Here is a 57,025-nt window from a genome sequence, read left to right as displayed (position 1 = left end):
CGCCAACCCCTGCTTCACGCAAATCCACCCGACCTGCATCCCCGTACACGGCGATCAGCAGTCGAAGCTGACGCTCATGTCGGAGTCGCTGCGCAACGACGGCCGTATCTGGGTTCCCAAGAAACTCGAAGACGTGAAGGCCATCCGCTCGGGTGCCAAGAAACCGTCGGACATCGCCGAGGAAGACCGCGACTACTACCTGGAGCGCCGTTACCCGGCCTTCGGTAACCTCGTGCCGCGCGACGTGGCTTCGCGTGCCGCCAAGGAGCGCTGCGACGCAGGCTTCGGCGTGAACGAAACGGGGCTGGCCGTATTCCTCGACTTCAAGACCGCCATCGAGCGTCTGGGCAAGGATATCATCAAGCAGCGCTACGGCAACCTGTTCGACATGTACGAGGAGATCACCGACGTGAGCCCCTACGAGCAGCCGATGCAGATCTTCCCCGCCGTGCACTATACCATGGGCGGCATCTGGGTCGACTACAACCTGATGACCACCATCCCCGGCCTGTATGCCATCGGCGAGGCCAACTTCTCCGACCACGGTGCCAACCGCCTCGGCGCCTCGGCGCTGATGCAGGGTCTGGCCGACGGTTATTTCGTACTGCCCTACACCATCGGCGACTACCTCTCGCACAAGATCCAGGCTCCGAAGGTGAAGACCGACACCAAGGCCTTCGACCAGGCTGAGAAGGAAGTCAAGGAGAAGATCGCCAAACTGCTCTCGATAGGCGGCAAGCAATCGGTGGACGATATTCACAAGAAACTCGGCCACATCATGTGGGAGAACGTCGGCATGGCCCGCACCAAGGAGTCGCTCGAAAAGGCGATCACCGAGATCCAGGCACTGCGCAAGGAGTTCTGGAAGGACGTGAAGGTCGTAGGCAAGGAAAACGACTTCAACGTCGAGTTGGAAAAGGCGCTCCGCCTGGCCGATTTCCTGGAACTGGGCGAGCTGATGGCCCGCGACGCACTCAACCGCGAGGAGTCATGCGGCGGCCACTTCCGCACGGAGCACCAGACCGAGGAAGGCGAGGCCAAGCGCGACGACGAGCACTTCGTATATGCCGCCGTATGGGAGTACAAGGGCGAGGACGCAGCCCCCGAACTGACGAAAGAACCGCTGAACTTCGAATTCGTACACCCCGCACAGCGCAACTACAAAGACTAACCGTTTGACGTTGTAACACTTTAATAACAAATTGAAATTATGAATTTTACATTAAAGATATGGCGTCAAAAGGACGCTAAAGCAAAGGGTGGTTTCGAAACTTACAAAGTCGAAAACATCTCGGCCGACACCTCGTTCCTCGAGATGCTCGACATCCTCAACAATAACCTCATCCACGAGGGCAAGGAGCCCGTGGCATTCGACCACGACTGCCGCGAAGGTATCTGCGGCATGTGCTCGCTGCACATCGACGGCCATGCCCACGGTCCCAGCCAGGCGGTCACGACCTGCCAGATCTACATGCGCAAGTTCAAGGACGGTGCGACCATCACCATCGAGCCCTGGCGCTCGGCAGCGTTCCCCGTCATCAAAGACCTCGTGGTGAACCGTTCGTCGTACGACCAAATCCTGCAGGCGGGAGGTTTCATCTCGGTACGCACCAACTCGGTGCCCGACGGCAACGCCATTCCGATTCCGAAGGCCGACGCCGACGAGTCGATGGACGCCGCCGCATGCGTAGGCTGCGGAGCCTGCGCCGCGACCTGCAAGAACGGTTCGGCCATGCTTTTCGTCGCTGCCCGCGTATCGTCGCTCGCCAAGCTGCCGCAGGGCCGCGTGGAGGGTGCACGCCGCGCCAAGGCGATGGTCGCCAAGATGGACGAACTGGGCTTCGGCAACTGCACCAACACGGGTGCCTGCCAAGCCGAGTGCCCCAAGTCGATCTCCATCGCGCACATCGCACGCCTGAACCGCGAATTCCTCTCGGCAAAATTCGAAGACTAAACGGACATATGCGACCGGCTTTCCCCGCTTTGCGGAAATGCCGGGCAGACAAAGGGGAGGGACTGCATTGTCCCTCCCCTTTTTTATTGTATCGTTATGCAAACTCCGCTTCCGGTTCTCAATATGCGCCCCGGCCATACCCGGCCGTCGTCTCGCGCCAATGCCGGACGCGGGAAGGCAGACGGTACCATTTTTGCGGCGACGGATGAAATACAAAACCGCAATGCCATGGAAAGAATTGTAGAATTTCCGACCGACCGCACCGTCATCTCCACCGAAAACAACGGGTTCGCAGGCGACGAACGCGACGAAACCCTGATCGACGAAAATCTCGTGGAAACCGAGATCCCGCTGGCGGACAGGATCCCGGGTGCCGTCCGGGAGACCGAAGAGGGCGACAGGCCGATCTATGACGAAGAAGGGCACCGGAACGATCCGGGCGGGGAGTAAAACGGAGCCGGCGAAGCCCCAGCCTTTATTGCGGGCGGATCGACGAAAGCCGCGCCACCTGCTTGAGGTCGAACTCGCCGTAGATGTTCACCACAACGGTTTCCTTCGCACCGTAGGTAATCATCACCAGCTCTGACTTGACCGACAGGGCCGTTTCCCGGATATAGAACTTCGTGGTCTGCCCGTCCTCCGTACCGGAGGTGACGGGCTGGAATTTCCGGTCGGCGGCGACGGCGGCCTCGGCATCGCGCACCAGCATCCCGCTGTCCCCGCCTTTGAGAGCAATGATACGGATATACTCAATGTCCTTCAGTAATACGGCAAGTCCTTTATCCCCCCTTTGCGCGGCCTGACGGCTCATCATCTGCATCATCTTCTGCTCCAGCAGCACGCTGGTAAATCCTTCGGAGGCATCGTACCGCCGGAAGAAATTGTCCACGGAGCTGCTCTGCGCCGATACAGACCGCGGCAGGAAGAGGCAAAGGGCAAATATCAATAACAATCGTTTCATGGATTCCGTGATTATAATTACATGAGCAGCGAAATGCCGAAACTCAGCGTATGGCACTCGGGGCCGCCCCCCTTCTTGAAAAGGGGCGTCACACCGTAACGGACGAAAACACCGACACCGCTATAGGAAACCGAACCGCCCACACCGAACTGATATGTCCGCAATCCCGAAAGCTCGTACTGCACCTTCGGCTTTTTATGCAGTGAAGTCAGCTCGATCCCGAAGTCGGAATACGCGATGGCCGACACCTGAAAATTCCTGAAAGGCTTGTAAATAAGCCTCAGAGGAATACCGAGCGACGAAGTGACGAACTTCGATTTGTCGGCCGGTTCGTCCAGCGCCACGGGCAGGAGGCGTCCATGTTCGTACCCAAGGCGGATTTGCGCATCGGAAAGCCGGTAATTATCCACGGCAAAATTCAAATCTGTGGCAAAATAGAGTGTACGGTTGCGGTTCAGAGCAACCTGCACCTGTAAAACCGAGGCTGCGACATGGATCGAACTCCCCAGCTTCTGGTCGAGAAAACCCTTCTCTTCGGGGGCATAACCGTCGTAATCGACCCCAACCAGTTGCGAGAACCCGAATTCACCACAGTTGAACAGATAGAGTTTCACACGCCCCGACCGGGTCACCACATCGGCGTACTCCGGTTCCGGGGCACGCCCCAGTGTAATCCCGAACCCGGCCACCTCGAGTATGACATTGCCCTCGCGGTCTGCTCCGCGCAGTGCCATCAGGTCGTTGCCCACCGTATCGATCCTCCGCAACGTATCGAGCCCCAGTGAATCGCGGTTCATCGCCATAACGGGCCGTTCGCAGGTTCCTCCCCGCTGCACACGGAGTTCACCTTCGGTCTGCGCCGATACCAGCCAAGGCAAAAGCAGAATAAGTGCCAATAATAATCTTTTCATAGCCATTCCGTTTCAGGTTTTACAGCGAGAGCGAATAGGCAAACCCGAACGAGACCGTATGGCAGTCGGGGCCGGCATCGTGCTTGAACAGCGGCGTGATACCGTAACGGGCATAAAGGCCGAACCCGCGGTATGCGACCGACGCACCCAGGCCGAACTGGTATGCCCGGAATCCGGACAAACTGTGCTTCTCCTTCGGTTTTTTATAGATGGCATCCGCCCCCAGCATGAAATCGGAATAGGCGACGGCCGTGATCCGGAGGCGTTTCACAGGCTCGTAGATCAACCGCACGGGAATACCGAGCGAGGAGGTGACCGCCTTCGACTTGTCGGCCGGTTCGTCCAGAGCTACCGGCACGAGGCGTCCGCCGATGTTGCCAAGGGTGATTCCCGAATCGGCAAGGCGAATGTTGTCGAGCGTGTATTGCAGGCCGAGGCCGAGGCTGAGCGTCCGGCTCCGGTTCAGCGACAGGCATATCTGCATGACCGAAAAACTGAAATGAAACGACGGGCCGAGTCGCTGGTCGAGGAACCCCGCCTCACCGGGGGCATAGCCGGAGTAATCGACCCCGGTCAACTGCGTGAAACCGAACTCCATATCGCTGAGCAGGTTGAGCCAAACCCGGGGCGATTTCACCTCCATCTTCTGCATCGGGGTATGCCCCAGCCGGAGGCCGAAGCCGGCGACTTCGAGCACCATGCTGCCGTCGCGTCCCCCGTCGCGCAGGGTCACCAGGCCGTTGTCGACCGTGTCGATACGCCGCAGCGTGTCGATACCCAGCGAGTCGCGGTCGACGGTTTCGATGGTCACGGGTTTCCCGTCGGCACGGCGGAAACGAACCGAGTCGGCGTTCTGCGCCGCAACGGGTGAAAAGGCCAGGAGCAATACCCCCGCAAAAACAAACAGTTTCTTCATGACATATCATTTTAATCGTTCACAATCAATTCTTCGACCAGATGCTCAGGGTCGGCGAACTCGGAAAAACCCTGCAAATAGACCGTCGTCCGCATGGCGACGTCCTTGTCGTAGACCGCTTGCCCGTCGATGTAACAATAGGGGCGGCGCATGTACTCCACGCACAGAAAAAGGCCGAGCGCCACGACGGCCGCTGCCGCGATCCCGCACAGGCGCAGGAACCTCCGCTTCCTGCCGGGTCTATGCCCGAAGGCCTGCACCCGCTCGGGCAGGCATTCCCCGGCAAGTCCGTCCATGCCGCAGAACATCGCCCGGGCATAGCGCAAACCGGGATCCGTTTCCCCCTCCCGGAAATAAGCCTTCAGTTCCTGCTCTTCGGCATCGGTCGTCCGCGCCTCGAAATAGCGCTCCAACAACTTCTCAATCCGTTCTTTCCGCTCTTTCATCGTCCATCATTTTTTTCAGTATTCCCCTCAGTGCATTGCGGGCGCGGGAGAGGATCACGCGCACCTGGGCTTCGTCGCAAGCCACCATGCCGGCAATCTCACGGGTCGGATAACCCTCGATGTCCTTCAGGTACAACACCTCGCGCTGCCGCCCGGGCAACTCCGCCATCGCACGGCGCACCAGGTCACGCGCTTCCCACCCTTCGGCATCCCCCGTCGTCGCACGCTCCGCCCATCCTGCCACAGCATTGTTGCGGCGCCCGTCCGCCCGCCGCCGGCGCAGGCAATCGTAACAACGGTTGCGCACGGCTGCCATCACGAAGGAAGCGATGTCACGGCAACCGTCGAGCCGCCCCCGCTCCGTCCACAACCGCTCCAGCAGGTCGTGCGTCACGTCCTCGGCCTCGTCGGCGCAAAGCAGCAGGCTTTGTGCATAACGGAACATACGGTCGCGGAGCGGCACAACGTAACGGGTGAATTCGAATTCCTTCATTGTATTTGTAAGACGAAGCAGCCGGGCAAAACGCAACACCGGATCGGTAAATATCGTAATTTTTTCCTCAATAGAAGCCTTTCCGATCCCATGCCGGAGCTCCTATAATATAGGTATGGCAAAAAAATGCAGATTTTTTGAAGAAATTTAGTACTTTGTATTGCATAATACTAAAATATGTATTATATTTGCAATACCAAAGTAGTAGTAAACCGGAAATATTAACCCTAAAATACCTCTACGACTATGAAAGAGACAGTAAACGTAAATATCGGCTCGCAGGCTTTCACCCTCGACGAAGATGCTTACCGTGTACTCAGGAGTTATCTTGACGACATACGCAGCCGCCTGCCCGAATACGACACCGAAACCATGGGCGACATCGAGGTACGCATTGCCGAGATATTCCGCGAGATCGTCTCCTCTCCGATGCGCGTCATCACCCTCGACACGGTGCGCACGGCGATGCATCGAATGGGGGCACCCTCGGACTTCGGCGAGCGCCGCGGCAACACCGCCCGGCAGGAGGACGAGGAAGCCGAGCCGGAAACCCGCAAGCTCTACCGCTCGCGCACCGACCGCTCGATCGCCGGCATCTGCGGAGGGCTGGCCGACTTCTTCCATGTAGATGCTACGGTCATGCGGCTCCTCATGCTGTTCCTGATAATCTTCGGCGGGCTTTCGATCTGGGCTTACATCATCCTCTGGATCATCATCCCCGAACAACCCGCCCCGAAATTCAATATTAACCGTAAAAACCGATAAAACCATGGCAACGGACAAAACAAAAAAACTGTACCGGGTACGCGACGGCATCATCGCTGGCGTCTGCGGCGGACTGGCCGACTTCTTCGGGCTCGACCCGTCGCTCATACGCATCGCAACTCTCATCCTCATACTCTTCGGCGGGCTTTCGCTCTGGGTATACATCATCCTCTGGCTGATCGTACCGAAGGCTCCGAAGCGATTAACCGAATAAAGCATTATGGCTGAAGACAACGTAAAAGCGCAGATGCGCAAGGGAATCCTGGAGTATTGCATCCTCGCCATCCTTTCCCGCGAAGATTCGTATGCTCCGAAGATCATCGCCGAACTCAAAGAGGCCGAGATGATCGTGGTCGAGGGTACGCTGTACCCGATCCTCACACGGCAGAAAAATTCGGGGCTCCTGACTTACCGTTGGGAAGAATCCCCGCAGGGGCCGCCCCGCAAATACTACACGCTGACCGACAAGGGGCGTGAATATCTTAAAACGCTCGACGAAGCCTGGGACGAACTCGTAGGCCAGATACAGGTCATTCGCCACGGAAAATAAAAAATCAACCCTTAAATAATTACAACCATGAAAAGAATACTTTTGATCGCAGTCCTGCTGGGCACCATGATCACCGCCACCACATATTTCGTCTGCATCGCAGCCCCGTCGGTACTCTTCGGCAAGGGCATCAAAGGCAGCGGCAACATCGTCACGCGCACCATCGACGCCCCGGATTTCGACCGTGTGGATGCGGCACGCGCCGTGAAGGTCGTCATCACCGGCAAGGCGACCGGCAAAATCACGATCGAAGCCGACGACAACATTATGGAATACGTAGTGGTGGAGGCCAAGGGCGGACGCCTGACGGCGACCATCGACAAGTCGGTCAACAACGTATCGAACGCCGACGTGACCGTCACCGTCCCGGCCAACGGGCGCATCCGCGCACTCGACGCATCGAGCGCCGCACGGATCACGAGCGAGGTCACGCTGACGGCCGACAAATTCTCGATCGACGCATCGAGTGCCGCCAGGATCGACGCGGCCGTGAAATCGACCTCCTGCACAGTGGCCGCATCGAGCGCCTCGAACATCGACGCCGCCATCGAAACCGGCACCTGCACGGTAGAGGCATCGAGCGCATCGAAGATCACCCTGAAGGGCTCCGCCGACAAATGCAGCATCGACATGAGCTCGGCCGCAAAACTTTCGGCCGCCGAATTCACGGTCGCCGACTGCAGCGTCGACACCTCGAGCGCTGCCAAAGCTACGGTCAACTGCACGGACAAACTCCGCGCCGAGGCTTCGAGCGGCAGTTCGATCCGTTACACGGGCGACTGCCAGACCAGCATCAGCAAATCGAGCGGCGGCAGCGTAAGCAGGAAATAATCCCCCAACGGCACAACTATGAAAGAGGTTAAAAAATGCAGCATATCGGGCGTAGCGTTCACGATGGACGCCGATGCCTACCAGGAGCTGGAGAACTATCTCGACAGTCTGAAAAAGACCTACAAGGATACGCCCGACGGAGCCGAGATCGTCGCCGACATCGAAGCCCGCATAGCCGAGCTGATCCTCACGACGCAGGACAACACCCGCGTGGTCGAGAAACCCCTGATCCTGAATATCATCCACCAGATGGGCTCGGTCGAGGACATCTCCGAGGAGAGTTCGGACAAAAAAGCCACCGAAGAGCCGCGTATCCCGCGCCGCCTTTACCGCGACACGGAGAACGCCAAACTGGGCGGCGTATGCGCCGGCATCGGCAAGTACTTCGACGTCGATCCCGTATGGATCCGGCTGGGCATGTTCCTGCCGATCCTGCTGAGCTTCCTGCACTGGATTCCGTTCATGGACTGGACGGAACCGATGATGGGCAACCTGTTCGGCATCTTCGTCATCTGCTACGTTATCATGTGGTTCGCCGTACCGGCGGCACGCACGGCACGCCAGAAGCTCGAAATGAACGGCGAAAAAATCACCGCACAGTCGATCCGCGAGACCACCGAAGCCACCGCGGGCTGCGATCCCGACGTCAGGGCCAAGCCGATCGTGGCGGAGGCCGTCTCGGTCTTCGGCAAAGTGGTGCTGATCCTGCTCAAGCTTTTCGCGGGGCTGCTCGTATTCGGGCTTATCATGGGGGCCTGCGCCCTGATTATCGGGCTGTTCGCCCTGGTCGTGGGCGGCGGAGGCATACTCTCGCCTTTCTTCCCGCTGGGCATGACGCTGTGGGTACCTATTCTCGGCATATTTATTGTACTGATTCCCGTCATACTGCTCATTTATGTACTGATGTGCCTCATCGCTTCGCGCAAGCCCGGAGGCACGGCCGTGCTGGTCATCTTCCTGCTGTGGCTCGCAAGTTTCATCGCATGCGCCTGCATCGCCATCCGCGAGGATGTAGGCGACCGGTTCCGCGCCAAGCGTAACGTGATCGAACAGGTGCTCAACACCGAAGTGGTGATCGACAACGACACGACGACGGTACAAAAGCTGCTCAAGGAGTACGAAAGCCAGAACGTCATCGAAGACGGCCAGAAGACACTGCACATCAGTATCCCGAACAAATCGATCGACATTACGATCGACAAAGACAAGGCCGGGCTGGAAGTGAAGGCCGACGGCAATCGGGTGAAGGTGGGGAAAAGCCGCAAGGCTTCCTCAGAAAAGGCCGGCCAGAGCACGCAGGCAGCCGCAGAGGCGGACGCAGACACTACTGCGCAGGGGCAGCAGACCGAATAAGGCCACAGGCGTTAGGTAAAATAAAAAGTTTTTTCGGAACGCAGGGCGCACCCACGGGTAGCGCCCTCGTTTTTTTGAAAAATTTAAAATAATTACTACCTTTGAGGGATTTTGTGTTTAAACGAAAAACTATGGCTGGCAGCAAATGCATCGGCATTCTCACATCGGGAGGCGACGCCCCCGGCATGAATGCGGCAATACGTGCGGTAACCCGCAGCGCAATCTATAACGGCTTTACGGTAAAGGGTATCATGCGCGGATACAAAGGTCTCGTATACAACGAGATCGTAGAGTTCAAGTCCCAGAGCGTGAGCAACATCATCCAACTGGGCGGCACGATCCTCAAAACGGCGCGCAGCCAGGAGTTCACCACGGCCGAAGGACGTAAGGCGGCTTACGACAACATGGTCGCAGCCGGCATCAACGCGCTGGTGGTCATCGGCGGCGACGGCTCGCTGACAGGCGCAGGGATTTTCGCGCAGGAGTACAACGTGCCCATCGTCGGGCTTCCCGGGACGATCGACAACGACCTCGGGGGTACGGACTCGACGATCGGCTACGACACGGCGCTGAACACGATCGTGGAGGCGGTCGACAAACTGCGCGATACGGCATCGAGCCACGAGCGACTCTTCTTCGTCGAGGTCATGGGACATACGGCGGGTTACCTGGCGCTGAACAGCGCCATCGCCACGGGTTCCGAAGCGGCTATCATCCCCGAAATGGACACCGAGGTCGACCAGCTGGCCGAACTCATCAACCACGGCTTCCGCAAGAGCAAGAACTCGGCGATCGTCATCGTGGCAGAGAACCCCAAGACGGGCGGCGCCACGGCACTGGCCGAACGTGTCAAGAAGGAGTTCCCGCAGTACGACGCCCGCGTCACGATCCTGGGGCATATCCAGCGCGGCGGGTCACCGACGGCCGTAGACCGCATCCTCGCCTCGCGGATGGGCGAAGCAGCCATCGAGGCGTTCCTCGACGAACAGCGCAACGTGATGATCGGCATCCAGAACGGCAAGATCGCCTACGTCCCCTTCGCCAAGGCGACCATGCACAACAAGGGCATCGACCGCAATTCGCTCGATCTGGTAAAGATACTCTCCATATAATTTCACAACAGACAACCCCGAACTTACCGAATGAAACGTGTTATCGGAATCGGCAATGCCCTGACGGACATGCTGGTCAACCTGGAATCAGACTCCGTGCTGGGTCGCTTCAAACTCGCCAAAGGCTCGATGAGCCTCGTGGATACCAAACTGCAGACCGAAATCTCGAAATCCGTGGCAGGACTGCCCTACTCGCTCTCGCTCGGCGGTTCGGCCGGCAACACCATCCGCGCCATGGCCAAACTGGGCTGCCAGGTCGGGTTCATCGGCAAGGTCGGACAGGATACGACGGGCGACTTCTTCGTCCAGGCACTCGAAAACCTGGGCGTGGAACCCGTAATCTTCCGTGGCTCGAAACGTTCGGGCAAGTGCGTGTCGCTCATCTCGCCCGACGGCGAGCGGACAATGGTCACCTACCTCGGCGCGGCACTCGAACTGACCGCCGCGGAGATCGACCCGGCGATCTTCGACGGGTACGACTGCCTCTATATCGAAGGTTACATCGTCCAAGACCACGACCTGATCCGCAAGGCTGCCCGCACGGCCAAGGAGTGCGGACTGAAGGTCGCCATCGACCTGGCCAGTTTCAACATCGTGGCCGAAAACCTCGAATTCCTGCGTAACCTCGTCAGGGACTATGTCGACATCGTTTTCGCCAACGAGGACGAAGCCAAGACCTTCGCCTGCGAGGCGGAGCCGCTGAACGCCCTGCAATGCATCTCGGAGATGTGCGAACTGGCCGTGGTGAAGATCGGCATCAAGGGCGCCATGATCAAGCACGGCGACGAAGTGGTGCATGTCGGCATCCTGGCTGCGGCAAAACGCGTCGACACGACGGGCGCCGGGGATTTCTACGCCGCGGGGTTCCTCGCAGGGCTTTGCGAGAACCTCTCGCTGCGCCAGTGCGGCACGATCGGCGCCATCACGGCGGGCAAAGTCATCGAAGTCGTCGGGACTACCTTCGGCGAAGAGGCCTGGGAGGACATCTCGCGCCTGGTGAACAAGGTCAGGAACGAGAAATACCTGTTCTGACCCGGAAAATTGGAATAAAGAAAGCGGCCCGTAAGGCCGCTTTCTTTATTCCAAAGGCAGGAACCGACCGGCAACACCGGTAAAATCGGAATTTATTGTTATTTTTACGACACAAAACACCGGCGGCATGGACAAAATATGGACTTCGGCCAAAGTCAAAATCAGGAACCGGCTGGACTTTATCCATTACGGCCAGCGAATCGGCTACATCAATATCGTCGCGATCGTCATAGACCTCGCCATTTTGCTCTATTCGGCCATCGACTACCAAACGCTGATGCAAACCGGCAACCTGTTCCTTTTCCTGTTCCTGGTCTTTACGACCCTTATCTGGCAGACGATCTGTTTCGTAAAGGATTTCTACGCCTACACGCGTAAGACGGAGTATTACAACCTCCACGACATCTATCGGCACAAGACTCCGGAGGCAGCCGACGAGTTGGATGAGATTTATACCGCCGCCCCGATCGCCTTCCCGGGCACCGTATTGCGGCACAGCGACAACATAGACCGCTTATTGCAAGCAGACCGCCCCATCCATGCGATACTATGCACCGACAAGGAAAAGCGGGTATTGAAATACATAAAGAATTACCGGGACATCCTGCTGCCGTTCCTCAACGGCAAGTGGCACGAAATGAAGAACAGGAACGGCAGTTTTTACAACGAGCGCAAACTGTGCATGGCATCCGAATTCGGGGAAAGCGGCGGAGAATGGTACGTCCGGGTATGCAAAGGCTGTTACTACAACTCCTACCTGACGAACGTAATCTATACGAAAAAACTCTCCCACCAAAGCGGTTGGGGCATGACCCCTCCCGCGAACATCGCCAACTACCCGGTACGCCGGCTCGAAAAATCGGTCATGAGCGACCACATCGGCATTTCGACGCTGGCCGTCACAACCGACGGATATGTCATTATCCTCCACCAGAACGACAAGGCCCTCACTTCGACAGACCGCCTGACTCCTTCGGGATCGGGATCGGTCGACTTCAGCGATTTGCGTCCGGACTCCGATTTCAGGGAGACGCTGAAAGCCGCAGCCGAGAGGGAGCTGCGCGAAGAAACCAACCTCCCCGCAGGCCGGATCGGACACACGGAGGTCATCGGCTTTTACCGCGACCTGGGGCGCGGCGGGAAACCCGAGTTCTGCTGCCTGACCCGGCTAAACGCCAGCTCGTTCGAAATAGCCGAACTGGAACCCAGCTGCGAGGAACAGCGGGACGATTTCGAAACCTACCAGATACTGGGGGAAACGGGAGAATTGGACGGAAAAGATTTCGGGCGGTTTTCGGACATGGCGCTCAACCTCTCGCCCGGATGCGAAGAAGAGCACCCCTCATTGGCGCTCTACATGTGCTACATCATGCTTTGCCGCTATTTCGGCAAGGAAATCCCCGTACGCAATTAAAGCACAGCTCAATGGCCGGCACGGGAGAAAAGCCCCCGGCTGATCTCGTAACGCATACGAATCAGCCACAATGATTTACGGGGGGACATCGTCAGCGAAAGCAACAGCGTAGCCGCCCATTTCATACATTCCAGCACAACGGCCTTCGGATAACGGCGGTAGATGCCCGCCCGCAGGCGCTGGCTCACGCCGACGTTGTAGCAAAGGCGGCGGAAATAGTCCTCGGTAAGTTTCCCGGGCGGGATAATATGCCACATGACGGCATTGGGGACATACCAGCATGTCTCGCCGCCGCGTATCATGCGTTCGAAGAAATCGTTTTCCTCGCCACCGATCAGCATCCCTCCCACACGCCCCAGCGAGGGGTCGAACCCGCCGTATCGGGCGGTTGCGGAGCGGCGGAAAGCCATGTTGCCTCCCCCGGGAACACGGCCGACAGGAAAAGGCCGTACGGCATGGCCGAAATCCATCGGGTTGGCGACAGGCAGTTCGGTATATTTCGACATCCACGCCGGACGCCCCGAGACATACTCGGCAATGATGCGCCCCCCGGCCACGACGGCATCGGGATGTGCGTCGAAGAATTCGGCATACGCCCGGATAAACCCCGCATTGATACGTTCGTCGTCGTCGATGAAGGCCATATAGGGTGCCGAAGTTTCCGCTATCCCCCGGTTGCGGGCATAAGAAACCCCCGGGCCCGTTTCGGTCACCATGCGCAGGTTGAGCGCCGGATACCGTGCCGCGAAGGCTGCGAACCGGGCAGGCGTATCGTCCGTCGAATTGTTGTTCACCACCACGCATTCCCACTCCCCGGGGGGCATGTCCTGCCGCACGACGGATTCGAGCGCCGCGAGAAGCTGTCTGGCACGATTATGCGTTGGGATTATGAGCGAGAGGCGGATCATCGTGCGAATGTAGCAATTTATCCGTAAAAAACCGTTATATTTGCACAAATTATAAGCGATACGACTATGCACAATCTGTTTCGTACCCTTTTGCTGCCCATAGCGGCCATGTTTGCCGTGACGGCGGTCTCGGCGCAAAACGTAAGCTGGAAAAGCACCGTGGAGCACCTCGACGGCGACATGTACCGGATCGTACTCGAAGCCTCGATCCCCGCACCCTACCATATGTATGACATGGGGCCCTATGAAGGCGGGCCCAATGCCACAACGATCACCTTCACCGCGGGTGCCGGGGCTACGCTCGTGGGGGGCGTAGAGCAACTCTCCACTCCCGAGCGCCACTACGACAAGACCTTCGAGATGGAGATCGGCACCTTTGCCGGCAAGGCGCTATTCGCCCAGCGGGTGAAGCTCGCGGCCGAAAAGGCCGCCGTCATGGCCCAGCTGGAGTGGATGATCTGCGACGACACGAGCTGCATGCCGCCCGAGGATACGGAAATGACGATCGACCTGACGGCACAGGCCGGCGCAGCGACGGCATCGGCCGCCACGCCGCAGGATACGGCCCCAGCGGGAACTGCGGACAAGGCCGCCCTTGCGAAAGCCCCGGACAATGCCGACGGAGGCTCGGCACAGGCCGCAGCGGAACCTGCGCAGAAAGACGCCGCAGGCGGAGGCTCGCTGTGGGCGTTGATCATCGAGGCGATCCTGTGGGGTTTTGCAGCTTTGCTGACCCCCTGCGTATTCCCCATGGTGCCGATGACCGTATCGTTCTTCATGAAAAGCTCCGGCAGCCCCGCGATGGGACGTTTCCGCGCCGGCATGTACGGGTTCTTCATCGTCGCGCTTTACACGCTGCCGATAGCCGCAATCATCGTCATCACACGCATCGTCGGGGGCGATGCCGTGACGGCCGACATCTTCAACTGGCTGGCGACACACTGGCTGCCCAATATCCTTTTCTTCCTCGTATTCATGGTATTCGCCGCATCGTTCTTCGGAGCGTTCGAGATCACCATGCCTTCGTGGATGGTCAACAAAACCGACAGCAAAGCCGACTCGAAAGGCCTGGCCGGCATCTTCTTCATGGCCCTGACCCTCGTGCTGGTATCCTTCTCCTGCACGGGCCCGATCGTAGGTTCGGTGCTTATCAAATCGACGTCGGGCGAATTCTGGAGCCCGATCGTCACCATGCTGGCGTTTTCCGTCGCCTTCGCGCTTCCCTTCACCGTCTTCGCCTTCTTCCCGTCGATGCTCAAGAAGCTGCCCAAAAGCGGCGGATGGCTCAACTCGGTGAAGGTCGTGCTGGGATTCATCGAGGTTGCGCTCGGCATGAAGTTCCTCTCGGTCGCCGACCAGACCTACCACTGGGGGCTACTCGACCGCGAGATATACCTCGCCGTATGGATCGTGACCTTCTCGCTCCTGGGGCTCTATCTGCTGGGAAAAATCAAATTTGCGCATGACAGCGATACGCCCTATCTGGGCGTAGGCCGCCTGGCACTGGCCATCGTCACCTTCTCGTTCGTCGTATACCTGATCCCCGGCATGTGGGGCGCCCCGCTCAAAGGCCTCTCGGGCTACCTGCCGCCGCTGCATACGCAGGATTTCGTGATCGGGAAGGAAGCGCCGACCGCTTCGGGCACAGAAGCGCGCATGCTGCTGACCGTCGAGGGACAGAAACCCAAGCACAGCGATTTCCTGCACCTGCCCCACGGCCTCGAAGGATTCTTCGACCTGAAAGAAGCCGAGGCCTATGCCGCTAAGGTCGGCAAACCGCTCTTCATCGACTTCACGGGGCACGGGTGCGTCAACTGCCGCGAAATGGAAGCCCGCGTATGGGCAGACCCGCAGGTGCTCGACATCCTGCGCAACGACTACGTGATCGTGGCGCTCTACTCCGACGACAAAAAAGTGCTTCCCGAGAGCGACTGGGTAACGACCGACGCGGGAAAGGTGCTTAAAAGCCTCGGCAAGATAAACTCGTATTACGCCCTGAAAACCTACGGGGTAAATGCCCAGCCTTACTACGTGCTCCAGGGACGGAACGGGAAACAACTCGTGCCGCCGCGCGGGTACGACCTCAACGTCGACAATTTCGTGGGATTCCTCAAGAGCGGCGTCGAAGCCTACAACGCCCGAAAATAGGGGCTGCGACGACAAAAAAACAAGCACTGCGACAGCAAAAAAGCCTGCGACTTTCCGGTCGCAGGCTTTTTCACATCCACCGTCCGCACATCAGTCCGCGAACTCGTCGAACATCGTCGTACTCAGGTATTTCTCGGCACGGTCGGGGAAAACCACCACGATATTGCCCCGTTCGATGCGCTGCGCGGTGCGCACGGCCGCCAGCATCGCGGCGCCGCTGCTCATGCCGGCGAAGATCGCCTCCCTGGCGATGATCTCCCGCGCCATGGCGATCGCCTCTTCGCTCTCGACCATCTCCTGCATGTCGATCTGCGAAGGATCGTAAATGTCCGGAACGATAGCCTCCTCCATATTCTTCAATCCCTGGATATAATGGCCCCGTATGGGTTGCGCGCAGACGACCCTGATGTCGGGCTTCATCACCTTCAGGAACCGCGAAAGCCCCATCAGCGTCCCCGACGTGCCGATCGCACAGACCAGGTAGTCGATCCTGCCGCCTGTCTGCTGCCAGATTTCCAGTGCCGTAGACTGGTAATGCGCCAGGTAATTGCCCGCATTGGCAAACTGGTCGGGCATGAAATATTTGTCGGGGTCGCCGGCCACCTTGCTGCGGGCCAGGCGGATCGCCCCGTCGGTTCCCTCCTCAGCGGGCGTAAGGATCACCTTCGCACCATAGGAACGGATTATTTTACGCCGCTCGACCGACACGGCGCTGCTCATCACGATCTCCACGGGATATCCCTTGACGATGCCGACGATGGCCAGGCCGATGCCCGTATTGCCCGACGTCGGTTCGATGATCGTCTTGCCGGGCGTGAGGCGCCCGTCCTGTTCGGCCTCCTCGATCATCCGGAGCGCAATGCGGTCTTTGATGCTGCCCGTGGGGTTGAAACCTTCGAGTTTCGCATAGATATTGACGTTCGGGTTGGGGCAAAGCCGGTTGATCCGCACCATCGGGGTTCCCCCGATAGTACCCAAAATATTCTTTTTTACCATAAATCGACCTAATTAACCGCGTAAAGATAATCATTTCCCCGAAATAGCGGCAATCCGCCCGTCCGATTCCGCCCGAAAGCCGGCCGCCATCAAACGCAGGGGTGCCCGCACAACGAATGTGCAGGCACCCCAGTCCTCATCCGGAACGGTTATTTTTCCGGCTTCCCGTGTTCGTCGAAAGCGGCCTTGACCTCGGCCTCCTTCTTTGCGCGCTGCTCGGCATCGGGGGCTTCGCCCTCCTTGACCAGCTCATTCACTTTACGTTCGAAATTCTGCTCGCAGGGCGTGCAGGTCGTTTCTTTGTTTTCCATAGGTACGAATTTTGGCATATTACGTACGTTTCCCTGCAAAATGCACACCGGAATTGCCTCGGTTCGGATCTGCCGATTATATTTGTATACCTGAAACAAAATAATCATGAAAACCTGCAAACTACTCCTGCTCGCACTTTGCTGCGGATGCATCTCCGCATCCGCAGCCGGCAAGGCCGGCTCTGAGGCACCCCGCATCGTCAACATCGTCAACTTCATCCGCAATATCGAACCGCGCAGCGAAGAGATCACCGAAACGGTACTCTACGAAACCGTCGCACGGCAGGCGGCACAGCTCGCCGAATACGGTCTCCCGGCCACGTTCCTGCTGCAATACGACGCGCTGATCAATCCCCGCTACCGGAAATTGCTGACACAGGATGTCTATCCCGGCACCGAGGTGGGCGGCTGGTGGGAGATCACGCAGCCCCACGTGGAAGCCGCAGGGCTCAAGTGGCGCGGCCGCTACCCGTGGGACTGGCATGCCGACGTGGGCTTCGCAACGGGGTACACACCCGAAGAACGCCGCAAACTGGTGGACGTCTACATGGAAAAATTCAAAGAGATATTCGGCAAATACCCGACGGCCATCGGGTCATGGTTCATCGACGCCTATACGCTCGGGTACATGTACGACAAATACGGCATCGTCGCTTCGTGCAACTGCAAAGACCAGATAGGTACCGACGGCTACACGCTGTGGGGCGGCTACTGGAACCAGGCTTATTATCCCAGCCGGGTCAACGCCTACATGCCCGCACAGACCCGCGAGGGACAGATCCCCGTCCCCGTATTCCGCATGCTGGGCAGCGACCCGATCTACCAGTACGACAACTGCGTGGGCGGAGCCTTGCAGGGGGTGATCTCGCTGGAACCCGTCTACGGCGACAGCGGCGGCAGCCGCCAGTGGGTCGAGTGGTTCTTCCGGTCGATGTTCGAAGAACCCTGCCTCGCATTCGCCTACACCCAGGCCGGGCAGGAAAACTCCTTCACCTGGGGCAGTATGGAGAAGGGGCTCAACATCCAGATCCCGCTGCTGGCAAACCGTTTCCGCAAGGGCGAAATCCGTGTGGAGACGCTCACCCGGTCGGGCGAATGGTTCCGGGAGAATTTCCCGGTAACGCCCCCGACGGCCGTCACGGCACTGACCGACTACCGTGAAAAGGATCGTAAAACCGTATGGTACAACAGCCGTTACTACCGCACCAACCTGCTATGGGAGGGCGGCGCATTGTGCATCCGCGACATCCACATGTTCGATCAGCGGATGGAGTCGGACTACTACCGCAAAGCCGGCACCACCAACCAGTGCGTCTACACGACGCTGCCCGTCGTGGACGGCTGCATGTGGAGCACCCGGGAACAGCTGGCCGGGCTGCGGGTCATGCGGCGCACTGCCGACGGAAGTCTGGCCCAAGCGCAGGGCGGCACCCCCGCCGTAACGGAAAAGGGCAAGGGCAAATTACTCGTGGAGTGGCCGATGGACGACGGACGGAAGCTCACGATACTGCTTTCGGAAGAAGGGATGGAGATCGCCGTCCCCGGCAAAGGCCCCGACTGGATGCTGGAGCTGACCGCAGCACCCGGTGCAGCGTTGCCGTTCACGGCGTTCGGGGCAAGGCGGATCGCCGCAGTCCAAAAAGGGTTCGCCTACGCATTCGATTGTACGAAGGGCACCATTGCGACCGACGGCACCTCCGCGGGAAGCATATTCGTCCTGTATCCTTCAGACGGAAAGATCTCGCTGAAATTCAAATAACGGCGCAACGGTTTCACAAGCCGGCGGCCTGCCCCGGGATCGGGGCGGGCCGCCGGTGTTTAAAACCGTTCCGGGAATGCGGTATTCCCGCAAATTTTCGTTAGCTTTACGACATGGGAGCCGTCGCTAACCGACGTCGTCCGCACAATCATGAAAGTATGCAAATCACCTCTCCCGGAAAATTCACGGATCATCCGCTACCCCGACACCAATTATCGCGACTGCTTCCGCTGCCGCCTGCAAAATCCGGGAAAAGTATCCCCGAATCAGGTGATGGCGGCATTCTGGACGACCAGCCCGGCATGGCTGAAGTTTCTCTTCCGGCTACGCGACCTGCTGGTCAGGCCCTTCGGGCTGAAAACCGGGGAGGGAGCCCGCCGAGAAAAACTGGAAGAAGCCCTGAACAACGGCGAAAGCTGCGGTTTCATGTCCGTCGCCGAAAGGACGGCCGACGAAACGATCGTCGCCCTGGACGACAAACACCTGGTGGCCTACATGTCCATCTACATCGAAGGCGGCCAAGTCTTCGCGAGCACGGTCGTGAGATACCACAACAAACTGGGAGTGGTCTATTTCAACCTCATCCGTCCGTTCCACGTCCTCGTCGTGAAAAACCTCTTCAAACAGATGATGCGCGAACGCGGATTCTGACACGGGGTTATTCCCGCGTCACCCGTAAACACCGCCGGCCATGAAACCGAATGTCCTATTACTCGGAATACTGCTATTCCTGTCGCCGGCCGCCCTCGGAAATAACGCAGGCGACGATACGGATGCGCTGCTGATCGCCGCCACATATATCGGCGACGGGAACGGGACGATCTACCGCGGATACGGCACCAACCCGCTGGATGCGGCATATACGTTCAAAGACGACAGAATCTACAAAGGCGACGGCAGGTTCACCCTGTCGCTCGACGCCCTGTATACGATCAGAGACGGAAGAATTTTCGAGGGCAACAACACCTGGCCCTACGATGCCGCATACTCCATCGAAGGCGAGCGGATATACCGGGGCAACGCCACATTCGCCTCGTGGTTCGACGTGTTGTTTACGGTAAGGGACGGACAGTTTTACAAAGGGGACAGTTCGTTCATCCTCGACATAGCCTACACCGTCAGGGACGGCCGGGTTTACGAAGGTTGCGGGGAATTCGCAAATACGCTATTCGATGTGCTGTATACGATCGAATACGGGGGTTATTAAGCATCGGAGGAAATCCCGGGGCACGTAATTTACAGACCGGGCGCCGGAAATATACCGTGTATCCCGATCTTTCATGATCCCTGTTATTTATTACGGTTGGCAAAGGGGCGCCGCCCGTCGTGGCATCCTTGAACGAGCGTATTAACATCGTTTCATATTCACCGGGGAGTTCTTCTGCCAATTCTTTCCAGCAAATTATCAGGCGGTCACAGTCTTCCATCTGCCAGATATAGCAACCACCCCGGTGTCCTACGGGCTTTCCTTCACCAAATTGCATATACTGTTTTATCCGTCGGCGCAATGAACTTCCGGTCATTCCTATATAAAGAATATTTGTTCCCGTCACCCAATTGTTTTTCAACACGGTAATATCCACATTGGGATCCTTTCCCTTGAAAAAACCGCCGCGGCCTACCTCGGCAAATTCAGGGAAACTTATTTCTTTTCTGAGAACCAGATATACTCCTTTCGTCTGCGGAATACAGTCCACCTCCTTTTTAAGGGCCGCAACCGTTTTAAAACCCACAAATCCCCATGCCCTTGCATCTTCAAGCGTATTCATAAACAAAAGATTTTAGTACAGGCCCATAGTAAATCCGAACAGCCATTGGTTATCAATCAACTACATCCAATGCCAAACATAAAAACAGGGGTCGGATTTTTCAATCCGACCCTTTGGTAGCGGGAGGAGGACTCGAACTCGGAATGTTTAAGCCTATATTTCAATGAATTATACTAGCTCCTCTGTTAAAAAGTATTCCAACAAGTATTGTTTATTCAATATTTGAACTGATTAAATCCACCATTTCAGCAGATACCCGAAGAATATTTTATATAAAATTCGTACCATAGCCATTACGTTGTTTCATTCCACAAACCAACTGTACTCCTTCTCTCCCGCCAGCGCCTTTGCCAGTCCGTCTGCAAATACCGCAGCATTGCGGCTCCTCGTTAGGAACGAATCGATATAACTCGACTTGTTGGCTCCAGTAAAGAGGTTGAACACCCGCCATAGGTCTATCTCTCCTTGCTTGTCGCAGGCAAATGCCGGGTCGTTGTAATAGGCCCTTGCAATGGTGTTCAGATGGCAGTCCGTGAATTCGAACTCCGGGAGCAGTTTCCGCTGTGGCGGTGGCAGAAACTGGTATAACCTCGCCTTGCCTACCAGCTGTGCGAACTGACTCTCCGACATCGTACAGTCGAGCAATGCCCGCATCCGCTCCAGATGGCGTTTGGCATTGTAGCTTACCACCAGTTCGGTAATCTTCGCCGTCAGCTCCTGCGTATTTGTCACCCGTATCTCTTCGGCCACACCGTCCGTAGCCACACACATATTGCAGCACACCATGTTTTTGAAGCCGATAAAGACCTTGAACTTCTCGAAGCCTTTCTTGCTGTACAGGTTCTCTTGGTTATAGGCTCTGACACCCCCTATCGTAAGGTTCAGCCTGCATCCGTCGATGGTTTCCGTGACAGAGGGGATTTCGATGCAGAACATCATCCGCTCGTAATAAATCGTCTTGTCTGCATCCGTAAGTTCGTGCACCGCCTTGTGGATGGCTTCGGGAGTCCCGCCCTTGACGATATGGCTCACCCGGATTTCGGGATTGTCTACCGTATCTCCTCTGAACATCCGTTGCGCACACTCCCACATGGTTTCGATGAACTGGTTATGGGAGATGGTCACCTCGTTGTCTTTGGAGAATACCGGGGTAATACAGTCGTTCTTGAGGTGGTAAAGGCTGACTTGTTTGGTATTGGCCTCGATGAAAGGCTTGCGTGGCTGTTCTTCGGGAGTTTCCCGAAACGGGGATTCTTCATCCTCACCGAACGAGGGAGAGGAAATAATCGGCTGCACATCGTCCTTCGCATCTTCAACGGGTACAAAGGGCAGCAGGTGGTGCTGGTTATCGGGCTGCATTGCCCGCCGGATAGCTGCTTCCATAACTTACAGGGGTTGGGGTTTGACATTGGTTGCACCAGTCGAGAATCTGTGTCCCGACTTGGCTGGTAATGGGAAATTCCGGTTTCCCGGCGAACAGTTCCGTACGGTCTTTGGATGCCGTGGCATAGTGCTTCATGTTCACGTCGAAGACGATGGTGAACTCATAGTCCACGTTGTCACGTTGCACAGCCTTCAACCCTACTTTCTCCGGAATCATCTTCCCGTTACGCTCGTTAAGCACGTACTCCTGTTTGCTGCGCATGGTACAGATGACATGGCACGAGGAATTGAGGATACGCTGGATAAAGGCGTTCTGACGCGGCGTGACCTTGGCCCAGTTGGCAAAGGAGTTGCCTTGCAGATTGGCGTGGAAATCCAGCAGGTAATCCCAGCAATGCGAGATACTGTCGATGATGATTACTTCCATGCCCGCACTTTCGCAGATACCGATGGCATCGATGTATTTCTCCGGGTTGTAGGGTTCCGAGAGGGAAAGTACGTTGTAGGCTCCCAGATGGGCATAGAGGTCTGCACTGCCGTTCTCGGTATCGATAACGGCGATTTTCGTCCAGTCGGAAGCCATACCGCAGGCCAGCAGCAGGCTGGAATAGGTCTTGCCCGAACCCGATGCCCCTTGCAGGGCCAGCCGCATCTTGGCTGCCCGGCGTTGTGAATGTCGTAATTGCATAGATAAATGGTTATTTGATATGGGAATGATTGTAGTGCGGTGATAAAAAGCAAGGCTGCTCCTTTTGCGAGGAACAGCCTTTTAAATGAAGAGGGCGATTCTTACAGTACGGCAACCGTGGTGAACTGCGGATTGTCACCTGCATTGTGAAGCAGGAGGAACTGCTCGCCGCTCTCCTCGGAGAGAACTTCCGAAATGACGGGATGGTCGAGCGCTTCGGCGGGATACTTCGACGTGACGGCGCCCGCCTTATCGCCATACCCGAAGAAATGCTTGCCCGTCTGCTCGTTGCGGATGATGCGGATTTGAAGGATGCCTTTCCACTCTTTGAACTCGTCGAGGGTGAATGTCCGCAGGAATTTGAGCGTGTGGTTCATAGTCATAGATTTATTTAGATTCGACAACAAGGGCAATAATATGATATGCCCCAAAGCCCAGCCGGGGTCGTAACCCAATCCCGCAAAGCGGGAGGGGGTATTCGGGGGATATATCGCACGGGCATACATTTTCAGCCTTTCAGAAAAAATTTTATTGCAAAAAATAATGAATTCGACTCAAGTAACCACAAGAATTCATCGTATGATGGGTGGTACTTGAGCCGATTCGCATGTGGGGATAGAGGATATTCGGTTATATTATTTTAATAGCCGTAGTTACTTGATTCTCATATTGCAGGAGAAAAAGCCCGGAGATAGGCAAGGTTACTCACTCAAACATAAATTTCTATATAAAATAATTAATCTGAATGAGTAAACCACTATTATAATAACGGGCTGAATGGATGTTTGACAGCAACCCTTTCACTCACTCACTTACTTTATGTATCTATTACAAAGTAAGTGAGTAGAGATTATACATGATAATACTATATCTCTTTATCTGTAAGATTATTTAGCCAATCACCGTCAAGGATTAAAAAACATTCAGAATATTCCATATGCCGTTTTTTAATTCTTAATATTATCCACTTATAAATCTGTCGTATACTCATAATTTCTTCATTACTCCTTCACATTTAGGACACACCAGATTATCTTCACATCTCAATATTCTATGGTTTCGAAATAAATAATAACTTATATTATTCGGAACCGACTTCAGTACATCCCCATATGTAAAGTGCGTTATACTCGCCATTTCTTGATTCATGCACCATCCAATAACCTTTCTGTGGAGTTTGCGGATATTTGCGCAATAGGTATTCTTTGGTCAAACAACAGTTATCGAGTATATCCGCATATACTTTAGTAATTAATCGGTAGCGGCCACTCTTTTTATGCAGCAATGAAATAGTCCCGGATCGTCGGTTTATAGAGATATGAGTCGCATGCTTACGATGCATAAATTCTTGAAAGGGCCAATATTTCATAGAAATGATAGTTATAATTACTAATCAACATCATCAGGAGTGCCTTTGAGATTCAATCGACGGACTAGCTCAATAAATTTTATATCAAATTCTTCACCACGCATGTTAATCCCCAATTTCTTGCCATTATAAAATACCTGAGCAAACCCGCTTTTAAAATCGTGTACACAATCATATTTTAGAGGCACTACAACATTCCCTGTCCTATTTATAAACCCCCATTTATTATGCATACAAACTGCAGCCAATCCTTCCGAAAAATCATTAGCATGGCTATAGAGAATAGGGATACGTTCTATGCCTAAATTATTTATGTATCCATAACGCGCATCTTCTATCTCTATTTTATCAAGAATAGGCGAATACTTTCCATATTTTCCGCCAATTCTTACTTTAGCTAACCCATCACTAAAATTTCCTGCTTCATCATATTTTAATGGAATAATTTCATATCCATTTTTATCAACATATCCATACTTTATTCCATTATATACACAGGCTAATCCTTCTGAAAAATTCTCAGCATATTGATATTTAGGTGGGATTACTTCATTCCCATATATATCAACAAAGCCATACAAATCTACTTCTTTATGAATTAAAACTCTAGCTAATCCCTCACTAAAATCCCAGCCCCAATCATATTTAGAAGGAACATATGTTGGTCTACCTGCATTCTGAACAACTAAACTTCCTGCAAGGTTGATATATCCTTTTAGATTCCTAAATGCCTGTTTATATATAACAACAGCCCATCCATTCCTAAATGGCCCAATATATTCATATCGAGCAGGTACTATTAATTTTCCATTATTATCTAATAATCCATATTTTCCACCAATAATAAAATTTCCAGCTTCAGAAGTACATGGCGGTCGTCCCCCAATCCTTACAACAGCTCCGTTAGTAGTAAATGACTGGATTTCATCATATTCTATCGGAACAACAACAGCTCCTAATGTATTAATACACCCATATTTACAATCTAATTCAACAATTGCGAGTCCATTAAAAAAATCACTAGCATATGTATATTGCAATGGAATAATTTCTTCATTATTGATATTAACATATCCATATTTCGAGTTTAATTTCACACGTGCTAATCCATTATGAAAATCCCAAGCCCAAGCATATTTTGACGATATATATATAATTTGTGGGCCATTATGTATTTTTATTTCACCAGTTGTAGTTATAAATATGCATTCGCCATAATTATTCGTAATTTTAGCATATCCATTAACAAATGATTCTGGCTGTCCCTCCTTTACATTAATTATAACATCACCTTTTATATTTATAAAAAAATAATGATTATTAACACTTTTTACACAGGCTAATCCATCTTGATAATTCCAACCCCATATATATTCAGATGGAATAAAAACGGGATTATTTCCTCTATAAACTTGAATCTGTCCTTGGAAATTAATTAATCGAGTTTCCCCAGCATATTCTACTTCTGCAAATTGACAATTTAAAATACGAATTCGAGTATAATAAGGAGCAACAATACATTTCCCATCAATATTTATTAATCCATATACTCTTTTATAAATTGGATTATCATAATTATCATTGATAAAACACTCGGATTCAACACAGGTTACGGCAAATCCATAACAAAATTGCCCGACATTTATGTAATCTAAAGGCAGTTCCACGATATTTTGCGATAGAGGATCATAAATTTCATATGCTCCATCTGTATTCTTTCTGATAATTCGCATTGATTTCTGCGATTTTATATTATTACTTATATTAGATTGTTGTAGATCATTTTCACCAACTATATCACCAATAAGTAAATCCATCATTGCATCATCTTCCAGATCTTCATACAGCCATTCGTTATCACAATCGTCGTGCATAAGTCCTATGTTTAATCAATAATAAAAATTACTTTTTAAATCCCCATTTGAGAGGGGTATAAAAAAAGTGTGGAGTTGTTAGTTTATCGTACTGGAGGCTCTGGTAAGCCATAGGACAAATAAACAATACCCCACACTTGGGCAGTATATCAAGAATGATATATCTACGCAAGTGATGAGTGTTTGTATTGCCTATCCCTGTCCTTAAAATTTACCAGATTCCCAGTACAGGATGAAGCTAAACACTTTCATCAATCAATATGTCACCGCTCTGACGAACGGTATCACAAAGTTAGAAAATGTTTTTGAAATACAACACACTCTTGGGGTATTGTAGGTGCAAATTACGGTTAAAAGTTTCTGAAAATCAAGATTGAATTATATATATGATTATCCTACGTTGGGGATTACTGTTTTACTTGATTCAAGTACCCCATAAAATGAAAAGCCTGCCATTACTGACAAGCCTTTATATCCTCAATTACTCACTCAACTTATAATATTTTATATATAAACATATTGATATAAGTGAGTACTAGAGTTTGAATTCTTCGTTAATCGGAGTTGCCATCGAAATTGTTTGTGCAATCTCACAATTCAGGTATTTTTCGGAACAGTAATTTTTAACTATATAATAGTTGCCCTTGACGGCATCCTTATTTCGCTGCAAGGTGCACAGGCATTTTAGCCATTTCACAGCTTCACGCTCCTCTTTAACAGGTTTCATCCCCATTTGTTCGAAAATGACATTTAAATGCTCCTGAATATCTAAAGAGCACCACTTTGTTTCTGGCTTAAAGCTCGCTTTGATAACTTGTTTGAATGGGTGATTCTCTGCCAGCGCATTGAAGATAACCGCATTGTGATACCATTTGTACCAAGCGTTGCTTTTGTCCCTCATATCCGAAAGCCTTTGTACCAGATTTTCAAATGGGACATACTGCGATAATTTCTCATAACGCTCGACAAATCCGCGTTGAGTTCGATTGCATTTACGCTTGAGATTCTCCATAGAAACCGGGATACAGTCTGTTCTCTGTTCATGCATCTCCCTGATTGCCTCAACAACCTCATCGACACTCTGGTACTGCAGCTCTTTTAAATCCTTATTTGTTGCCGCAACAACTTTTTGAGTAGCCTCACCGTTTTCATGCCACATTTTTTTCCAGTCAACGATACGGCATGTTTTTCCCAATGCTTCAACCAAACCGTCTGGTATCAGGTAAATCGCTTCTCGCAATCGTACGAATTCAACAAGAGCATCGATATTGAAGTAGGATATCACATAATTTCCATGAATACTCTTCCGAATCAGACTGACAGGCGTACTTCCGTAGAATGTTTGCTTGGATTGACGAATCAACGACTGCATTGAACTCAAGAAACTGTACGTCAATACGCCATTAAAATTTTCATATATTTTAACAGTCGCATTATACATATTACATAGTTCATCAGCCAAACACAACAGCTTATTTTTATTGTATACAGTATAGCGTTCATTCAATTTTGAAGAGGAGTTGTAGATAATCGTTTCATCATATAGACCTTGGGGATGCCTGCATCGGCCTGCAATCTGCAACATTTTTTCCGGTGAAAGAATCGTATATATCTGCTTGATATCCGACACGGATAATAGGTGAAATCGCTCGTCAATATCAACTCCAACGAAGTAGGTACACGTTATAAATGTAATTGGCTTGGGAAGACACGTCCCCTCTAAATTCGCATAATAAGCTCCTGCTTCACTTTGGCTTTGCGCACTGCACAAGATTGCGCATTCCGCCCTTAATTCTTCCGGCAGCAGATTGATGACAGCCCGGATAGCCGATATCCTGTTATATGCGACCGCAATTTTATGCCCAGAGCCGTACATGTCACGCAAGCGGATTATCGTTTGGGCCGTTGTCAAATGGACGTCGTTTGTATATAACAGCTTCACCTTACGCTTAATCAATCGCCTGAAATTCACTTCGATAACGGGCATTTTCAATATCTCCGGATTGGAAAACGGGCGCATTGTCGCAGATACCAGACAGCGTTGGCGTTCCGGAAATTTGAAGAAATAGTCCATTACCCAGCCCAAAGCACGATTACGATAAGTACTATCCGATTGATAAGAATCAATCTCGTCTACCATTATATACCAATCCCGAAGCCTCGGCTCGATTTTCTCCATTACTTTCCGAAGACTGTCTGCTACGACCAAAATCTTTTTATAGCGTATCGTCTTATTTGATAAATACTTATTGATAGCTTTCGAGGAAGGGGATTGTTTAATATCCCCAAATCCGCCGCCCACATATAAATACGGATTTCTCCCCGTTTGAGGGTCTATGCCCGTCAGATATTTCTCATATGCCAAAGCTTTGGTGGGACACACAACGATACAGTTGTTCGGCGAACGCAGCGCCAGCGTTGTAGCACCGATGCCGGGAACGTTCTTCTTAATTACTCCGTAGGGCAACTGCATGAAAACATCCCCTAACTTCTTGCTTTCATCATTGATAATAATTTGGAGCGCATCTATCTTGTCCGGATTATCCGGATTTATGCTCAACTCATAATCGATTCCGGGTACATCCTTTATCTCCGCATTATTGACGATACAACTGACTACCTCTCCGTTTTTCTCTTCGGTCAGAAATTCATAACGCGGGTCATTCATTTTATGACGCCCAAGCGTTATGGCAGACAATGATTGGAAAACTCTTTTTGTTACCATATCAATATGTATTATCCCCATACTTCTCCTATGGGGTGTTAAACGAGGGAAGCCCATGCATACACACGGGCTATCCCCTAACTAAACTTGCTTCCGATTGCATCGGGCAATGTAAAGACCTGACTATAAGTCTTTAACTGTATTAACAATATACGAAAAATATTCGAGATTTCCAAATAATTCAACAACTATTTTGCTGGTTATCAGCACTTTTATTACATATCAAGCACCTTTTCCAACCGCCCGATATGATTGCTGATATTCTTATTTAGAACCTGCGCATAGGAGCGCTGGGTAACTGAAATATCGGAGTGACCAAGTAATTTGCTCACAACTTCAATAGGCACATCGTTATAGAGCAAAATCGTCGTTGCAAAGGTTTTACGGGCTGTATGGTGGGTCAGTTTTTTGTCGATACCCACAACCTCCGCTATTTCCCGTAAATAGGAATTGACCTTTTGATTAGAGATGCGCGGTTGCACATACTCATTTACCTTACAAAACCTTTCAAACCAAATTATTAATTTTTCGGCCTGAGGAAGCAGTGGAACAGCAATCTCCCGGTCTGTTTTCTGACGTACCAGATTAATCCAGTTTCGCCCATCGAAACCCTTGACAATATGTTTCGGTTGCAGGGCTTGCGCTTCATGATAAGCCAATCCAGTATAGACGGAGAAAAGATAGATATTCTTCACCTCTTCCAACCGTTGTTGGGCAAAATGATAATCTTCCAACAATTTCAATTCTTCCTGCGTAAGGAATACCAGCCGTTTTCGCTCTTTTAAAGGTCTATATTCAACAAATGGGTCTTGTTGGATATAGTTACACTTGAACGCATATACGACCATCTGACGCAGCCGCTGCATGATTTTATTTATAGTAATCGCTTTCAGTCCTTGAGATAATAGGGTGTCCTCGAACTGCTTTACGAAAAAATAATCCACACGGCGTATCGGAATGTCCGTACTCTTATATAAATTCTGGATATATCGCTCCACGTGGGCGAATACCTCTCGGAATTTTTGCAACGTAGAAGGTGAATATTCTTTGCCTACGAGAGATTCCATCCGCTTTATACGTTCCCGGAAAATTCCACACAATGTATGCTCATTGGCAGTCTTATTCTTATAAAGAGAATAAATTTCATCGAGTGAAACATTTCCATCTGCTTCGTATAATTTACGCTCAATGCTTTTCAGCTCGACGGTGATGTCCTGTAACCGACGGTTAATCAATACGGCATCTTCCGAGGTTCCACGGACACATTGAGCGTCTTTGTCCCAAATTTCAGGTCTGATATACAACCGGGTAGAGAATTGCTGACGGTTAATCCCGTCAGTAGTCAGCTTGCAATAGATAGGTACCTCTCCTTGCTTTGTACGCTTAAATTCATAGAGATAGTAAGTGATTCGTAATATTTCAACCATAGTCAGCAGATTGTTTTATAACCTGCTGGAATACTTTTCATTACAAGTCTGGAATACCGAGATTTTCAGATTTTGCCCGGTATTCCAAAGAACCCCTAAAATGCCCCGATTTTGGTTAATTACTAAAATATTTTAAAATATAGTAATTTTACTTATTCACTGATTATAAGACACTTAACTACTTTACAGAGCATAAAATTAGGGGCCAAACATTGCTGTTTAGCCCCTTTGGTAGCGGGAGGAGGACTCGAACCTCCGACCTTCGGGTTATGAGCCCGACGAGCTGCCAACTGCTCCATCCCGCGATATATCTTCAGTGATGTACTATCGCTTTTGCGTGTGCAAAGATAAGACAAATATTCGGACTTTACAAATAATTCTGCGCATGTTCCCTCCGCACACCGCTTATCGTACTATCTATCAGCCGCAAAAAATATTTTATTATTTTTCGAAGGTTAGCCCCACGCTGATTTTTCCACAGATTTCCTACCACCCGGAACAGGGCCGGATGAAAACGCACACACCGTCTGCAGATCCCATTCGCAACACACACCGTCATTCCCAATCAGCGGATATTGGCTACGACAATCTCCGCCAGGTCGCGGACTTCCCCTTTCGTACCGCGCCCGATGGCTTTTTTGCAAAGCGGGCAGGCCGTGACGATCACCTCGGCACCGGTAGCTTCCAACTGCCCGGCCACGGATTTTGCGATCTGCACCTGCTGACCGTCGGAGATCGCCGTATTGGCGACCGAAGAGCCGCAGCAGGGGGCGTTTTCGCGGGTTTCCGCGGGTTCGAGCAATTCCCCGACAGCCCCGATCACGGCACGCGGATCGTCGTAAATCCCGCTGCCACGTCCCAATTCGCAGGGGTCGTGGTAGGTATAACGCGTCGAGCCGTGCCCGACATGGAGACGGCCTGCCTTCATCAGACGCAGGATATATTCCGAATGGTGCAGCACCTCGACCCCTTCGAGCGCATAATCCTCACGAAAAACCTTGAGGCAGATCGGACACGAGGTCACGAGCGTCGTGATGCCGTGCTTGCGGAACAACTCCGTATTGTAGCGCATCATCTTGCGCGCCGAATCCGTCTCACCGGCCAGTTTCAACGGGCGTCCGCAGCAGACGCCCCCTTCGCGGTCGGCCCACCAGACCTCTTCGCCGGCGGCCTGGAATACTTTTTCCATCGCCGACATCGTACGGGGCGTCAGGAGGGTCATGCACCCGGCGAAATAGCCCACCTTCCCCTCGCCGGACGAGCGGTCTAACCCTTTGAAATAACCGTAGCGCTTTTCGTCGGGGACATTGCGCATCGTATCGCGGGAATTGAGGCGCAGCGTATTGAGGTCGATGTCCACCGGGCATTTCTCTGCGCAGCGTCCGCACATCAGGCAATTGTCGGCCACCTGCAGGCGCAGCATCTTATATCGCCGGTCGCGCAGAAAATAGACCGACTGCACGTTGTCGATGCCCAGCACGCTCTGCAACTGGCAGGGGTCGATACAAATGCCGCAGCGCGAGCAGGCCTCGACCTGGAAGTTGTCGAACGACCCCTCCTTTTCGGTCGAGCGGAGCTTGTAGTGGCGCAGGAAGATCAAGGGTATCTCCGTGAAGATGTGCATGTAACGGGAGAACGGCAGCGCCACGAAGAAAACACCGAGACACGAGGAGTAGAACCACCACGCCACGCTTTCGAGGTTTATCAGCACGAAGGTGCTCATGTGCGCAGCCATCCATCCGCCCAGCGAACCGGTGAGGAATCCCCCGCCGCCATAAAGGGCGCAGGTCGTGCTTTCGGCGATCAGGCGCGCCGGGAATACGAACCACAGGGCCGAAAGCGCAATGCGGTCGCCCGGCACATGTTTGGTCGTGCGGCGCATGCCCATCCTCTTCGAGAAAAAGCGCTTGCCCCAAGCCAGCGCAACGCCCGACAGAACGAACAGCAGCAACAGATCCATCAGGAAATCGAAGACGGGCTTATGCTGGAGCCCCGTCGAAAAGTACTTGAAGAAGACATGCCCCTGCAACGGCACATAGCGGAACCCGAGGTAGGCGACGGTCTCGATCCACCCCACGGCGATCAGCAGGAACCAGCCGAAAGCCAGGCTCATGTGCATGTAGCCCAACAGCGGGTTGACCCTGAAGATCCTGCGGTGGAGCAGCGATTCGCCGACGACCTCCCCGATCGCCGAGAAGGTACGGCGTGTAGGCAGCCCGAACAGAATCCGTTTCTTGTCGGCGAGCGGCAGACGGTAGAGCCACAGGCCCCACTTCCACAGCAACACGATGAACATCACCGCGGCGCCGATCATGAAAGGTATGCAGAATGGTGCGAAAAAAGTCATCGTCAGAAGTCCCCCAGTTTACGTTTGATAAGCATCACCACACCGCGCGTATTGATCCCGCGCGGACATACCAGACGACATTTGCCGCACAGCATGCACTTGTTCATCTCCTCGTAAGCCCCCTGGTATTCGCCGCGCCGCACCAGCGTATGTACCTTGCGGAAGTTGAATTCCGTAAGGTTGCCCGCCGTGCAGACCGCCGTGCAGGCGCCGCAGCCGATGCAGGCCTGCAACTCGGGCATCTCGCGCAATATCTCGTCGCTCTTGCGCAGGTTGTTGCGGTCGATGTCGATCGCCCGCGGCTTGGAGATGGTATATCCGAAATTGATCGCTGCCATATGCTAAACCCCTACATACCGGGCCGCAGCATCGGCGGCGGCCGTCCCTTCGTTCAGGCTCTCTCCGATATTCTTCGGCGCCGTGACCGTCCCGGCATAGAAAATACCCTCAACATTGCTCTTCACGTTGCCGAGGAACATGTCGCGCGGCGCCATGAAGCCGCTCGGCGCACGGTTCAGCCCGGCCCCCTCGGCAAAAGCGGCGTTGTCGTCGTTGGCACGCATGCCCACGATCAGGATCAGCATGTCGACGCTCATGCGCAGCGGACGTCCCGTGAGGGTATCCTCGGCCTTGATCTGTACGCGTCCGTCGATCATCGGGCTCGCCTCCGAAATACGCCCGCGGATGAAATGAATGTTGTATTTCTGCTGTGCCTCGCGGTACATCTCCTCGTAACCGGGGCCGAACATGCGGATATCCATGTAAAAATTGAACACGTCGGCCTCGGGAAACATCTGCCGCATCTCCATGGCCTGCTTCACCCCCGTGATGCAGCATACCTTCGAGCAATGCTGCTGGCAAACCTTCTCGTCGCGCGAGCCCACGCAGTGCAGGAAGGCGATGCGCCTGGGGCGCGAACCGTCGGCTTTCGCCACACGGCCCTCGTTGAGCATCCGCTCAATGTCGACCGTCGTAAAGACGTTGTCGTAGATGCCGTAGCCGTATTCCTCCTTGATCGAGGCATCGAAAAGCGTGAAGCCCGAGCAGACCACGACCGAATCGCATGCCAGCATACGCCCGTCCGGGAGCTGAACCCCTTCGCGGCTGAACCCCCTGGCTTCGGTACGGGTCATCACCTCGATCCCGCGCTCGGCAATGCGGCGGCGCAGTTCGGTGAGTATCTCCGACGCCGGGGTGAACGACGGAAACAGCACATGCCATCCCCGGAGCTTGCCGCCCAGTTCGGCCTCCTTTTCGATGATTACGGGCTCGACGCCCTGTTCTGCGAGGCGCAGGGCCGTCTGCATGCCCGCTACGCCGCCGCCTATGACTGCAACTCGCTTCATTATTCTCTGATGTCGTATATTGTGTCCGTCGGGCAGCAATTGACCACGGCCGACGCGGGTTTACCGATATATTTTCCGTTGCGGCCGAGGTATTTGGCCGCGGGGTCGTATTCGACGCCCATCTTGTCGAGCAAGGGTTCGACGTCGACCTGGTGCATCTGCATTCCGAGCACCCACGGGTCGTAGCCCAGCACCAGCCCGGCCATCTCCTCGTAGGTCAGCACCGGAATGCCGTGGCCGTTCTCGCCGTAGGTCGTACCCTCCATTTCGGCGATCGCATACTGCCACTTGTCGAGGAACATCGCGCACCCCGGGCAGTTGGCCACGATGAAATCGGGTTTGTAGGGCGCCATGCTTTCGAGTTTCTTGTGCGAATTGGCGATCGAATAGCCGCGGTTGGCCTGCACCAGGTAGTTGCGGAACCCGAACCCGCAGCAATGCCGCCGCTCGGGGTAGTCCACGCATTCGCCGCCCCATGACTCGACCATGCCGGCCAGCACATAGGGGAATTCCGAACCGCCGATGCCCGACTTGGGGAATATCTTGGCGTAGTGGCAACCGATATGCTCCACCACGCGCAGCGGCTCCCCGGTCTGGGCGTTTACCAGCTTATGCTTTGCGCGTGCGGCGATCTGCTCGCGGAAATGGAAAACGATGTCCGAGGTATGCGCCAGGCTCGCAGGCTTGCGGAACTCGCGCCCCGTGGCTTTAAACAGGTTTTCCCGGGCTTTTTCCTCGGTCTCGGGGAACTCGTGCCACGTGGCCAGTATCTCCGAATAGACACCGAACGAAGTGATGCACGAGGTCACGAAATTCTCATAGCCCGCCTCGGTCATCAGCGCGAACTGCCGCGCCACGACCGTCATGATGGTTTCCAACGGCACGATATCCGAATGGTAGCCGATACCCGTACACGACGAATGCATGGGATCGTCCAACAGATCCTTGCCCAGGTCGTTGTGCAGCATGTCTATGAACAATTTTTCGCTGCCCGGGAAAAAATTCTGCCGGATACAGCTGCGGCCGTAATAATAGTTATCTTCGGCGATCTGTTTCTGGTATTCTTTCCAGCTTGCCCGCTTCATCATGATCAATAGTGTTCATTGTTGTTATGAAGGAAGACATCCATCATGTATTGCTGATCGGCGCCCTCCCCGTAGCCCAGTTCCCGGGCCTTGCGGTCGGAATGCTCCTCGATGGAGTCGAACATCTCCTTGCCGCCGCTGACTTCGAAGATTTTGTTGATCTCCTCGAGCGACTGCTCGTCCAGACGGCGCAGGGCCCCCGCGCCGTGGCGCATGTATACGGGCGTGAATTGTCCGTAGACCTCCTTGTCGTTATCGTAGATCCACTGCCACACGGTTCCCTGCTCGGGGTGCAGCTCGGGCTTCACCAACCGCGGTACGATGCAGTAGCCCGTGCGGAGGATATTTTCGCCGATGATGCGCTTGAGGGCCAGCTGCTGGCGCCCCTTCTCGCTCTCGACGAAGAAACCCAGCTTCTGCGACAATGTGCGCAGCGCCTGAATCACATACCCCGGCGTATTGCCGCGCGGACAGCGCGGGCGGCACGACATGCACTCGCCGCAATACCAGATCGTATCGCTTTTCAGCAACTCCTCGATGGCATCGTCGTCGCGCGTCTGCACGGTATTGACGATCTGACGTGGGTCGTAGTTGTAGAACTCGGCCGCGGGGCATACGCCCGTGCAGACACCGCAGTTCATGCACGACTGAAGGCCCTCCTTCATCCGCACGTCCTCCATCAGCATATCGAAATATTTTCCCATAATCTCACCTTTCACCGGGCACGAAACCGCGCCGGATGCAACAAAAAAACCTTTGCAGTGCAAAGGTAGGGAATACGGGCGAGCCGTGCAGTGGTATAAATACCTAATTTCGCCGGCGCTCGTAGGTCTCGAAGGCGAAAGGATAAGGGTAGTTCGTACCCGATGCGAAGGATTCGGACGACAGGAGCCGCCACTGCGCTTCGTCCCACTCGGGGAAATGCGTGTCGCCTTCGTATGCGCGGAACACGCGCGTCAGGTAGAAACGGTCGGCCAGAGGCAGGGCCTGCGCATAAATCTGCGCGCCGCCGATGACGAAAACCTCGTCGTCCCCGGGAAACAGCGCGACGGCCTCCCCGAGCGAATGAACTACCCTGCAGCCGGGGATTTCGACCTGCTGGCGCGTAATGACCACATTGGTACGGTTCGGAAGCGGGCGCCCGAGCGATTCGTAGGTTTTGCGGCCCATGATCACGGGGTGTCCCGTCGTGACGGCCTTGAAATGTTTCAGGTCTTCCGAAATATGCCAGAGCAACGTATTCTTATCTCCGATCACGCCGTTTTCGGCCACGGCAACGATAATGCTAACCATAAATTTCAAATTTTAACGTCCGGCGGCATCGCGGCCGGGTATAACGATGCAGATACGGCGGGCACGGATTGCGCGCTCAGAACGACATCGGCGCCTTGATCGCCGGCCAGGGATCGTAGCCTTCGAGCGTGAAATCCCCGTAGCGGAAATCGAAGAGCGATTTCACATCGGGGTACAGCCGCATCACGGGCAGCGGCCGCGGTTCGCGCGACAACTGCTCGTCGGCCTGTTCCATGTGGTTCAGGTAGAGGTGCGCGTCGCCGAGCGTATGGACGAACTCGCCGGGTTCGAGGCCGCATACCTGCGCCGTCATCAGCGTCAGCAGGGCATACGACGCGATATTGAACGGCACGCCCAGGAACGTGTCGGCGCTGCGCTGGTACAACTGGCACGAGAGCCTCCCCCCGGCCACGTAGAACTGGAACAACACGTGGCACGGCGGCAATGCCATGTCCCCGATCTCGGCGACATTCCAGGCCGAGACGATGATGCGCCGCGACTCGGGATTGTGCCGTATCAGTTCGACCGCCTGCGCGATCTGGTCGATGAAGCGGCCGTCGGGCTTGGGCCAGCTGCGCCACTGGTAACCGTACACATGGTTCAGGTCGCCGAACCGATACCCTTCGACAGGCGATTCGACACCGTCCTGTGCCGCACGCAGGAACGTATCCCGGTCGACGGGCAGCACACCATGGCGCACGCAGAGTTCGTTGTAATAGCGGAAAGCATCGTTGTCCCAGATATGGACGCCGTTGTCCACGAGGTACTTGATATTGGTATCGCCCGCCAGGAACCACAGCAATTCGTGGATCACGCCTTTCAGGAATACTTTTTTGGTCGTCAGCAGCGGGAAGCCTTCGGAGAGGTCGAAACGCATCTGGTGTCCGAAGACGCCTTTGGTGCCGGTGCCGGTACGGTCGCCGCGGACGACGCCCTCGGCTTTGATCCGCCGCAGCAGGTCGAGGTATTGTTTCATCTCTCCAGCATTTTTAAAGTCATTCCGCCCGATGCGTCCAGCACGGCGCACGAAGGGTATTTCTCCCAGCACCCCAGGTTTATCACATGCAGGCCCTGCTCGCGGTAGTCGCGCGGGAAATGCATGTGCCCGAAGACGAAGTGGTCGACGTCGTGCTCGGCGGCATACCGGCGGGCATATTCGATCAGCGGCTCGGTAAGCGAGACGTCGAGTTCCTCGGCACCGTGCGATTTGCGCGACTTGCCGCTCCACCAGTGCCCGAAGCGCATCGCCAGGTCGGGATGCAGCAGCCACGAAAAGAGCCAGCGCAACGTCCGCGAGCGGAATACCGTATTGAGGAATTTGAGCACGGGCTGTCCGTCGATGTTCATGTTGTCGCCGTGGGCGATGAAGACGTTTTTACCGTTCAAGCAGAATTGCTGCGGCGAGGTATGGATCTCGACGCCGCATTCGCGGGCGAGGTAATCGCCGACCCACATGTCGTGGTTTCCCGTAAAGAATACCACCCGAATGCCCCGGTCGGTCAGTTCGGCCAGCTTGCCGAGCGTCCGCACGAAGCCCTTGGGCACCACGCCCCGGTATTCGAACCAGAAGTCGAAGACGTCGCCCACCAGGAAAATCGCCTCCGCATCCTGCGCCGCATCGTCGAGCCAGCGCACGAAGCGCCGTTCGGTCTGCTGCGCAAACGCCTCGCCGCCTGCGCCCAGGTGGATATCCGATGCGAAATAGTACATCAACGGGTCAGTTCATCGAGTTTTTGTTCGAGGCTCTTGCCGTAAATATCCTTCCCGACGATATTCCCCTCCTTGTCGATCAGGAAATTGGCCGGAAGTTTCTGCACGTTGTAAAGTCCCAGCGACGACGATGCGCGCCCGCGCAGGTCGCTCACCGAAACCCAGGGAAGCTGCTGCTCCTGCACAGCCGAAATCCACAGGGGCTTCGACGTGTCGATGGCAACCTGGTAGACCTCGAATGCGACCGGGGCGTCGGCATATTTCTTATAGACCTCCTTCAGTTCGGCATTGAGCGTATTGCTGTTGCCCAGCTCGGCCGACCAGAAATCGAGCAGCACGACTTTCCCCGCGAGCGACGAGAGGCGTACCTTCTTGCCGTAGATGTCCGACAGCTCGAGGTCGGGATACCCCGCCTCGGTAATCTGGGACGACAGACTGATGCGGGCGTCCATGCGGGCGATCTCCCCCATGAGCGATTGCAGGTAGGGCGATTCGGGATAAATCTGTTCGATGGCCTCGGCCACCGTGCGGTAATAAACCACGTCGCTGTCACCGTTGAACAGGTATGTATCCCCGGGCAACCGCTGGTAAAGGGCATAGACCGCCGCCAGCGACGCTTTATTCTCGATGATGAAGCGCAACTGTTCGCGGCGGATACGGTAATATTCGACCGTGTACTCCTTTACCAGTGCCTGGCGGTCTTCCTCGGACAGCGTTGCCTTGGCAAACTGCGAGGCGATGTTATCCAGCCGCTGCGCGCCCGAAACGAAAGCCTGGTAGAACTGCCGCAGCAGTTCCGACTCCTTCGAACCTTCGACCGTATAGTTGCGTACAACGCTCCCCACCGAATTCAGGGAAAGTTTCTCGCCGCCGGCGAGGAACAGCGGAATGCGTTCGCCGTTATATATTATATTATAAAGCGACGGGGTCTTCGCCACGCCCTTCAACTCGAAACGGTAGTTCCCGTCCTTGTCGAGCACCGCGGAGTCGATCACCGACTGCGTCAGGGGCAATACCTGCTCCAGATAAACATCCTTGGCATCGTTACCTACGAAGCGACCCGAAATCTTCACCTTCGACGACTGGCATGCGCACAGCATGACGGCCGTGGTCAGGGACACGAAAAGCGTTTGTTTATTCATTTATCCTTGTTATCGCAGTTAAATGCTTACAAATATAGCAAAATTCCGGATATGCGCACTTTTTATTTCGACGAATTGCGGTGTGCGCCGTTGTTTTTCGAGAAATTGCGCCCGTGCTGCTGGTTGCGGTTTTTCTGCGGGCGCTGCTGCTGACGCTGCTGCGGCCCCTTCTGGGGACGTGCCGTAAAGTGCTGTTTATAGTCACTTCGGAGATTATTTAATGCCACTTCATCGATTTCGATCGCTCCGCCGGACATGCGTTTGATGTCTTTTACGATCACTTCGTTGTTGGGATGCTCCTGGTTGTACTCGTAGCTCTTCGTGCGCATGTAGCGGGCCAGGTTGTCCACCGTGCGCGCCATGGTACGCCGGTCTTTTTCCTCGGAAAGCCCGGCGATCATCCGCTCGACATACTTGCCGTAATGCTTATAGGAGATACGCCCCTGCGTGTAAGCCATGCGGCGCGGCGTAATGGTCAGCTCCTGACGCGAAGGCTGCGGGTAGGGGGAATCCACATCGAGTTGGAAATCAGACATTATGAAAAGGTGATCCCACAGTTTGTGGGTGAAGTCGGCCGTATCGCGCAGCAAGGGGTTCAGGTTGCCCATCACGGCGATCACGGCACGTGCCTGGCGGTTGCGCTCGCGGCGGTCTTCGATCAATTGCAACGAGTCGATCATCTCCTGGATATGACGCCCATACTCGGGCAGGTACAACTTGCGTCGTGTGTAGTTATAATTCTTTTTCATATTGTATTTGTGGTCTTCCGCACTGTTTCAATCCGTCCGCCGGAGCGTCCGGCAAGCCCGTTGCGGTAACCCGATTCAAGACGTTTTTTCCGACTTTCCACCCCATCCGGCAAGACCCTACAAGATTGGTTTTACACCGCAGAAAGTCATAACTTTGGGACAAAAGTAGGTAAAATTTCAGGAAAAACAAGCTATGGCAAAGGTTTTAATTTTAGACCAATCAAAAAGTATGCGAAACACGCTGCGCGAGCGGCTCGAATACGAAGGTTTCTCGACGGAGGCCGCCGAAGACGAAGAGGCGGCCTCCGTCATGTGCGAGAAAATCCCGTTCGACGTCATCCTGTCGGACACCGGGTGCAAAATCCCCGACAAGGGCGTCCCGTTCATCGTGCTGTCATCCGAGGCGTCGATCGACTCGGCCGTGGAAGCCGTACGCAACGGCGCCCAGGACTATCTGACCAAACCCATCGACATGAACCGCCTGCTGCAGTCCATCCACCGCACGATCGACGACCCGGCCCCCGTGCCCGCCCCCGCGGCGGCCCCGGCACGCCGCACCCGCCGCGGGCACAATGCGCAGACGGAGCATATCATCGGCACCTCGCCCCAGATCGAACATGTCCGCCTGTTGATCGACAAGGTCGCGCCGTGCGAAGCGCGTGTGCTGATCACGGGCGAAAACGGCACCGGCAAAGAGCTGGTCGCACGCTGGCTGCACGCCAAAAGCAACCGCGCCGCGGCTCCGTTCGTCGAGGTCAACTGCGCGGCGATCCCCTCGGAACTGATCGAAAGCGAACTCTTCGGCCACGAACGCGGCGCCTTCACCTCGGCCATCAAGCAGCGAAGGGGCAAGTTCGAACAGGCCGACGGCGGCACGCTGTTCATGGACGAGATCGGCGACATGTCGCTGGCGGCGCAGGCCAAGGTGTTGCGGGCGCTTCAGGAAAACAGGATCAGCCGCGTAGGCAGCGACAAGGACATCGAGGTCAACGTACGCGTCATCGCCGCCACGAACAAGAACCTGCGCGAGGAGATCCGGAAGGGCAATTTCCGCGAAGACCTTTACCACCGCATCGGAGTGGTCGTCGTGCGCGTCCCGGCGCTGCGCGAACATGCGCAGGACATCCCGCTGCTGGTCGACCATTTCATACGCACAATTTGTGCCGAATACCACATCCCGGCAAAACGCATCGAGGACGAAGCGCTTGCCGAGCTGCAAACGATGCCCTGGAGCGGCAATATCCGCGAACTGCGCAACGTCATCGAGCGGCTCATCATACTCAGCGAGGAGCGCATCACCCCCGCCGACGTCAAGGCCTACTGCTGACCGAGGCTCAGAACAGCACCCCGACCTTCAGCAGGAGGGTGCCGTGGCTGAGCTGCTCGGCAAATTCGGCGGAGAACCAGCGGCCTTCGTATTTCCGGAGCCGCTCCAGCCGCTGCAACTCATAGCCTGCCGCGAAGAACAGGTGCACACCGCAACGCAATGCATACTGCACCCCCAGTTCGGGATTGAGCAGCAGTCCCCCGTTGGCATCCCTGCGCGGTGCGAAAGCATATCCGGCGGCGCACCCGGCATAGGGCGTAAAGCTGCGGCGGCGCATAAGCAGGAACTTCGCATCGGCAAAGAGCGGCACGAGCGTTTTTTCATAGCAGGAACCCCCCGTTCCGGCACCGACCGAAAACCGGCGACTCACATTGTAATGACCCGTCACGCGCCAGACGACGGGCACCGACGACGGACGGGTCAGGCCGAAACCCGTCCCTACGGACGCCGAACAGGAAAAGCGGGGCAACTCCTGCGCCGGCACCTCGGCGGCAAGGAAAGGCAGCACGCACAGCGCCGCGGCCAATACTCGGAATCGCCTCTTCATCGTACACGGATCGTAATGCGTTCCACGATCCGGAGCGCCGAAGTGAGCCCCGAAATATCGGGGTCTATCCCGCCCGAACTTCCGTCGGGACTGCTGTGGCCGACCAGCACGGCTTCGAACTCCTCGCTGCCCGACGACAGGTCGACGTCGGCGGCATAGACCACGGCCGGCTGGCCGCTCCCGTGCCGCCCGCCCGAGTAAGCGGGCTCCCCCTCCATGGCCGATTCAGGATAGGTTTCGTTGAAATCGGTCGAATGGTTCACCTCGACCTTTACGACGAACCGATCGAGCCCCGCCCCGGGCGAGAGCTTCAGGTCGAAACTGCCGCGCGGCGTGGCACCCGATATGCCGTCCGCCAGCGGTTCGCTTTTCGTCGGCAGGTAAAGCCCGTCGGCATATTGCACGCCCCGGCTATGGCACCAGTGAGGCAGCGCCTCCCTGCGGCGGTTTCCGCCCGCCGCCAGCCAGGACTGGGTGGCGATTTTGGAACTCGCATAAACCGTGGAGAGGTAGCGCCCCTGCGCATCTTCGATCCAGACCGCGATCTGCGGCGGGTTCTTCCTTTTAATCCCCAGGAACAGGGGAAAATCATGCAGCCATGCGTCGCCCCGTTCCACGACAATTTCCACGCTTCCCTTTTCGTATTCGACCAACTTCTTATCGCAGGAACCAAGCAATACGAACGGTAAAATCCATGCCATTGCCATCTTTCTCATTGTTTTTGGTTTCCATTTTGTTACCTATTGGTAACATTTGTTGTAAAAAAAATACACACTCTTTCCCGGGCCGCGGGCCGGTCATTCCTTAAAAGTCTTGTCGATCAGCAGGTCTATCCCGAGGACGATCTGCTCCCAGCCGGCAGCCTCTCCGATCGGAATCCCGTTGTAAACCGGGCAATATTCCTCCAACAGCACAAGGTAGGTCACCGAAGCCGTCAGGAAAGTAGCCAGCACGGCCACCTCCGACTCGGGCAGCCCGGTTTTCCGCGACACCCGGGCGATCAACTCCAGCCCGGCCTGCTCGCGCTGCCTGCGGAGCGCCGCCACGAGTTCGTTCTTCGAGGACAACTCCCAGCGGTACAGGCGCCTAAGCGTAGGGTCGCCGTGCAAACGCCCGATCATCGTGCGGAACGTCTTTTTCAGAAATTCGGGCAAATGCGCGCGGCCGGGAATGTCGAGCGGAAAATTGATCCAGAAATCGTGCTGCCGGATATAGGCGGCCAGCAGTCCGTCCAGCGAACCGAAATAGCGGTAGATAAGTATTTTCGAGACTCCGCAATGCGCCGCGACGGCATTGACCCCGAGTTTCTCGAAACCATCCCTGCGGATCATCTCGCCCACCGCTTTCAGCATACGCTGTTCGGTAACATCCCGGTCACGCTCGGTATTGTTGTTCTTCGCCATATGTTACTATTCGGGAACAAATATATGTCTTTTTTCCCGGAATCATGCAATTTTCTGGGAATATTCACATATTCGGCATAAATTGAGAAGAATCCGCAAAAGGATCCGGACTGCCGGACAACCGCGGCACCCGGACTATAACAACTCCAATATCTTGGCCGGATTGTCGACGATGTGCCGCGCCCCGGCCTCCTCGAGCTCAGTGCGCTCACGAAACCCCCACGTCACCCCGACCGAGCGAACACCGGCGGCCGCGGCTGTCTGCATGTCCACGCCCGAGTCGCCGACATAGAGCACCCGCTCCTTCGCCACGCCCGTAAGCGCAAGTATCTCCCCCACCACCGCGGGGTCGGGCTTGAGCGGCACGCCCTCGCGCTGGCCGAAGACCGCGGCGAATTCGACACCGGGGAAAAACAACCGGATCAGTTTTTCCGTTCCAGCCTGGAACTTGTTGGATGCCACGGCGATACGGATACCTCGCCGCGCGATCTCCGCAACCAGTTCCGGAATTCCTTCGTAGGGTTTCGTATAAACGTCGATATGCTCGGTATAATATTTCACGAAATCCGCGCGCACGGCCGCGACCGTATAAGGCGTGCGGAGCTCTTCGGGCAACGCCCGCTCCACGAGCCGCATGATGCCGTTGCCCACGAAATGGCAGTATTCGTCATAGGTATGCTGCGGCAGGCCGCGCATGGCCAGCACGGCATTGCATGCGACAGCCAGGTCGCCGATCGTATTGAGCAGCGTGCCGTCGAGGTCGAATATCACAAGTCCGGTATCCATCTTATATTCCATATTAATGCGGATGCGCCGCAGTACCTGCGGCTCTTTTGATCTTCCACCCGATGGCCGCCACCATCAGCGACATCAGGGGACTGACAATATTGAAAATACAGTAAGGCATGTAGACGAATGTGGAAACACCCAGCACGGTGGCCTGCGTCATGCCGCACGAGTTCCACGGCACCAGCACGGAGCAGACCGTGGCCGAATCCTCGACCGAGCGGCTCAACAGCCGCGGTTCGAGCCCCCGCTCCGCATAAAGTTCCCGGAAAAGGCGCCCCGAAAGGATGATCGAGATATACTGGTCGGCGGTGCAGAGGTTGAAGAAGATGCCCGCGCCGACGGTCGAGGCCACGGCCGAAAAGGCACGGCGCACGAAACGCAGGAAAACGGAGGTCAGCGCCCCCAGCATCCCGCTGCCGGTCATCACGCCGCCGAAGCACATGGCGCAGATGATGAGCCATACGGTATTGAGCATGCCCGCCATGCCGCGCGTAGCAACCAGCTCGTCCAGCTGCGGGCTTCCGGTAGGGATCGCCGTCGGGCCGAAGCAGCTCATCAGCACGCCCTTGAACCCCGACATGAAATCCAGCCCTCCGACTCCGGCCACCTTCGCCACCAGTTCGGGCTGCGCCAGCAGCATGGCTATGCAGGCGAAAACCGCGGCGCAGAAGAGCGTCACGATGGCCGGGAGTTTGCGCACGATCAGCACGCCCGTCGCCACGGGCACCGCCAGCAACCAGGGCGTGATGCGGAACGTCCCGCGCAATGACTCGGCATACATCCCGGCATGCGTGCCGCCCGTATGGTCGAGCGTCAGCCCCGCGATGACGAAAACCGCCAGCGCGATGACGAACGACGGGACGGTCGTATACAACATGTAACGGATGTGCGTGAAAATCGGCACCCCGACGGTCGACGAGGCAAGCACCGTGGTATCGGACAGGAGCGAGAGCTTGTCGCCGAAATAAGCGCCGGAGATGATCGCGCCCGCGATCCACCCTTCGGGGAAACCCATGGCCTGCCCGGTGCCCATCAGCGCCACGCCGATCGTGGCGATCGTCGTCCACGAACTGCCGGTCATCAGCGAAACGCCCGCGCAGATGACGCACGAGGCAACCAGGAAGAACGAGGGGTGCAGGATCTTCAGCCCGTAATAGATCATCGTCGGCACCACGCCGCTCACCATCCACGACCCGGCTATGGCGCCGATCAGCAGCAGGATGATGATTGCCGAAGCCGAAGCCCGGATGTTGTCGATGATCGCCTCTTCCAAGACCGCCCACTTGCAGCGGTAAATGCCGATGGCCAGCATGACGCAGACCGACGTGGCCGACAACAGTGCGATCTGGCTGCCGCCGTTGATCGCGTCCCCGCCGAAACAGCGGATGACCACGTAAAGCAGCAGCGTCAGCACCGCCAGCGGCAACACCGACACCCACGGCGAAGGCTGTTTGGCCGCATATTCTTTCATTTCCGGATTCCCATTAACCATACGGACGGCAAAAATACGAAAAACTTACCACATATCCGCACGCCCGGCACCGGGGATAACCATTTCCGGCCGGAAGATATGCGCGTGCAACTTTTCCGGGCGCATTGTTTTTTATTTCCGAAATTTTATCTATTTTTGGTAAAAGATAGCGACGGATATGGCGGCACAAACAATCAAAAAGATCTTCCGGTTCTACCTCGACGGGTTCCGGAGCATGACAGTAGGCAAAACCCTGTGGGCCATCATCCTGGTCAAGCTGTTCATCCTGTTCGCAATCCTCAAGGTATTCTTTTTTCCCGATTTCCTGGCCGGGCAGAGCCCCGAAGAGCGCAGCCGTTCGGTCATGAAAGAACTAACCCCCGACAAATAACCATCGCTTATGTTATCTGATTATCTACAAACAGTCGACTGGTCGCGTGCGCAATTCGCCATGACGGCCATTTACCACTGGCTTTTCGTCCCGCTCACGCTGGGGCTGGGGTTCATCATCGCCATCATGGAGACCCTTTACGTCCGCACGGGTGATGAGTTCTGGAAGCGCACGACCAAATTCTGGATGCGCCTGTTCGGCATCAACTTCGCCATCGGCGTGGCAACGGGCATCATCCTCGAATTCGAGTTCGGCACCAACTGGTCGAACTACTCGCATTTCGTGGGCGACATCTTCGGTGCCCCGCTGGCCGTCGAAGGCATCATGGCCTTCTTCATGGAGAGCACCTTCATCGCCATCATGTTCTTCGGCTGGAACAAGGTCTCGAAAGGCTTCCACCTCACGGCGACATGGCTCACGGCCATCGGCGCGAACCTCTCGGCACTGTGGATCCTGGTCGCCAACGCCTGGATGCAGCACCCCGTGGGATGTACGTTCAACCTCGAAACCGTACGCAACGAAATGACCTCGTTCTGGGAGGTACTCTTCTCGCCCGTGGCGATGAACAAGTTCTTCCACACCATCACCTCGTCGTTCGTGCTGGCGGCACTGTTCGTCGTGGGCGTCAGCGCCTGGTATCTGCTCCGGCACCGCGAACAGAAAATGGCCCGCAAGAGCATCGCCATTGCCTCGGCCTTCGGCTTCGTATTCGCGCTCGTCACGGCGATGACGGGCGACAAGTCGGGCGCCGTCATCGCCCGCGTGCAGCCGATGAAACTCGCAGCCATGGAGGCGCTCTACGACGGGCAGCAGGGTGCGCCCCTGACGGCCATCGGCATCGTGAGGCCCGAGGCGGAACGCACTTCGAACGAGGACGCATTCTATTTCAAGATCGACATCCCGAAACTGCTCTCGATCATGAGCTTCCGCGACGCAGACGCCTATGTGGCGGGCATCAACGACCTGGTGAACGGCAACGAGAAATACGGCGTGATGTCGGCCGCGGAGAAGATGGAGCGGGGCCGCGTCGCCGTGGGTGAACTGGCCCGTTACCGGGCGGCGCTCGAGGCCGGCGACCAGGCGGCGATCGACCAAATCACCGCCAAGTTCGACCCCTCGAAGCCCGAAGGCGAGGAGTTCCTGCGCGAATATTTCGCCTATTTCGGGTACGGCTACCTCGACACTCCGCAGCAGGTAGTCCCCAACGTACCGCTGCTCTTCTACTCGTTCCGCGTGATGGTCGGTGCCGGGTGCTTCTTCATCCTGCTGCTGGGCGTCATCTGGTGGCTCAACCGCAAGGACAAACTGGCGGACAAGCGATGGTTGCTGCGGGTCGCCGTATGGTCGATCCCGCTGGCCTACCTCGCTTCGCAGGCCGGCTGGGTGCTGGCCGAGGTCGGACGCCAGCCGTGGGCCATCCAGGATCTGATGCCCGTGGGCATCGCGGCCTCGAAGATCGGCCCCGGGTCGGTATCGGCCACCTTCTTCATCTTCCTCGCGCTCTTCACGGCGCTGCTGATCGCCGAGCTGAGCATCATGTTCCGCCAGATCAAAATCGGGCCCGAAAACGAAAAACAGTAAACGACTATGGATACCCTGGTACTTTTGCAACACTATTGGTGGCTGATTATCTCCCTGCTGGGGGCACTGCTTGTATTCCTGCTCTTCGTACAGGGCGGGCAGGGGCTGCTCTACGACATCGGCAAGACCGAAGAGGAACGTAACATGCTGGTCAACTCGCTGGGCCGCAAATGGGAATTCACCTTCACGACGCTCGTAACCTTCGGCGGCGCATTCTTCGCCTCGTTCCCGTTGTTCTACTCCACGTCGTTCGGCGGCGCGTTCTATGTATGGATGGCGATCCTGCTGGTCTTCGTCATCCAGGCCGTGGCCTACGAATACCGCCGCAAACCGGGCAACGTCTTCGGCGAAAAGACATTCAACGTATTTCTGATGATCAACGGCATCGCCGGCCCGCTGCTGCTGGGCACGGCCGTCGGAACACTTTTCACGGGCGCGAACTTTACGGTCGACCGCCTCAACCTGGCCAACGGCGCCGGAAGCGGCAGCGCAACGGTGATCTCGCAGTGGACAACCCCGTGGCACGGACTGGAAGCGCTTACGGATGTCTCGAACGTCTTTCTGGGCATTGCCGTGACATTCCTCGCCGCAACGCTGGCCTGCCAGTATTTCATGAATAACATCGACGACAAGACCATCCTCGAACGTGCCCGCCAGCGGATGATCCCCGCAGCAGTCTGTTTCGTGCTCTTCTTCGTAGCGTGGCTCGGCATGCTGCTCTTCGCCGACGGCCGGGCGGTCGATGCCGCAGGCCGGATCTCCATCGAGCCGTACAAGTACCTGCATAACTTCATCGAGATGCCTTACCTCGCCGTGGTGCTGCTCCTCGGCGTGGTGGCGGTACTGTGGAGCATCGGACTGGGCTGGCGCGGCCGGCGCAACGCCATCTGGTTCGGCGGTGCGGGTACGGTACTGACGGTACTGGCGCTGCTGCTCTGCGCCGGATGGAACGAAACGGCCTATTACCCGTCGCTGGCCGACATGCAGTCGTCGCTGACGATTTACAACTCCTCGTCGAGCCTCTTCACGCTCAAGGTGATGTCGATCGTCTCGCTGCTGATCCCCTTCGTCGCAGCCTACATCTGGTACGCATGGCGGGCGATGAACCGCAAGCCGATCACCCGCGAAGAGATCCGCGGGGACGACCACCAATACTAATACCGACTGCCTCCGACCGTATGAAATATAGTATAATATTACTCCCGCTTGTATTCTGCAGTTGCGGTTCCCGTCCGGGAAAAGCAACTGCAGAACTGCAGGCCACGCCCCCGGCAGCCCAAAGTCCGCAACCGACAGACCGCCCCGCCACGGCAAAAGACGCAGGCCGGCAGACCTGCCCCGTCTCGGTAGAAGATACGGTTCGCCGCCAGCTCGGCGGCAAACTGTTCTTCTCCGAATTTTCCAACTTCAACCCGGCCGACTCGATAACCGTTATCGAAACTCATTACCGCAAGGCGGAAGGAAAGGAACTCTACCGCGAATACCGGTTTATCACCCACAACCGGAACAGTCCCGCCCACAGGTTCTTCGAGAGCCGTTACCTCGATTCGGTCTACATGTCTTATTTAAACGACCCAAGCTATCGCGATTTTTATGACCAGATGCTGCCCGACTCTGTAAAATCTGAATACATCGCCCCGGAAATCCGGAATTTCAACGGCTATTGGGTCAATCTGAAGGAATACAAGGGTGATTATTACCTCGATGACGACTGGTCATGGCACATTTCGTTCCACATTGCTGACAGCGTCAAAACAGATCTCTATATGGACGGGCCCTATCCCCGGAAAATCAGGACGGCAACAATGCTTCCCCAGGGCGGCATATTGCTCCACTACCACAGGGCCGATTCGCTGCACTCCTACAAGTACGACTCGCTGCATATCGAGGCCGTCGACATCCAAAGGGGCGTCTACCGGCTTTCGGGCGAAAGCGACTATTTCGCGGCTCCGGCGCAAGCCGTACACAATTTCGAGATCATCCAGTACGCCAACAGCACGGGAGATATATTTTAAACCGGCACGAACAATGATTTCCCACATATTGATAAAAGGGAAAGCCTTTTCAGGCTTTCCCTTTTATTCAAGCATCTCCGCCAGCTATTCCGCGTTCTCGCCGAACGGGTACTGGTTCTGGTGCACGTCCTCGAAACGCATCCCCTTTTCGTAGGTCTTCATGGCGCGGCGGCTCATACCCATCGACGCGAAACCGCCGTCATGGTAGAGGTTCTGCATCGTCACTTTGCGCGTAAGATCCGAGAAAAGCGTCAGCACATAGTCCGCGCAGTCGGTAGCCGAGGCATTGCCCAGCGGCGACATGTTCTCGGCGAAATTCATCAGGTCGCCCATCCCCAGCACGCCGCTTCCGGCCGTGGTCGGCGTCGGCGACTGCGACACGGTGTTGATGCGCACGTGCTTCTCACGGCCGTAGATATACCCGAAACTGCGGGCGATCGACTCCAGCAACGCCTTGGCATCGGCCATGTCGTTATAACCGTAGAGCGTACGCTGTGCCGCGATATACGAGAGCGCCACGATCGACCCCCAGTCGTTGATGGCGTCCTTCTTGCGGGCCACCTGGATCGCCTTGTGGAACGAGATCGCCGAAATGTCGAGCGTCTTGGAGAGGTAATCGTAATCCAGGTCGTCGTAGGTGCGCCCCTTGCGGACGTTGGGCGACATGCCGATCGAGTGGAGCATGAAGTCGAACTTGCCCCCGAAATGTTCCATCGTCTTGTCGATTAGGTTTTCCAGGTCTTCGACGCTCGTAGCGTCGGCCGGGACGACGATCGTATTGCATTTTTCAGCCAGCTGGCCGATTGTACCCATGCGAATAGATACGGCAGTATTCGTAAGGACGATTTCGGCCCCTTCTTCAACGGCGCGTTCCGCCACTTTCCATGCGATCGACTGCTCGTTGAGTGCTCCGAAAATAAGGCCCTTCTTGCCTTTCAATAAATTGTATGCCATCCTATTTAGATTAAAAATTCGGGCAAATATAACAAAAATATTTGAAACGGGCGAACCGCTGTCCCTGCAAACCGCGGCAAACGGCATGTCCCCGAACCAAAACGCGGGTTGTAAATCACGGTTTTTTCACGTTTTACACATTTTTCGGCTTTTTATCGTACCTTTGTGCCGAATAAAACATGCACATGACCATTACAGACGATTTCAGCGCCCTGGGGCTTTCCGAGCAGATGCTCGCCGCAGTCCGCGCCAAGGGATTCGAGACGCCCACCGCAATCCAGAAGCTCACCATCCCCCACCTGCTCACAAAACCCAACGACATCATCGCGCAATCGCAGACCGGCACGGGCAAAACCGCAGCCTACGGACTGCCGATACTCCAGACCCTCGAACCCGCCCGCGGGCCGATACAGGCCATCATCCTCGTACCGACACGCGAACTCGCACTCCAGGCGGCCGAAGAACTGCTCTCCTACAACCGCGAAAAACGACTCTCGATCACGGCCATCTACGGCGGTGCGGCGATGAGCGAACAGCTGCGTCGCCTTGCCAAAGGCATCGACATCGTCGTCGGGACACCGGGGCGCGTGCTCGACCACATCCGCCGCGGCACGATGAAACTGGAAAACGTCCGTTACCTCGTGCTCGACGAAGCCGACGAGATGCTCAACATGGGCTTCGTCGAGGACGTCGAAGAGATCATGAGCCACACCAGCGACGAGCGGCGCGTGCTGCTCTTCTCGGCGACGATGCCCGAACGCATCATCCGGCTTTCGAAAACCTACATGCGCGACACGGAGATCGTGCGCGTGGAACACAAGCAGATCACGGCCGACCTCACGGAACAAATCTATTTCGAGGTACGCGAGGCCGACAAGTTCGACGCCCTGACCCGCATCATCGACGTCGAACCCGAATTCTACGGCATCATCTTCGCCCGCACCAAGATCGGCGCCGACGAAACCGCCTCGCGCCTGACGGCGCGCGGCTACGCAGCCGAAGTGCTGCACGGCGACGTGTCGCAGGCGCAGCGCGAGAAGATACTCCGCAAATTCCGCGACCGCACGATCAATATCCTGGTGGCTACCGACGTGGCCGCCCGGGGCATCGACGTGGGCAACCTGACCCACGTCATCAACTACTCGCTGCCGCAGGACTCGGAGAGCTACGTGCACCGCATCGGCCGCACGGGCCGCGCCGGCAAGCAGGGAACGGCCATCACGTTCGTCTCGCCCTCGGAGTTCCGCGGCCTGAATAACCTGATGCGCGACATCAAGGTCGAGATCAAACGCGAAACCCTCCCCTCGCCGCAGGACATCGTAGAGATGAAACGGCTGAAGATCAAGGAGGAGATGCAGGAGATCGTCGAAAACGAAAGCTACGACGGGTACAAGGAATTCGCCGAAGAGTTGCTCGCCGAATACACCCCCGACATAGCCCTGGGTGCGCTGCTGCGCCTGGCGTTCCGCAGCGAACTCGACCAGAACAACTACCCCGAAATACGCTCCTTCTCGGTCGACCGCAAGGGTACGGCGCGGCTGTTCCTGGCCGTGGGCAAACGCGACGGCTACACGGCACGCAAGCTGGTCGACATGCTCAAATTCAAATGCGGCCTGCGCGACAAATATATCAACGACGTCCAGATTTCGGACAACTTCTCGTTCGTGAGCGTCCCGTTCCGCGATGCCGAGGAGGTCGTCCGCAAACTCAACCGGCTGAACCGCGGCCGCCGGCCGATGGCCGAGATCGCCCGCGACGGGGAAAACGGGGCGCAGGAAGCCCCGGTTCGCAAGCCCCGCCGCACAAAAACCGAGGATTACCAGACCGCCGGGCAGACATACGCCCCGGCACCGAAAAAGCCGACGCGGAACGTGAAGCCGGCAACGCCCGTCCCGGCAACCCCGACGGCGTACGACCCGGCGCCCGCCCACGACGAAACGGTACACGCAGAACCCTCACACGACCAAACGGCATATGACCCAACGTCATCGCCGCGCCGGAAGCTGAAAACCAAGACCCCACCCCACCCGGACATCCCCGATTTCAGCAAGATGTCGAACGAAGGTTTCGACTGGTCGGCATTTATGAAATTCGACGAAGGCACGGCATGGGGACGCGACGAGAATGGCAAAGGCAAGGGCAAAGCGACCAAAAGCGTACGCAAGACCCCGAAAAAGACAGTCACAGCCGCCCAGCGGGTTGCCGCCAAAGGCAGGAAACGGAAATAGGAAACAATAGAATTGAAATAATCGCAATAAAAAAGACCCGGTTTTGGGTCTTTTTTATTCTCAATCTCTCTTAGCCTGTTTAATAGCCTATTACAACGGGGCAAATTTCGCTCTATCCCTTTTGATTTAGATAAGAAAGTAGGTCTTAACATGCTGGATGATAAAGTATAATACCTGTTTGCGATGCATGTTGTCTTTTAAGATAGATTAACTGCTTTAAGTCTATCCTATTCTCTATTACCATAATTATATCTTGATAATCCATCAGGATTATATTTGAGTTTTCTCTTCTTATACATTCGTCTGCAAACCCTGAAATAGATATAAACAAGCCAAGTGTTGTTGTTAATTTATCTTTAACTTTACCACTAAACGCATGCAATGCTGATTTTGGCATGGCTTTAGCCTCCCATTTTGCCTCAATTAGATAATCTTGGTTATCATGAGTAAACGCACCGTCAATTTGCTCTCCACTAATTTTATAGGAACATTTCGGGTCTAAATCAAATAAATTAAATAAGGAGTTCAGGAATTGTTCAAATTCATATCCGCGTTTTTGTGGACTTGCCGATGACGCAGACATTCGATTAAAGTCTATTTTTAATTTTTCTAATTCTGATTGAAAAAATTGAGCTTTCTGTATTTTATTTTGGTATGTTATCTTCCGGGTTTCTGCTTCCTTTTGTTCTTCAATAATAGCAAAATAACCTTTTGTATGTAGTCTTAGCGCTTCAACACTTTCCTGGGCTTTTTTTATCTTTTTATCTGCGTCTTCCCATTTCTTTAAATGCGAAAAATCAGACATATCGGATACTGCTTTAAGTAATAATAACAAATCTTCTTCATATATGTCCAATCGATTTGACATTCTATTTACAATGTCATTTGCTATTTCTCGTTTATATTTGGTCATGTCTAAAGTAGATACAAACGATTTATTATTGATTGTATGATTAACAAACATTTTAAGATCGTTTTTTATCCAATAAATATTAGTTAATGCCTCTTTGAGGGCTATTAATGCAGAACCGGATATTTTATGAGAATTAGCCATTAGAAAATCTTTTGACAAAAATATATAAAATCTAATATTCCATCAATCTAAAATGCAAGAAGTTATTTACATTTTACGATTTATCATTTTTTTTATATCTTTGCTCCTGCGAACATTATTTTCAAAAAACCTTTTCACTGGATTCTCAATACGGGAAACCACGAAAAAAGTATGCGCAGAGCCGTTGGGGAGCAATCCCGCGAACGGCACCTGTATTGAGCCCGTAAAAAGGTGAAGATAGTGTTCGCAGCTGCGCACACTTTTTTTTGTATTATGCGAACACTATCTTCCGTCCGTACCCCGGTACAGACACGCCGCAAGGCCAGCCGCAAGCGGTTTCCGCCGTGCAACCTCCCGATCCGTCTCCATTTCCACCCGCCCGATTAGCAAACGACTGCTAACCAAACCTTTATTCTCTTTGTTGTGCCCCGTTGCACGATAAGGACAGCCCTTTTTATGCCCATCGTATCCGCTGCCACAGGCAGCGGCAGGCCGAAGCCTCCCCCGGCGGAGGTCTGCAAACACGCTGCGCATGTTTTCAAACCCCGCAGGCTTCGTCTGCAATCTTAAAATCAAACAAAATGGAACCGAATCAAAACCCCGCGCAGGAACAGCCTGTGCAACCCATAGTCCCCCAAACCACGCGGGCCGCGCAACAGCCGGACATCGAACAGATCGTCGCTCCCGCCATGGAACCGGCACAGCCCGCCGCGCAATCTGCCGCGCAACCCGCACCGCAACCGCAACCGCAACCCGGGCGCCCCGACGAACTGCTCTACGACCCCAACGAAGCGGCGCAGATGATCCGCCACCTGACGGACGGCTATTTCGACCCGGAATACGTCCTGCTTTTCGGAAAGCTGACCGGCGGCACGCCCCACAGCGATGCCGTGGCCTACGACCTGCTGATGGTCGTGCGCGAAACGCCGGAATACGACTGGATTCGGGCAAAACGCATCCTGCGGTACAGGATGCCGTACCGCTACCGGAAGGTCTCCTACATCAATCCCTATATCCTGCCGTTGAACTATGTCGAATCGCATCGGACGCCGTTCCTCTACTTTGCCCATGCCGAGGGTGAACTATTGCATTGCAGCGACCACTATCTGTTTCGCCGCCCGAAGCACCCGATCGACTTTGCCAAAGCCCATGCCGACGCCAAATTCCATTTCGACACGTTCCGCACGCTCGGCAACGACCTGCTCGAACAGGCGCAGGATGCGTTTGCCGGGGGCCGCAACGTGCGGCTGGCGGCACAGTTCTCGGCGCAGGCGATCGTCTATTTCTACCACACGCTCTACTATGTCTATCACGGTATGGAATTCGACATCCATGATCCGGTCGTGATGCACGACCGGATGCGGACGCTTTCGACAAAACTAATGCTGGTATTCGACGACAACCATATCGAAAACATTTTCACGTTGCCATGCCTGAAACAGGTGCTGTTAAAAACGCCTTACAGCGCCGAGTTCTACATGGCTCCGCAGGAATTGGAGATGCACATGGGGCGTGTTCAAAAGGCTGCCGAAATAATCGAAAACTACTGCGGCCTGCGGCTGGAACTCTATAAAGAACTGGGCACGCAATAGGCCACCCCGACACCTGAATAAGACAAGAGGGGCTGATGGCCCCTCTTGCTGTCGATTCTTCATACATTCGGCGGAAAGAGAGGGATTCGAACCCCCGGAGCCTTGCAGCTCAACGGTTTTCAAGACCGCCGCAATCGACCACTCTGCCATCTTTCCGGGGACAAAAGTAGCACGGTTTTTCCATTCTGCCAAATCTTCACCCCGATTATTTTCCGCCCGGGCGGAGCCGGACTTCAAATTAAGGACATTATTTTTGACTTTTAGGAAAATTCCATATCTTTGTCAACAAGTTAGGTAAGGTCGCAACTTTTCACACATTATAGAACATGAACAAAGCGCAGCTGGTCGAGGCGGTAGCCCTCGACGCTAACATCTCGAAAGTCGACGCGCGCAAAGCGGTCGATGCCATCATCCGCGTGACCGTACACAGTCTCCGGCAGGGTGAGCGCCTTACCCTCACCGGGCTCGGGACATTCAGCGTGCAGCAGAAATCCGCACGTATGGGCCGCAATCCGCGCACGGGCGCCCCGGTGAAGATCCCGCCGCGCAAGGCCATCAAGTTCCGCCCCACGGCCGAGATCGAGTAATTTCCACTGCGTTTTTTAACTTTTTTCACACATGCCAGAAATCTCACAACGCGCCGAGCTGATGCCGGCTTCACCCATACGCAAACTCGTCCCGCTGGCCGAAGCCGCCCGGGCACGCGGCACCAAGATCTACCACCTGAACATCGGCCAGCCCGACCTGCCGTCGCCGCAGACCGGGCTCGACGCCCTGAAAAAAATCGACCGTACGGTGCTCGAATACAGCCCCAGCGACGGGTACCGCTCGCTGCGCGAGAAACTGGTAGGTTACTACGAACAGTTCCAGATCAAGCTCTCGCCCGACGACATCATCGTCACGACGGGCGGTTCCGAGGCCGTGTTGTTCGCTTTCATGTCGTGCCTCAACCCCGGCGACGAGATCATCGTCCCCGAGCCGGCCTACGCCAATTACATGGCCTTCGCCATCTCCGCGGGGGCCGTGATACGCCCCGTGGTATCGTCGATCGAGCAGGGATTCGCACTGCCCGATGTCGCGGAATTCGAAAAGCTCATCAACGACCGCACGCGCGGCATCCTGATCTGCAACCCCAACAACCCCACGGGGTACCTTTACACACGCAAGGAGATGAACCGCATCCGCGACCTGGTCAAAAAATACGACCTGTTCCTCTTCTCCGATGAGGTCTACCGCGAATTCATCTACACCGGGTCGCCCTACATATCGGCCTGCCATCTCGAAGGCATCGAGCAAAACGTGGTGCTGATCGACTCGGTGTCGAAACGCTACTCGGAATGCGGAATCCGTATCGGGGCGCTCATCACCAAGAACCGGACGCTGCGTAACGCCGTGATGAAATTCTGCCAGGCACGCCTCTCGCCCCCGCTGATCGGACAGATCGTCGCCGAGGCTTCGATCGACGCGCCGCGATCGTACAGCACCGAAGTCTACGAGGAGTATATCGAACGACGCAAATGCCTGATCGACGGGCTGAACCGCCTACCGGGCGTATACTCGCCGATCCCGATGGGCGCCTTCTATACCGTGGCACGGCTGCCGGTAGAGGACAGCGACGATTTCTGCGCATGGTGTCTCTCCGACTTCGACTACGAAGGCGAAACCGTTATGCTCGCCCCCGCATCGGGCTTCTACTCCGATCCGGCATGCGGCCGCAACGAAGTCCGCATCGCCTACGTGCTCAAGAAGGAAGACCTCGAACGGGCGTTGGTCGTACTGGGCAAGGCGCTCGAAGCATATAACAACCGGAAATAGCCAGACCGGCAATCTCGGACACGCAGTGCGGCACGGATAATGCCGCACTTTTTCTTGGAAGCCGGAGAGTCCGGCCATACCCGGCGTTTCG

Annotated in this window: 56 protein-coding genes and 2 tRNA genes (1 of these 58 only partly in view); 24 read left to right on the top strand and 34 right to left on the bottom strand. The window is 55.0% G+C overall.

Annotation, left to right across the window (positions count from 1 at the left end; translation table 11 throughout):
* The 3 genes from B3C38_RS03070 to B3C38_RS03060 form a co-directional block, all read left to right on the top strand.
* Positions 1–1,171, top strand: the 3' portion of a protein-coding gene (locus tag B3C38_RS03070) for a fumarate reductase/succinate dehydrogenase flavoprotein subunit (protein WP_055202395.1). The gene continues 776 nt to the left of window position 1, outside the view; the window shows 1,171 of its 1,947 coding nt (coding positions 777–1,947); its start codon lies off the left edge, out of view; it ends in the stop codon at positions 1,169–1,171.
* 39 nt (positions 1,172–1,210) lie between these two features.
* Positions 1,211–1,954, top strand: coding sequence for a succinate dehydrogenase/fumarate reductase iron-sulfur subunit (locus B3C38_RS03065; RefSeq protein ID WP_055202393.1), 744 nt, complete (start codon positions 1,211–1,213; stop codon positions 1,952–1,954).
* A 228-nt stretch (positions 1,955–2,182) separates the two neighbouring features.
* Positions 2,183–2,404 carry a hypothetical protein gene (locus B3C38_RS03060; protein WP_022331811.1) on the top strand — a complete coding sequence of 74 codons (222 nt, stop codon included), beginning with the start codon at positions 2,183–2,185 and terminating at the stop codon, positions 2,402–2,404.
* Positions 2,405–2,429: 25 nt separating this feature from the next.
* Here B3C38_RS03060 and B3C38_RS03055 read toward each other — a convergent pair whose 3' ends face one another.
* Genes B3C38_RS03055 through B3C38_RS03035 form a run of 5 tightly spaced genes read right to left on the bottom strand, consistent with a single transcriptional unit; the run spans position 2,430 to position 5,681 of the window.
* Positions 2,430–2,915, bottom strand: coding sequence for a DUF4252 domain-containing protein (locus B3C38_RS03055; protein WP_022331810.1), 486 nt, complete (start codon positions 2,913–2,915; stop codon positions 2,430–2,432).
* Positions 2,916–2,932: 17 nt separating this feature from the next.
* Positions 2,933–3,826 (bottom strand): hypothetical protein, encoded by an 894-nt coding sequence (locus B3C38_RS03050; protein WP_217733887.1) that lies wholly within the window; start codon positions 3,824–3,826, stop codon positions 2,933–2,935.
* A gap of 19 nt (positions 3,827–3,845) precedes the next feature.
* Positions 3,846–4,742, bottom strand: coding sequence for a hypothetical protein (locus tag B3C38_RS03045; RefSeq protein WP_022331808.1), 897 nt, complete (start codon positions 4,740–4,742; stop codon positions 3,846–3,848).
* A gap of 11 nt (positions 4,743–4,753) precedes the next feature.
* Positions 4,754–5,188 (bottom strand): hypothetical protein, encoded by a 435-nt coding sequence (locus tag B3C38_RS03040; RefSeq protein WP_022331807.1) that lies wholly within the window; start codon positions 5,186–5,188, stop codon positions 4,754–4,756.
* Entirely contained in the window at positions 5,163–5,681 is a 519-nt protein-coding gene (locus B3C38_RS03035; RefSeq protein WP_022331806.1) for an RNA polymerase sigma factor, read from the bottom strand. Before B3C38_RS03035 ends, B3C38_RS03040 begins: the two co-directional genes overlap by 26 nt.
* A 246-nt stretch (positions 5,682–5,927) precedes the next feature.
* Here B3C38_RS03035 and B3C38_RS03030 point away from each other — a divergent pair, with 246 nt between their 5' ends.
* The 8 genes from B3C38_RS03030 to B3C38_RS02995 all read left to right on the top strand — a co-directional run bounded on the left by B3C38_RS03030 (position 5,928) and on the right by B3C38_RS02995 (position 12,738).
* Entirely contained in the window at positions 5,928–6,446 is a 519-nt protein-coding gene (locus B3C38_RS03030) for a PspC domain-containing protein (protein WP_022331805.1), read from the top strand.
* Between the two features lie 4 nt (positions 6,447–6,450).
* Positions 6,451–6,660, top strand: a complete 210-nt coding sequence (locus B3C38_RS03025; RefSeq protein WP_018696608.1) for a PspC domain-containing protein — start codon at positions 6,451–6,453, stop codon at positions 6,658–6,660.
* A gap of 6 nt (positions 6,661–6,666) precedes the next feature.
* A complete protein-coding gene (locus B3C38_RS03020; RefSeq protein ID WP_022331804.1) occupies positions 6,667–6,996 on the top strand; it encodes a PadR family transcriptional regulator in 330 nt (109 codons plus the stop codon).
* A 27-nt stretch (positions 6,997–7,023) separates the two neighbouring features.
* Entirely contained in the window at positions 7,024–7,827 is an 804-nt protein-coding gene (locus tag B3C38_RS03015; RefSeq protein WP_286725200.1) for a head GIN domain-containing protein, read from the top strand.
* 18 nt (positions 7,828–7,845) lie between these two features.
* Positions 7,846–9,180: a PspC domain-containing protein gene (locus B3C38_RS03010; RefSeq protein ID WP_286725198.1), complete on the top strand. Its 1,335-nt coding sequence runs from the start codon at positions 7,846–7,848 to the stop codon at positions 9,178–9,180.
* A 131-nt stretch (positions 9,181–9,311) separates the two neighbouring features.
* The gene (pfkA, locus tag B3C38_RS03005) at positions 9,312–10,292 is read left to right on the top strand and encodes a 6-phosphofructokinase (protein WP_022331801.1); all 981 of its coding nucleotides are present in this window, start codon (positions 9,312–9,314) and stop codon (positions 10,290–10,292) included.
* Between the two features lie 30 nt (positions 10,293–10,322).
* Positions 10,323–11,324, top strand: coding sequence for an adenosine kinase (locus B3C38_RS03000; RefSeq protein WP_022331800.1), 1,002 nt, complete (start codon positions 10,323–10,325; stop codon positions 11,322–11,324).
* A gap of 127 nt (positions 11,325–11,451) precedes the next feature.
* A complete protein-coding gene (locus B3C38_RS02995; protein ID WP_022331799.1) occupies positions 11,452–12,738 on the top strand; it encodes an NUDIX hydrolase in 1,287 nt (428 codons plus the stop codon).
* Between the two features lie 8 nt (positions 12,739–12,746).
* Here the strand turns inward: B3C38_RS02995 and B3C38_RS02990 are convergent, their stop codons facing one another.
* Complete coding sequence (locus tag B3C38_RS02990; RefSeq protein WP_286725197.1) at positions 12,747–13,646, bottom strand: glycosyltransferase family 2 protein; 900 nt, start codon at positions 13,644–13,646, stop codon at positions 12,747–12,749.
* 66 nt (positions 13,647–13,712) lie between these two features.
* Between B3C38_RS02990 and B3C38_RS02985 the strand changes: the two genes are divergently transcribed.
* A complete protein-coding gene (locus B3C38_RS02985) occupies positions 13,713–15,794 on the top strand; it encodes a protein-disulfide reductase DsbD family protein (protein WP_286725195.1) in 2,082 nt (693 codons plus the stop codon).
* A gap of 90 nt (positions 15,795–15,884) precedes the next feature.
* Here B3C38_RS02985 and B3C38_RS02980 read toward each other — a convergent pair whose 3' ends face one another.
* Positions 15,885–16,790, bottom strand: a complete 906-nt coding sequence (locus tag B3C38_RS02980) for a PLP-dependent cysteine synthase family protein (RefSeq protein WP_018696617.1) — start codon at positions 16,788–16,790, stop codon at positions 15,885–15,887.
* 149 nt (positions 16,791–16,939) lie between these two features.
* Entirely contained in the window at positions 16,940–17,101 is a 162-nt protein-coding gene (locus B3C38_RS02975) for a hypothetical protein (protein ID WP_022331793.1), read from the bottom strand.
* Positions 17,102–17,207: 106 nt separating this feature from the next.
* Between B3C38_RS02975 and B3C38_RS02970 the strand changes: the two genes are divergently transcribed.
* The 3 genes from B3C38_RS02970 (at position 17,208) to B3C38_RS02960 (ending at position 20,067) form a co-directional block, all read left to right on the top strand.
* Positions 17,208–18,860 (top strand): hypothetical protein, encoded by a 1,653-nt coding sequence (locus tag B3C38_RS02970; protein ID WP_286725191.1) that lies wholly within the window; start codon positions 17,208–17,210, stop codon positions 18,858–18,860.
* A 150-nt stretch (positions 18,861–19,010) separates the two neighbouring features.
* Positions 19,011–19,511, top strand: a complete 501-nt coding sequence (locus B3C38_RS02965) for a DUF2867 domain-containing protein (protein ID WP_286725188.1) — start codon at positions 19,011–19,013, stop codon at positions 19,509–19,511.
* 40 nt (positions 19,512–19,551) lie between these two features.
* Complete coding sequence (locus B3C38_RS02960; RefSeq protein ID WP_286725185.1) at positions 19,552–20,067, top strand: hypothetical protein; 516 nt, start codon at positions 19,552–19,554, stop codon at positions 20,065–20,067.
* On the opposite strand, the gene B3C38_RS02955 is transcribed toward B3C38_RS02960, so the two are convergent.
* The 18 genes from B3C38_RS02955 to B3C38_RS02870 form a co-directional block, all read right to left on the bottom strand.
* On the bottom strand, positions 19,979–20,629 hold the full coding sequence (locus B3C38_RS02955; protein ID WP_286725183.1) for a hypothetical protein: 651 nt from the start codon (positions 20,627–20,629) through the stop codon (positions 19,979–19,981). The two genes, B3C38_RS02960 and B3C38_RS02955, sit on opposite strands and share 89 nt — an antisense overlap.
* Before the next feature lie 303 nt (positions 20,630–20,932).
* Complete coding sequence (locus tag B3C38_RS02950; RefSeq protein WP_256166212.1) at positions 20,933–22,012, bottom strand: DUF3871 family protein; 1,080 nt, start codon at positions 22,010–22,012, stop codon at positions 20,933–20,935.
* Entirely contained in the window at positions 21,975–22,700 is a 726-nt protein-coding gene (locus tag B3C38_RS02945) for an ATP-binding protein (protein ID WP_256166211.1), read from the bottom strand. The genes B3C38_RS02950 and B3C38_RS02945 overlap by 38 nt, the downstream gene beginning before the upstream one ends.
* Before the next feature lie 101 nt (positions 22,701–22,801).
* The gene (locus B3C38_RS02940; protein ID WP_244264970.1) at positions 22,802–23,083 is read right to left on the bottom strand and encodes a hypothetical protein; all 282 of its coding nucleotides are present in this window, start codon (positions 23,081–23,083) and stop codon (positions 22,802–22,804) included.
* Between the two features lie 1,006 nt (positions 23,084–24,089).
* On the bottom strand, positions 24,090–25,943 hold the full coding sequence (locus tag B3C38_RS02935; RefSeq protein ID WP_256166210.1) for a WG repeat-containing protein: 1,854 nt from the start codon (positions 25,941–25,943) through the stop codon (positions 24,090–24,092).
* A 535-nt stretch (positions 25,944–26,478) separates the two neighbouring features.
* Complete coding sequence (locus B3C38_RS02930) at positions 26,479–28,668, bottom strand: hypothetical protein (protein WP_256166209.1); 2,190 nt, start codon at positions 28,666–28,668, stop codon at positions 26,479–26,481.
* Positions 28,669–28,883: 215 nt separating this feature from the next.
* Entirely contained in the window at positions 28,884–30,095 is a 1,212-nt protein-coding gene (locus B3C38_RS02925; protein ID WP_256166208.1) for a site-specific integrase, read from the bottom strand.
* 229 nt (positions 30,096–30,324) lie between these two features.
* Positions 30,325–30,400: transfer RNA gene (locus tag B3C38_RS02920), tRNA-Met, on the bottom strand.
* A gap of 260 nt (positions 30,401–30,660) precedes the next feature.
* Entirely contained in the window at positions 30,661–32,442 is a 1,782-nt protein-coding gene (locus B3C38_RS02915) for a (Fe-S)-binding protein (protein WP_055202367.1), read from the bottom strand.
* Positions 32,443–32,444: 2 nt separating this feature from the next.
* Entirely contained in the window at positions 32,445–32,780 is a 336-nt protein-coding gene (locus B3C38_RS02910; RefSeq protein ID WP_018696667.1) for a 4Fe-4S dicluster domain-containing protein, read from the bottom strand.
* A gap of 3 nt (positions 32,781–32,783) precedes the next feature.
* Positions 32,784–33,788: an FAD-dependent oxidoreductase gene (locus B3C38_RS02905; protein ID WP_018696668.1), complete on the bottom strand. Its 1,005-nt coding sequence runs from the start codon at positions 33,786–33,788 to the stop codon at positions 32,784–32,786.
* Complete coding sequence (locus B3C38_RS02900; RefSeq protein ID WP_022333495.1) at positions 33,788–34,876, bottom strand: heterodisulfide reductase-related iron-sulfur binding cluster; 1,089 nt, start codon at positions 34,874–34,876, stop codon at positions 33,788–33,790. Before B3C38_RS02900 ends, B3C38_RS02905 begins: the two co-directional genes overlap by 1 nt.
* Before the next feature lie 2 nt (positions 34,877–34,878).
* The gene (locus tag B3C38_RS02895) at positions 34,879–35,577 is read right to left on the bottom strand and encodes a 4Fe-4S dicluster domain-containing protein (protein WP_286725169.1); all 699 of its coding nucleotides are present in this window, start codon (positions 35,575–35,577) and stop codon (positions 34,879–34,881) included.
* Positions 35,578–35,680: 103 nt separating this feature from the next.
* The gene (locus B3C38_RS02890) at positions 35,681–36,166 is read right to left on the bottom strand and encodes a dihydrofolate reductase (protein ID WP_022333493.1); all 486 of its coding nucleotides are present in this window, start codon (positions 36,164–36,166) and stop codon (positions 35,681–35,683) included.
* A gap of 76 nt (positions 36,167–36,242) precedes the next feature.
* Complete coding sequence (thyA, locus tag B3C38_RS02885; RefSeq protein ID WP_286725166.1) at positions 36,243–37,142, bottom strand: thymidylate synthase; 900 nt, start codon at positions 37,140–37,142, stop codon at positions 36,243–36,245.
* Entirely contained in the window at positions 37,139–37,876 is a 738-nt protein-coding gene (locus B3C38_RS02880; RefSeq protein ID WP_286725163.1) for a UDP-2,3-diacylglucosamine diphosphatase, read from the bottom strand. Before B3C38_RS02880 ends, thyA begins: the two co-directional genes overlap by 4 nt.
* Entirely contained in the window at positions 37,876–39,018 is a 1,143-nt protein-coding gene (locus B3C38_RS02875; protein WP_286725162.1) for a TlpA disulfide reductase family protein, read from the bottom strand. Before B3C38_RS02875 ends, B3C38_RS02880 begins: the two co-directional genes overlap by 1 nt.
* Positions 39,019–39,080: 62 nt before the next feature.
* Complete coding sequence (locus B3C38_RS02870; protein ID WP_022333490.1) at positions 39,081–39,767, bottom strand: DUF4290 domain-containing protein; 687 nt, start codon at positions 39,765–39,767, stop codon at positions 39,081–39,083.
* Between the two features lie 193 nt (positions 39,768–39,960).
* Between B3C38_RS02870 and B3C38_RS02865 the strand changes: the two genes are divergently transcribed.
* The gene (locus B3C38_RS02865) at positions 39,961–41,094 is read left to right on the top strand and encodes a sigma-54-dependent transcriptional regulator (RefSeq protein ID WP_286725157.1); all 1,134 of its coding nucleotides are present in this window, start codon (positions 39,961–39,963) and stop codon (positions 41,092–41,094) included.
* A 7-nt stretch (positions 41,095–41,101) separates the two neighbouring features.
* Here B3C38_RS02865 and B3C38_RS02860 read toward each other — a convergent pair whose 3' ends face one another.
* The 5 genes from B3C38_RS02860 to B3C38_RS02840 all read right to left on the bottom strand — a co-directional run bounded on the left by B3C38_RS02860 (position 41,102) and on the right by B3C38_RS02840 (position 45,304).
* A complete protein-coding gene (locus tag B3C38_RS02860) occupies positions 41,102–41,641 on the bottom strand; it encodes a hypothetical protein (RefSeq protein WP_286725156.1) in 540 nt (179 codons plus the stop codon).
* Positions 41,638–42,357 carry a hypothetical protein gene (locus B3C38_RS02855; RefSeq protein ID WP_286725154.1) on the bottom strand — a complete coding sequence of 240 codons (720 nt, stop codon included), beginning with the start codon at positions 42,355–42,357 and terminating at the stop codon, positions 41,638–41,640. Before B3C38_RS02855 ends, B3C38_RS02860 begins: the two co-directional genes overlap by 4 nt.
* 81 nt (positions 42,358–42,438) lie before the next feature.
* The gene (locus B3C38_RS02850) at positions 42,439–43,044 is read right to left on the bottom strand and encodes a TetR/AcrR family transcriptional regulator (protein ID WP_022333486.1); all 606 of its coding nucleotides are present in this window, start codon (positions 43,042–43,044) and stop codon (positions 42,439–42,441) included.
* A 135-nt stretch (positions 43,045–43,179) separates the two neighbouring features.
* Entirely contained in the window at positions 43,180–43,830 is a 651-nt protein-coding gene (locus tag B3C38_RS02845; protein ID WP_055204002.1) for an HAD family hydrolase, read from the bottom strand.
* A 13-nt stretch (positions 43,831–43,843) separates the two neighbouring features.
* Positions 43,844–45,304, bottom strand: a complete 1,461-nt coding sequence (locus tag B3C38_RS02840; RefSeq protein ID WP_055203911.1) for a Na+/H+ antiporter NhaC family protein — start codon at positions 45,302–45,304, stop codon at positions 43,844–43,846.
* A gap of 178 nt (positions 45,305–45,482) precedes the next feature.
* Between B3C38_RS02840 and B3C38_RS02835 the strand changes: the two genes are divergently transcribed.
* Genes B3C38_RS02835 through B3C38_RS02820 form a run of 4 tightly spaced genes read left to right on the top strand, consistent with a single transcriptional unit; the run spans position 45,483 to position 49,291 of the window.
* Positions 45,483–45,695, top strand: a complete 213-nt coding sequence (locus tag B3C38_RS02835; RefSeq protein ID WP_018696693.1) for a DUF4492 domain-containing protein — start codon at positions 45,483–45,485, stop codon at positions 45,693–45,695.
* Positions 45,696–45,704: 9 nt separating this feature from the next.
* Positions 45,705–47,276, top strand: a complete 1,572-nt coding sequence (locus B3C38_RS02830; protein WP_117508044.1) for a cytochrome ubiquinol oxidase subunit I — start codon at positions 45,705–45,707, stop codon at positions 47,274–47,276.
* A gap of 6 nt (positions 47,277–47,282) precedes the next feature.
* Entirely contained in the window at positions 47,283–48,434 is a 1,152-nt protein-coding gene (locus B3C38_RS02825) for a cytochrome d ubiquinol oxidase subunit II (RefSeq protein ID WP_276793702.1), read from the top strand.
* A gap of 20 nt (positions 48,435–48,454) precedes the next feature.
* Positions 48,455–49,291 (top strand): hypothetical protein, encoded by an 837-nt coding sequence (locus tag B3C38_RS02820; RefSeq protein WP_117508040.1) that lies wholly within the window; start codon positions 48,455–48,457, stop codon positions 49,289–49,291.
* Positions 49,292–49,375: 84 nt separating this feature from the next.
* Here the strand turns inward: B3C38_RS02820 and B3C38_RS02815 are convergent, their stop codons facing one another.
* The gene (locus tag B3C38_RS02815; protein ID WP_256166557.1) at positions 49,376–50,245 is read right to left on the bottom strand and encodes an enoyl-ACP reductase FabI; all 870 of its coding nucleotides are present in this window, start codon (positions 50,243–50,245) and stop codon (positions 49,376–49,378) included.
* A 185-nt stretch (positions 50,246–50,430) separates the two neighbouring features.
* Here B3C38_RS02815 and B3C38_RS02810 point away from each other — a divergent pair, with 185 nt between their 5' ends.
* The gene (locus B3C38_RS02810) at positions 50,431–52,473 is read left to right on the top strand and encodes a DEAD/DEAH box helicase (RefSeq protein WP_286725146.1); all 2,043 of its coding nucleotides are present in this window, start codon (positions 50,431–50,433) and stop codon (positions 52,471–52,473) included.
* A gap of 145 nt (positions 52,474–52,618) precedes the next feature.
* Here B3C38_RS02810 and B3C38_RS02805 read toward each other — a convergent pair whose 3' ends face one another.
* Positions 52,619–53,527: a restriction endonuclease gene (locus tag B3C38_RS02805; RefSeq protein WP_141404890.1), complete on the bottom strand. Its 909-nt coding sequence runs from the start codon at positions 53,525–53,527 to the stop codon at positions 52,619–52,621.
* Positions 53,528–54,108: 581 nt separating this feature from the next.
* Here B3C38_RS02805 and B3C38_RS02800 point away from each other — a divergent pair.
* On the top strand, positions 54,109–55,119 hold the full coding sequence (locus B3C38_RS02800) for a nucleotidyltransferase domain-containing protein (RefSeq protein ID WP_286725144.1): 1,011 nt from the start codon (positions 54,109–54,111) through the stop codon (positions 55,117–55,119).
* A gap of 71 nt (positions 55,120–55,190) precedes the next feature.
* Here the strand turns inward: B3C38_RS02800 and B3C38_RS02795 are convergent.
* Positions 55,191–55,275: transfer RNA gene (locus B3C38_RS02795), tRNA-Ser, on the bottom strand.
* A 170-nt stretch (positions 55,276–55,445) separates the two neighbouring features.
* On the opposite strand from B3C38_RS02795, the gene B3C38_RS02790 reads away from it, so the two are divergent.
* Positions 55,446–55,706: an HU family DNA-binding protein gene (locus tag B3C38_RS02790; RefSeq protein WP_117508032.1), complete on the top strand. Its 261-nt coding sequence runs from the start codon at positions 55,446–55,448 to the stop codon at positions 55,704–55,706.
* A gap of 31 nt (positions 55,707–55,737) precedes the next feature.
* Positions 55,738–56,934, top strand: a complete 1,197-nt coding sequence (locus tag B3C38_RS02785) for a pyridoxal phosphate-dependent aminotransferase (RefSeq protein WP_022333473.1) — start codon at positions 55,738–55,740, stop codon at positions 56,932–56,934.
* Positions 56,935–57,025: the final 91 nt, after the last annotated feature.

It is taken from the genome of Alistipes sp. UBA1686, from assembly GCF_002320215.1.
GTDB lineage: Bacteria > Bacteroidota > Bacteroidia > Bacteroidales > Rikenellaceae > Alistipes > Alistipes onderdonkii.
Note: the sequence above shows the minus strand (reverse complement) of the source record. Positions and strands in the feature narration are given on the sequence as shown.

What these genes read in the sequence shown, in the direction of transcription:
- B3C38_RS03065 (WP_055202393.1), top strand. Translation starts at nt 1,211, where the DNA reads ATGAATTTTACATTAAAGATATGGCGTCAAAAGGACGCTAAAGCAAAG.
- B3C38_RS03060 (WP_022331811.1), top strand. Translation starts at nt 2,183, where the DNA reads ATGGAAAGAATTGTAGAATTTCCGACCGACCGCACCGTCATCTCCACC.
- B3C38_RS03055 (WP_022331810.1), bottom strand. Translation starts at nt 2,915, where the DNA reads ATGAAACGATTGTTATTGATATTTGCCCTTTGCCTCTTCCTGCCGCGG.
- B3C38_RS03050 (WP_217733887.1), bottom strand. Translation starts at nt 3,826, where the DNA reads ATGAAAAGATTATTATTGGCACTTATTCTGCTTTTGCCTTGGCTGGTA.
- B3C38_RS03045 (WP_022331808.1), bottom strand. Translation starts at nt 4,742, where the DNA reads ATGAAGAAACTGTTTGTTTTTGCGGGGGTATTGCTCCTGGCCTTTTCA.
- B3C38_RS03040 (WP_022331807.1), bottom strand. Translation starts at nt 5,188, where the DNA reads ATGAAAGAGCGGAAAGAACGGATTGAGAAGTTGTTGGAGCGCTATTTC.
- B3C38_RS03035 (WP_022331806.1), bottom strand. Translation starts at nt 5,681, where the DNA reads ATGAAGGAATTCGAATTCACCCGTTACGTTGTGCCGCTCCGCGACCGT.
- B3C38_RS03030 (WP_022331805.1), top strand. Translation starts at nt 5,928, where the DNA reads ATGAAAGAGACAGTAAACGTAAATATCGGCTCGCAGGCTTTCACCCTC.
- B3C38_RS03025 (WP_018696608.1), top strand. Translation starts at nt 6,451, where the DNA reads ATGGCAACGGACAAAACAAAAAAACTGTACCGGGTACGCGACGGCATC.
- B3C38_RS03020 (WP_022331804.1), top strand. Translation starts at nt 6,667, where the DNA reads ATGGCTGAAGACAACGTAAAAGCGCAGATGCGCAAGGGAATCCTGGAG.
- B3C38_RS03015 (WP_286725200.1), top strand. Translation starts at nt 7,024, where the DNA reads ATGAAAAGAATACTTTTGATCGCAGTCCTGCTGGGCACCATGATCACC.
- B3C38_RS03010 (WP_286725198.1), top strand. Translation starts at nt 7,846, where the DNA reads ATGAAAGAGGTTAAAAAATGCAGCATATCGGGCGTAGCGTTCACGATG.
- pfkA (WP_022331801.1), top strand. Translation starts at nt 9,312, where the DNA reads ATGGCTGGCAGCAAATGCATCGGCATTCTCACATCGGGAGGCGACGCC.
- B3C38_RS03000 (WP_022331800.1), top strand. Translation starts at nt 10,323, where the DNA reads ATGAAACGTGTTATCGGAATCGGCAATGCCCTGACGGACATGCTGGTC.
- B3C38_RS02995 (WP_022331799.1), top strand. Translation starts at nt 11,452, where the DNA reads ATGGACAAAATATGGACTTCGGCCAAAGTCAAAATCAGGAACCGGCTG.
- B3C38_RS02990 (WP_286725197.1), bottom strand. Translation starts at nt 13,646, where the DNA reads ATGATCCGCCTCTCGCTCATAATCCCAACGCATAATCGTGCCAGACAG.
- B3C38_RS02985 (WP_286725195.1), top strand. Translation starts at nt 13,713, where the DNA reads ATGCACAATCTGTTTCGTACCCTTTTGCTGCCCATAGCGGCCATGTTT.
- B3C38_RS02980 (WP_018696617.1), bottom strand. Translation starts at nt 16,790, where the DNA reads ATGGTAAAAAAGAATATTTTGGGTACTATCGGGGGAACCCCGATGGTG.
- B3C38_RS02975 (WP_022331793.1), bottom strand. Translation starts at nt 17,101, where the DNA reads ATGGAAAACAAAGAAACGACCTGCACGCCCTGCGAGCAGAATTTCGAA.
- B3C38_RS02970 (WP_286725191.1), top strand. Translation starts at nt 17,208, where the DNA reads ATGAAAACCTGCAAACTACTCCTGCTCGCACTTTGCTGCGGATGCATC.
- B3C38_RS02965 (WP_286725188.1), top strand. Translation starts at nt 19,011, where the DNA reads ATGAAAGTATGCAAATCACCTCTCCCGGAAAATTCACGGATCATCCGC.
- B3C38_RS02960 (WP_286725185.1), top strand. Translation starts at nt 19,552, where the DNA reads ATGAAACCGAATGTCCTATTACTCGGAATACTGCTATTCCTGTCGCCG.
- B3C38_RS02955 (WP_286725183.1), bottom strand. Translation starts at nt 20,629, where the DNA reads ATGAATACGCTTGAAGATGCAAGGGCATGGGGATTTGTGGGTTTTAAA.
- B3C38_RS02950 (WP_256166212.1), bottom strand. Translation starts at nt 22,012, where the DNA reads ATGGAAGCAGCTATCCGGCGGGCAATGCAGCCCGATAACCAGCACCAC.
- B3C38_RS02945 (WP_256166211.1), bottom strand. Translation starts at nt 22,700, where the DNA reads ATGCAATTACGACATTCACAACGCCGGGCAGCCAAGATGCGGCTGGCC.
- B3C38_RS02940 (WP_244264970.1), bottom strand. Translation starts at nt 23,083, where the DNA reads ATGACTATGAACCACACGCTCAAATTCCTGCGGACATTCACCCTCGAC.
- B3C38_RS02935 (WP_256166210.1), bottom strand. Translation starts at nt 25,943, where the DNA reads ATGCACGACGATTGTGATAACGAATGGCTGTATGAAGATCTGGAAGAT.
- B3C38_RS02930 (WP_256166209.1), bottom strand. Translation starts at nt 28,668, where the DNA reads ATGGTAACAAAAAGAGTTTTCCAATCATTGTCTGCCATAACGCTTGGG.
- B3C38_RS02925 (WP_256166208.1), bottom strand. Translation starts at nt 30,095, where the DNA reads ATGGTTGAAATATTACGAATCACTTACTATCTCTATGAATTTAAGCGT.
- B3C38_RS02915 (WP_055202367.1), bottom strand. Translation starts at nt 32,442, where the DNA reads ATGACTTTTTTCGCACCATTCTGCATACCTTTCATGATCGGCGCCGCG.
- B3C38_RS02910 (WP_018696667.1), bottom strand. Translation starts at nt 32,780, where the DNA reads ATGGCAGCGATCAATTTCGGATATACCATCTCCAAGCCGCGGGCGATC.
- B3C38_RS02905 (WP_018696668.1), bottom strand. Translation starts at nt 33,788, where the DNA reads ATGAAGCGAGTTGCAGTCATAGGCGGCGGCGTAGCGGGCATGCAGACG.
- B3C38_RS02900 (WP_022333495.1), bottom strand. Translation starts at nt 34,876, where the DNA reads ATGATGAAGCGGGCAAGCTGGAAAGAATACCAGAAACAGATCGCCGAA.
- B3C38_RS02895 (WP_286725169.1), bottom strand. Translation starts at nt 35,577, where the DNA reads ATGGGAAAATATTTCGATATGCTGATGGAGGACGTGCGGATGAAGGAG.
- B3C38_RS02890 (WP_022333493.1), bottom strand. Translation starts at nt 36,166, where the DNA reads ATGGTTAGCATTATCGTTGCCGTGGCCGAAAACGGCGTGATCGGAGAT.
- thyA (WP_286725166.1), bottom strand. Translation starts at nt 37,142, where the DNA reads ATGAAACAATACCTCGACCTGCTGCGGCGGATCAAAGCCGAGGGCGTC.
- B3C38_RS02880 (WP_286725163.1), bottom strand. Translation starts at nt 37,876, where the DNA reads ATGTACTATTTCGCATCGGATATCCACCTGGGCGCAGGCGGCGAGGCG.
- B3C38_RS02875 (WP_286725162.1), bottom strand. Translation starts at nt 39,018, where the DNA reads ATGAATAAACAAACGCTTTTCGTGTCCCTGACCACGGCCGTCATGCTG.
- B3C38_RS02870 (WP_022333490.1), bottom strand. Translation starts at nt 39,767, where the DNA reads ATGAAAAAGAATTATAACTACACACGACGCAAGTTGTACCTGCCCGAG.
- B3C38_RS02865 (WP_286725157.1), top strand. Translation starts at nt 39,961, where the DNA reads ATGGCAAAGGTTTTAATTTTAGACCAATCAAAAAGTATGCGAAACACG.
- B3C38_RS02860 (WP_286725156.1), bottom strand. Translation starts at nt 41,641, where the DNA reads ATGAAGAGGCGATTCCGAGTATTGGCCGCGGCGCTGTGCGTGCTGCCT.
- B3C38_RS02855 (WP_286725154.1), bottom strand. Translation starts at nt 42,357, where the DNA reads ATGAGAAAGATGGCAATGGCATGGATTTTACCGTTCGTATTGCTTGGT.
- B3C38_RS02850 (WP_022333486.1), bottom strand. Translation starts at nt 43,044, where the DNA reads ATGGCGAAGAACAACAATACCGAGCGTGACCGGGATGTTACCGAACAG.
- B3C38_RS02845 (WP_055204002.1), bottom strand. Translation starts at nt 43,830, where the DNA reads ATGGATACCGGACTTGTGATATTCGACCTCGACGGCACGCTGCTCAAT.
- B3C38_RS02840 (WP_055203911.1), bottom strand. Translation starts at nt 45,304, where the DNA reads ATGAAAGAATATGCGGCCAAACAGCCTTCGCCGTGGGTGTCGGTGTTG.
- B3C38_RS02835 (WP_018696693.1), top strand. Translation starts at nt 45,483, where the DNA reads ATGGCGGCACAAACAATCAAAAAGATCTTCCGGTTCTACCTCGACGGG.
- B3C38_RS02830 (WP_117508044.1), top strand. Translation starts at nt 45,705, where the DNA reads ATGTTATCTGATTATCTACAAACAGTCGACTGGTCGCGTGCGCAATTC.
- B3C38_RS02825 (WP_276793702.1), top strand. Translation starts at nt 47,283, where the DNA reads ATGGATACCCTGGTACTTTTGCAACACTATTGGTGGCTGATTATCTCC.
- B3C38_RS02820 (WP_117508040.1), top strand. Translation starts at nt 48,455, where the DNA reads ATGAAATATAGTATAATATTACTCCCGCTTGTATTCTGCAGTTGCGGT.
- B3C38_RS02815 (WP_256166557.1), bottom strand. Translation starts at nt 50,245, where the DNA reads ATGGCATACAATTTATTGAAAGGCAAGAAGGGCCTTATTTTCGGAGCA.
- B3C38_RS02810 (WP_286725146.1), top strand. Translation starts at nt 50,431, where the DNA reads ATGACCATTACAGACGATTTCAGCGCCCTGGGGCTTTCCGAGCAGATG.
- B3C38_RS02805 (WP_141404890.1), bottom strand. Translation starts at nt 53,527, where the DNA reads ATGGCTAATTCTCATAAAATATCCGGTTCTGCATTAATAGCCCTCAAA.
- B3C38_RS02800 (WP_286725144.1), top strand. Translation starts at nt 54,109, where the DNA reads ATGGAACCGAATCAAAACCCCGCGCAGGAACAGCCTGTGCAACCCATA.
- B3C38_RS02790 (WP_117508032.1), top strand. Translation starts at nt 55,446, where the DNA reads ATGAACAAAGCGCAGCTGGTCGAGGCGGTAGCCCTCGACGCTAACATC.
- B3C38_RS02785 (WP_022333473.1), top strand. Translation starts at nt 55,738, where the DNA reads ATGCCAGAAATCTCACAACGCGCCGAGCTGATGCCGGCTTCACCCATA.